Origin of the sequence: Winogradskyella psychrotolerans RS-3 (assembly GCF_000427335.1) — a bacterium.
In the GTDB taxonomy this organism is placed as follows: Bacteria; Bacteroidota; Bacteroidia; order Flavobacteriales; family Flavobacteriaceae; genus Winogradskyella; species Winogradskyella psychrotolerans.
Genome location: NZ_ATMR01000094.1, coordinates 1 through 57,671, shown reverse-complemented (window position 1 = coordinate 57,671; position 57,671 = coordinate 1). Strand labels below are relative to the sequence as shown.

General features: G+C 33.1%; 55 protein-coding genes and 2 pseudogenes (1 of these 57 running past the window's edge). 36 read left to right on the top strand and 21 right to left on the bottom strand.

Features of this window, described 5'->3' with window-relative positions; genetic code table 11:
* On the top strand, positions 1-1,850 hold the 3' portion of the coding sequence (locus tag ADIWIN_RS08065; protein ID WP_040756729.1) for a DUF8818 domain-containing protein. Its footprint begins 1,576 nt before the window's first position; the window shows 1,850 of its 3,426 coding nt (coding positions 1,577-3,426); its start codon lies beyond the left edge, outside the window; it ends in the stop codon at positions 1,848-1,850.
* Between the two features lie 91 nt (positions 1,851-1,941).
* Positions 1,942-2,976 carry a flavin-containing monooxygenase gene (locus tag ADIWIN_RS08060; protein ID WP_020898174.1) on the top strand — a complete coding sequence of 345 codons (1,035 nt, stop codon included), beginning with the start codon at positions 1,942-1,944 and terminating at the stop codon, positions 2,974-2,976.
* A 117-nt stretch (positions 2,977-3,093) separates the two neighbouring features.
* Here the strand turns inward: ADIWIN_RS08060 and ADIWIN_RS08055 are convergent, their stop codons facing one another.
* Both ADIWIN_RS08055 and ADIWIN_RS08050 read right to left on the bottom strand, forming a co-directional pair.
* A complete protein-coding gene (locus ADIWIN_RS08055) occupies positions 3,094-4,632 on the bottom strand; it encodes a glycine--tRNA ligase (protein WP_020898173.1) in 1,539 nt (512 codons plus the stop codon).
* A 77-nt stretch (positions 4,633-4,709) separates the two neighbouring features.
* The gene (locus tag ADIWIN_RS08050; RefSeq protein ID WP_020898172.1) at positions 4,710-5,594 is read right to left on the bottom strand and encodes a DUF8428 domain-containing protein; all 885 of its coding nucleotides are present in this window, start codon (positions 5,592-5,594) and stop codon (positions 4,710-4,712) included.
* 70 nt (positions 5,595-5,664) lie between these two features.
* Between ADIWIN_RS08050 and ADIWIN_RS21850 the strand changes: the two genes are divergently transcribed.
* From ADIWIN_RS21850 to ADIWIN_RS08040, 3 genes are all read left to right on the top strand, one after another.
* Positions 5,665-5,904: a hypothetical protein gene (locus ADIWIN_RS21850; protein ID WP_020898171.1), complete on the top strand. Its 240-nt coding sequence runs from the start codon at positions 5,665-5,667 to the stop codon at positions 5,902-5,904.
* 95 nt (positions 5,905-5,999) lie between these two features.
* The gene (locus tag ADIWIN_RS21845) at positions 6,000-6,341 is read left to right on the top strand and encodes a ComF family protein (RefSeq protein WP_316929646.1); all 342 of its coding nucleotides are present in this window, start codon (positions 6,000-6,002) and stop codon (positions 6,339-6,341) included.
* A 55-nt stretch (positions 6,342-6,396) separates the two neighbouring features.
* Positions 6,397-8,007 carry an Ig-like domain-containing domain gene (locus ADIWIN_RS08040; protein WP_020898169.1) on the top strand — a complete coding sequence of 537 codons (1,611 nt, stop codon included), beginning with the start codon at positions 6,397-6,399 and terminating at the stop codon, positions 8,005-8,007.
* Here ADIWIN_RS08040 and ADIWIN_RS08035 read toward each other — a convergent pair.
* The 4 genes from ADIWIN_RS08035 to ADIWIN_RS08020 form a co-directional block, all read right to left on the bottom strand.
* On the bottom strand, positions 7,991-8,773 hold the full coding sequence (locus ADIWIN_RS08035) for an amidohydrolase (protein WP_020898168.1): 783 nt from the start codon (positions 8,771-8,773) through the stop codon (positions 7,991-7,993). The two genes, ADIWIN_RS08040 and ADIWIN_RS08035, sit on opposite strands and share 17 nt — an antisense overlap.
* 2 nt (positions 8,774-8,775) lie before the next feature.
* Positions 8,776-9,402: a hypothetical protein gene (locus ADIWIN_RS08030; RefSeq protein ID WP_020898167.1), complete on the bottom strand. Its 627-nt coding sequence runs from the start codon at positions 9,400-9,402 to the stop codon at positions 8,776-8,778.
* 6 nt (positions 9,403-9,408) lie between these two features.
* The gene (locus ADIWIN_RS08025) at positions 9,409-9,936 is read right to left on the bottom strand and encodes a hypothetical protein (RefSeq protein ID WP_020898166.1); all 528 of its coding nucleotides are present in this window, start codon (positions 9,934-9,936) and stop codon (positions 9,409-9,411) included.
* Between the two features lie 77 nt (positions 9,937-10,013).
* Positions 10,014-11,156, bottom strand: a complete 1,143-nt coding sequence (locus ADIWIN_RS08020; RefSeq protein ID WP_020898165.1) for a methionine aminotransferase — start codon at positions 11,154-11,156, stop codon at positions 10,014-10,016.
* A 155-nt stretch (positions 11,157-11,311) separates the two neighbouring features.
* On the opposite strand from ADIWIN_RS08020, the gene ADIWIN_RS08015 reads away from it, so the two are divergent.
* Together ADIWIN_RS08015 and ADIWIN_RS08010 are read left to right on the top strand one after the other, a co-directional pair.
* Positions 11,312-13,441 carry a S46 family peptidase gene (locus ADIWIN_RS08015; RefSeq protein ID WP_020898164.1) on the top strand — a complete coding sequence of 710 codons (2,130 nt, stop codon included), beginning with the start codon at positions 11,312-11,314 and terminating at the stop codon, positions 13,439-13,441.
* A 136-nt stretch (positions 13,442-13,577) separates the two neighbouring features.
* Positions 13,578-14,630, top strand: a complete 1,053-nt coding sequence (locus ADIWIN_RS08010; RefSeq protein WP_020898163.1) for a hypothetical protein — start codon at positions 13,578-13,580, stop codon at positions 14,628-14,630.
* Positions 14,631-15,133: 503 nt separating this feature from the next.
* Here ADIWIN_RS08010 and ADIWIN_RS08005 read toward each other — a convergent pair.
* Together ADIWIN_RS08005 and ahcY are read right to left on the bottom strand one after the other, a co-directional pair.
* Complete coding sequence (locus ADIWIN_RS08005) at positions 15,134-15,433, bottom strand: hypothetical protein (protein ID WP_020898161.1); 300 nt, start codon at positions 15,431-15,433, stop codon at positions 15,134-15,136.
* Between the two features lie 235 nt (positions 15,434-15,668).
* Positions 15,669-16,985 (bottom strand): adenosylhomocysteinase, encoded by a 1,317-nt coding sequence (ahcY, locus tag ADIWIN_RS08000; protein WP_020898160.1) that lies wholly within the window; start codon positions 16,983-16,985, stop codon positions 15,669-15,671.
* Positions 16,986-17,115: 130 nt separating this feature from the next.
* On the opposite strand from ahcY, the gene ADIWIN_RS07995 reads away from it, so the two are divergent.
* The 8 genes from ADIWIN_RS07995 to ADIWIN_RS07960 all read left to right on the top strand — a co-directional run bounded on the left by ADIWIN_RS07995 (position 17,116) and on the right by ADIWIN_RS07960 (position 24,537).
* Entirely contained in the window at positions 17,116-17,742 is a 627-nt protein-coding gene (locus ADIWIN_RS07995; RefSeq protein ID WP_020898159.1) for a 4'-phosphopantetheinyl transferase family protein, read from the top strand.
* The gene (locus ADIWIN_RS07990) at positions 17,742-18,485 is read left to right on the top strand and encodes a phosphoglycerol geranylgeranyltransferase (RefSeq protein WP_020898158.1); all 744 of its coding nucleotides are present in this window, start codon (positions 17,742-17,744) and stop codon (positions 18,483-18,485) included. The genes ADIWIN_RS07995 and ADIWIN_RS07990 overlap by 1 nt, the downstream gene beginning before the upstream one ends.
* A gap of 16 nt (positions 18,486-18,501) precedes the next feature.
* On the top strand, positions 18,502-18,762 hold the full coding sequence (locus ADIWIN_RS07985) for a hypothetical protein (protein WP_020898157.1): 261 nt from the start codon (positions 18,502-18,504) through the stop codon (positions 18,760-18,762).
* Complete coding sequence (gene pnuC / locus ADIWIN_RS07980) at positions 18,746-19,378, top strand: nicotinamide riboside transporter PnuC (RefSeq protein ID WP_020898156.1); 633 nt, start codon at positions 18,746-18,748, stop codon at positions 19,376-19,378. The genes ADIWIN_RS07985 and pnuC overlap by 17 nt, the downstream gene beginning before the upstream one ends.
* Positions 19,339-19,908 carry an AAA family ATPase gene (locus tag ADIWIN_RS07975; protein WP_040756728.1) on the top strand — a complete coding sequence of 190 codons (570 nt, stop codon included), beginning with the start codon at positions 19,339-19,341 and terminating at the stop codon, positions 19,906-19,908. The genes pnuC and ADIWIN_RS07975 overlap by 40 nt, the downstream gene beginning before the upstream one ends.
* Positions 19,905-21,461, top strand: coding sequence for a DUF4301 family protein (locus ADIWIN_RS07970; protein WP_020898154.1), 1,557 nt, complete (start codon positions 19,905-19,907; stop codon positions 21,459-21,461). The genes ADIWIN_RS07975 and ADIWIN_RS07970 overlap by 4 nt, the downstream gene beginning before the upstream one ends.
* Before the next feature lie 2 nt (positions 21,462-21,463).
* Positions 21,464-21,868, top strand: coding sequence for an alternative ribosome rescue aminoacyl-tRNA hydrolase ArfB (gene arfB, locus ADIWIN_RS07965; RefSeq protein ID WP_020898153.1), 405 nt, complete (start codon positions 21,464-21,466; stop codon positions 21,866-21,868).
* A 452-nt stretch (positions 21,869-22,320) separates the two neighbouring features.
* Positions 22,321-24,537, top strand: coding sequence for a TonB-dependent receptor (locus tag ADIWIN_RS07960; RefSeq protein ID WP_020898152.1), 2,217 nt, complete (start codon positions 22,321-22,323; stop codon positions 24,535-24,537).
* Here the strand turns inward: ADIWIN_RS07960 and ADIWIN_RS07955 are convergent.
* Positions 24,534-24,965 carry a hypothetical protein gene (locus ADIWIN_RS07955; RefSeq protein WP_020898151.1) on the bottom strand — a complete coding sequence of 144 codons (432 nt, stop codon included), beginning with the start codon at positions 24,963-24,965 and terminating at the stop codon, positions 24,534-24,536. The genes ADIWIN_RS07960 and ADIWIN_RS07955 overlap by 4 nt on opposite strands.
* A gap of 364 nt (positions 24,966-25,329) precedes the next feature.
* Here ADIWIN_RS07955 and greA point away from each other — a divergent pair, with 364 nt between their 5' ends.
* Positions 25,330-25,803 (top strand): transcription elongation factor GreA, encoded by a 474-nt coding sequence (greA, locus tag ADIWIN_RS07950; RefSeq protein ID WP_020898150.1) that lies wholly within the window; start codon positions 25,330-25,332, stop codon positions 25,801-25,803.
* A gap of 102 nt (positions 25,804-25,905) precedes the next feature.
* The gene (locus ADIWIN_RS07945) at positions 25,906-26,295 is read left to right on the top strand and encodes an HIT family protein (RefSeq protein ID WP_020898149.1); all 390 of its coding nucleotides are present in this window, start codon (positions 25,906-25,908) and stop codon (positions 26,293-26,295) included.
* Positions 26,296-26,298: 3 nt separating this feature from the next.
* Here the strand turns inward: ADIWIN_RS07945 and ADIWIN_RS07940 are convergent, their stop codons facing one another.
* A complete protein-coding gene (locus ADIWIN_RS07940; RefSeq protein ID WP_020898148.1) occupies positions 26,299-26,655 on the bottom strand; it encodes a hypothetical protein in 357 nt (118 codons plus the stop codon).
* Positions 26,656-26,749: 94 nt separating this feature from the next.
* Positions 26,750-27,904: a sensor histidine kinase gene (locus ADIWIN_RS07935; protein ID WP_020898147.1), complete on the bottom strand. Its 1,155-nt coding sequence runs from the start codon at positions 27,902-27,904 to the stop codon at positions 26,750-26,752.
* Between the two features lie 204 nt (positions 27,905-28,108).
* Here ADIWIN_RS07935 and ADIWIN_RS07930 point away from each other — a divergent pair, with 204 nt between their 5' ends.
* The 3 genes from ADIWIN_RS07930 (at position 28,109) to aat (ending at position 30,294) form a co-directional block, all read left to right on the top strand.
* The gene (locus tag ADIWIN_RS07930; RefSeq protein ID WP_020898146.1) at positions 28,109-28,978 is read left to right on the top strand and encodes a flavin reductase family protein; all 870 of its coding nucleotides are present in this window, start codon (positions 28,109-28,111) and stop codon (positions 28,976-28,978) included.
* A 45-nt stretch (positions 28,979-29,023) separates the two neighbouring features.
* Positions 29,024-29,401, top strand: a complete 378-nt coding sequence (locus ADIWIN_RS07925) for a DUF3127 domain-containing protein (RefSeq protein WP_020898145.1) — start codon at positions 29,024-29,026, stop codon at positions 29,399-29,401.
* A 254-nt stretch (positions 29,402-29,655) separates the two neighbouring features.
* Positions 29,656-30,294 carry a leucyl/phenylalanyl-tRNA--protein transferase gene (gene aat / locus ADIWIN_RS07920; RefSeq protein ID WP_020898144.1) on the top strand — a complete coding sequence of 213 codons (639 nt, stop codon included), beginning with the start codon at positions 29,656-29,658 and terminating at the stop codon, positions 30,292-30,294.
* Here aat and ADIWIN_RS07915 read toward each other — a convergent pair.
* Positions 30,275-30,839: pseudogene (locus ADIWIN_RS07915) on the bottom strand (DNA-3-methyladenine glycosylase I). The gene aat and the pseudogene ADIWIN_RS07915 sit on opposite strands and share 20 nt — an antisense overlap.
* A 242-nt stretch (positions 30,840-31,081) precedes the next feature.
* Here ADIWIN_RS07915 and ADIWIN_RS21840 point away from each other — a divergent pair.
* Together ADIWIN_RS21840 and ADIWIN_RS21835 are read left to right on the top strand one after the other, a co-directional pair.
* Positions 31,082-31,327 carry a thioredoxin domain-containing protein gene (locus ADIWIN_RS21840; RefSeq protein WP_020898141.1) on the top strand — a complete coding sequence of 82 codons (246 nt, stop codon included), beginning with the start codon at positions 31,082-31,084 and terminating at the stop codon, positions 31,325-31,327.
* 47 nt (positions 31,328-31,374) lie between these two features.
* Positions 31,375-31,695: a thioredoxin family protein gene (locus ADIWIN_RS21835; RefSeq protein ID WP_020898140.1), complete on the top strand. Its 321-nt coding sequence runs from the start codon at positions 31,375-31,377 to the stop codon at positions 31,693-31,695.
* Between the two features lie 133 nt (positions 31,696-31,828).
* On the opposite strand, the gene ADIWIN_RS19510 is transcribed toward ADIWIN_RS21835, so the two are convergent.
* The 5 genes from ADIWIN_RS19510 to ADIWIN_RS07890 all read right to left on the bottom strand — a co-directional run bounded on the left by ADIWIN_RS19510 (position 31,829) and on the right by ADIWIN_RS07890 (position 35,242).
* The gene (locus tag ADIWIN_RS19510; RefSeq protein WP_020898139.1) at positions 31,829-32,008 is read right to left on the bottom strand and encodes a hypothetical protein; all 180 of its coding nucleotides are present in this window, start codon (positions 32,006-32,008) and stop codon (positions 31,829-31,831) included.
* Positions 32,009-32,085: 77 nt separating this feature from the next.
* On the bottom strand, positions 32,086-32,493 hold the full coding sequence (locus ADIWIN_RS19505; protein ID WP_020898138.1) for a hypothetical protein: 408 nt from the start codon (positions 32,491-32,493) through the stop codon (positions 32,086-32,088).
* A gap of 149 nt (positions 32,494-32,642) precedes the next feature.
* Positions 32,643-33,365 carry a tRNA pseudouridine(55) synthase TruB gene (truB, locus tag ADIWIN_RS07900; RefSeq protein WP_020898137.1) on the bottom strand — a complete coding sequence of 241 codons (723 nt, stop codon included), beginning with the start codon at positions 33,363-33,365 and terminating at the stop codon, positions 32,643-32,645.
* Complete coding sequence (locus ADIWIN_RS07895) at positions 33,366-34,157, bottom strand: undecaprenyl-diphosphate phosphatase (protein WP_020898136.1); 792 nt, start codon at positions 34,155-34,157, stop codon at positions 33,366-33,368.
* 62 nt (positions 34,158-34,219) lie between these two features.
* The gene (locus ADIWIN_RS07890) at positions 34,220-35,242 is read right to left on the bottom strand and encodes a LacI family DNA-binding transcriptional regulator (RefSeq protein ID WP_020898135.1); all 1,023 of its coding nucleotides are present in this window, start codon (positions 35,240-35,242) and stop codon (positions 34,220-34,222) included.
* Between the two features lie 120 nt (positions 35,243-35,362).
* Here ADIWIN_RS07890 and ADIWIN_RS07885 point away from each other — a divergent pair, with 120 nt between their 5' ends.
* The 4 genes from ADIWIN_RS07885 to ADIWIN_RS07870 all read left to right on the top strand — a co-directional run bounded on the left by ADIWIN_RS07885 (position 35,363) and on the right by ADIWIN_RS07870 (position 42,382).
* Entirely contained in the window at positions 35,363-38,029 is a 2,667-nt protein-coding gene (locus ADIWIN_RS07885) for a TonB-dependent receptor domain-containing protein (protein ID WP_020898134.1), read from the top strand.
* A 73-nt stretch (positions 38,030-38,102) separates the two neighbouring features.
* Positions 38,103-39,419 carry an MGH1-like glycoside hydrolase domain-containing protein gene (locus ADIWIN_RS07880; RefSeq protein WP_020898133.1) on the top strand — a complete coding sequence of 439 codons (1,317 nt, stop codon included), beginning with the start codon at positions 38,103-38,105 and terminating at the stop codon, positions 39,417-39,419.
* A gap of 122 nt (positions 39,420-39,541) precedes the next feature.
* Positions 39,542-41,248 (top strand): sodium:solute symporter family transporter, encoded by a 1,707-nt coding sequence (locus tag ADIWIN_RS07875; protein ID WP_020898132.1) that lies wholly within the window; start codon positions 39,542-39,544, stop codon positions 41,246-41,248.
* A gap of 9 nt (positions 41,249-41,257) precedes the next feature.
* Positions 41,258-42,382, top strand: a complete 1,125-nt coding sequence (locus tag ADIWIN_RS07870) for a glycerate kinase (protein WP_020898131.1) — start codon at positions 41,258-41,260, stop codon at positions 42,380-42,382.
* A gap of 3 nt (positions 42,383-42,385) precedes the next feature.
* Here the strand turns inward: ADIWIN_RS07870 and ADIWIN_RS07865 are convergent, their stop codons facing one another.
* Together ADIWIN_RS07865 and ADIWIN_RS07860 are read right to left on the bottom strand one after the other, a co-directional pair.
* Positions 42,386-42,640, bottom strand: coding sequence for a DUF3098 domain-containing protein (locus ADIWIN_RS07865; protein WP_020898130.1), 255 nt, complete (start codon positions 42,638-42,640; stop codon positions 42,386-42,388).
* A 139-nt stretch (positions 42,641-42,779) separates the two neighbouring features.
* Complete coding sequence (locus ADIWIN_RS07860; RefSeq protein ID WP_020898129.1) at positions 42,780-43,658, bottom strand: cell division protein FtsX; 879 nt, start codon at positions 43,656-43,658, stop codon at positions 42,780-42,782.
* Between the two features lie 206 nt (positions 43,659-43,864).
* On the opposite strand from ADIWIN_RS07860, the gene ADIWIN_RS07855 reads away from it, so the two are divergent.
* The 6 genes from ADIWIN_RS07855 to ADIWIN_RS07830 all read left to right on the top strand — a co-directional run bounded on the left by ADIWIN_RS07855 (position 43,865) and on the right by ADIWIN_RS07830 (position 51,376).
* The gene (locus ADIWIN_RS07855; protein WP_020898128.1) at positions 43,865-46,906 is read left to right on the top strand and encodes a leucine--tRNA ligase; all 3,042 of its coding nucleotides are present in this window, start codon (positions 43,865-43,867) and stop codon (positions 46,904-46,906) included.
* A gap of 25 nt (positions 46,907-46,931) precedes the next feature.
* On the top strand, positions 46,932-47,768 hold the full coding sequence (locus tag ADIWIN_RS07850) for a polysaccharide deacetylase family protein (RefSeq protein WP_152487233.1): 837 nt from the start codon (positions 46,932-46,934) through the stop codon (positions 47,766-47,768).
* A gap of 102 nt (positions 47,769-47,870) precedes the next feature.
* The gene (locus ADIWIN_RS07845) at positions 47,871-48,299 is read left to right on the top strand and encodes a hypothetical protein (protein ID WP_020898126.1); all 429 of its coding nucleotides are present in this window, start codon (positions 47,871-47,873) and stop codon (positions 48,297-48,299) included.
* 347 nt (positions 48,300-48,646) lie between these two features.
* Positions 48,647-49,747, top strand: a complete 1,101-nt coding sequence (ald, locus tag ADIWIN_RS07840; RefSeq protein WP_020898125.1) for an alanine dehydrogenase — start codon at positions 48,647-48,649, stop codon at positions 49,745-49,747.
* A gap of 112 nt (positions 49,748-49,859) precedes the next feature.
* Positions 49,860-50,555 carry a zinc metallopeptidase gene (locus ADIWIN_RS07835; protein WP_040756752.1) on the top strand — a complete coding sequence of 232 codons (696 nt, stop codon included), beginning with the start codon at positions 49,860-49,862 and terminating at the stop codon, positions 50,553-50,555.
* 113 nt (positions 50,556-50,668) lie between these two features.
* Positions 50,669-51,376: a Bax inhibitor-1/YccA family protein gene (locus tag ADIWIN_RS07830; RefSeq protein ID WP_020898123.1), complete on the top strand. Its 708-nt coding sequence runs from the start codon at positions 50,669-50,671 to the stop codon at positions 51,374-51,376.
* Positions 51,377-51,762: 386 nt separating this feature from the next.
* Here the strand turns inward: ADIWIN_RS07830 and ADIWIN_RS07825 are convergent, their stop codons facing one another.
* Both ADIWIN_RS07825 and ADIWIN_RS07820 read right to left on the bottom strand, forming a co-directional pair.
* A complete protein-coding gene (locus ADIWIN_RS07825) occupies positions 51,763-53,301 on the bottom strand; it encodes an Rne/Rng family ribonuclease (RefSeq protein ID WP_020898122.1) in 1,539 nt (512 codons plus the stop codon).
* 323 nt (positions 53,302-53,624) lie between these two features.
* Positions 53,625-53,915, bottom strand: a complete 291-nt coding sequence (locus tag ADIWIN_RS07820; RefSeq protein WP_008270198.1) for an HU family DNA-binding protein — start codon at positions 53,913-53,915, stop codon at positions 53,625-53,627.
* A 134-nt stretch (positions 53,916-54,049) separates the two neighbouring features.
* Here ADIWIN_RS07820 and mutY point away from each other — a divergent pair.
* From mutY to gldD, 4 genes and pseudogenes are all read left to right on the top strand, one after another.
* Positions 54,050-55,089 (top strand): annotated as a pseudogene (gene mutY, locus ADIWIN_RS07815) (A/G-specific adenine glycosylase).
* Between the two features lie 88 nt (positions 55,090-55,177).
* Positions 55,178-55,633, top strand: a complete 456-nt coding sequence (locus ADIWIN_RS07810; RefSeq protein ID WP_020898119.1) for a single-stranded DNA-binding protein — start codon at positions 55,178-55,180, stop codon at positions 55,631-55,633.
* A gap of 20 nt (positions 55,634-55,653) precedes the next feature.
* Positions 55,654-56,973 carry a gliding motility-associated protein GldE gene (locus ADIWIN_RS07805; protein WP_020898118.1) on the top strand — a complete coding sequence of 440 codons (1,320 nt, stop codon included), beginning with the start codon at positions 55,654-55,656 and terminating at the stop codon, positions 56,971-56,973.
* A gap of 87 nt (positions 56,974-57,060) precedes the next feature.
* Positions 57,061-57,630, top strand: coding sequence for a gliding motility lipoprotein GldD (gene gldD / locus ADIWIN_RS07800; RefSeq protein ID WP_020898117.1), 570 nt, complete (start codon positions 57,061-57,063; stop codon positions 57,628-57,630).
* Positions 57,631-57,671 lie beyond the last annotated feature (41 nt).

Here is a 57,671-nt window from a genome sequence, read left to right as displayed (position 1 = left end):
ATGGTTATGCAGGAAAATTCACCTTAAAACAAAGCATCATTCAAACAGATAGTCTATGGAATTTATCTGCATTGGTTGATGCTGATTTTATTCAAAAAGATTTTAATACCATACAGCGACTTTACAGAGCTGAATTTAACAGGGATTGGAATTTAGAGACTTCAGAAACAGGTGAAGATAATTTTGATTTTGGAAATCAATTATTACTCACAACAGGGTTGCGTTTATCACATTCTAAAAAAGGTTTAGCAACCTATAATTTTGAACATTTAAACTATTCTGAAAACTTCAATGGAAACCGACATCATATTACGGCTAATTTACGCTTAGGTGATTTTAGAATTTTCACAAATTCTAGTGTTTTAAACAATGAAAGCACTATTAACCGTTCTACATTTTTACGCTCATTTAACCGTGTTGTTTATGGTAAAAACAATAAATGGTCTGGTGTAAAATTTGCCACAGAAGATAACGAGCAACGCGTTACTACAACAGATTCCTTAACTCCATTGAGTCAAAAATTTAAATCTTATGAGGCTTTTGTCGGTATTGGAGATAGTACTAGCGTATTTGCAGAAGTCGGTTATATTAAACGTTTTAATGACAGCTTACGTAACAACAATTTGGAGCGTGTAAACAGCTCTAACACCTATTATCTAAAATCTAGAGTAATTCAGAATAAAAATACCAGTCTTCAATTGTTTGTGAATTTCAGAGATTTAAAATCGGAAGACATCACTATTGAAGATGAACAAAGTTTGAATAGTCGCTTAAATTTTAGTCAGAAGCTATTTAACAATCTTATTTTATGGAACACCACTTTTGAAACGAATTCTGGAACCTTACCTCAACAAGATTTTACCTATGTTGAAGTAGAAGCCGGACAAGGAGCTTACACTTGGATTGATTACAACGAGAATAGCATACAAGAATTAAACGAATTCGAAATTGCGCAATTCTCGGATCAAGGTATTTATATTCGGGTATTATTACCAAATCAAGTTTTTGTGCGCACCCATCAAAATCGTTTGAGTCAAACCATCACTTTTAACCCACAACAATGGACTAAATCTGAAAATAAAACCGAAAAATTCTTTTCGCATTTTTATAATCAAACCTCGTATTTAATAGATCGAAAAATAAAACGTGATGGCAATAATTTTAATCTCAATCCATTTAAGGATGATGAAGAAAATCAGTTAGCACTAAACAATAGTGTGCGAAATGTATTGTTTTACAACAGAGGAAAGCAACACTATACAACGAGTTACACCTTTTTAACGAATACCAGTCGAAATTTACTATCTATAGGCTCTCAAGAAAATGGCTTAACCAATCATCAACTCAATTTCAATCATAAATTCTCTACAAATTGGTTAGCAAATATGTTGAGTACGTATGGAAACAATGAAAGTATAAGTGAAAATTTTACAAACCGAAATTTCAATATTGAAGAAACCCGATTTCAACCAAAATTATCATATCTATTTAATGAAAATGCGCAATTCGATGTGTTTTACCAATACACATCAAAAGAAAACACCATCGGAAGTTTAGAAACCTTAGCACAAAATAATTACGGGTTGTCTTTTACGTATAACAATGCTCAAAAAATAGCATTAACTGGTGAATTCAACTTTTTTGAAAATGAATTTGAAGGGAATGCGAACTCTCCTGTAGCTTACCAAATACTTGAAGGTTTACAGCCAGGAAAAAACTTCACTTGGAGCTTATTAGCACAGAAAAAACTGACGAAATATTTAGATTTGAATTTAAATTATTTTGGACGTAAATCTGAAACGTCTAAAATGATCCATACAGGCACGATTCAATTGAAGGCTTATTTTTAGCGAATCGCAAAACACTTTCAAATACATACCCTTCAATTTGTTTAAAACCGTTAAAAACGGTATACTGCCAAAATAACAACAAAACACAGTAATGATAGACTTTGTAATAGTAGGCGCTGCACAAGCAGGTCTCTCTATGGCTTATTTTCTAAAACAAAATCAGAAAGATTTTTTAATAATTGACAGAGAAGACGAAATTGGAGCGTCTTGGCTTAATCGTTGGGATTCTTTAAAATTATTTACACCTACTGAGTTTAATCACTTAATAGGAATGCCATTTCCTGCGCCAAAAGGTCATTATCCAGATAAATATGAAGTAGCAGCCTATTTTAAAACGTATGTAGACAAATTTGATTTTCCAGTGCAATTAAACACTCTGGCGCAACATATTGAAAAAAAGGACACTCATTTTATCATAAAAACGAATCAACAAGAAATTACCTGTAAGCATGTTATTATAGCTACGGGACCATTTCATATTCCATACACCCCAAAGTTTCACAACAAGCTTTCGGATAGCATCTATCAGGTACATAGTAATTATTACAAAAACTCGGATCAATTACAAAAAGGGTCTACTTTAGTTGTAGGTGGTGGAGATAGCGGATTTCAAATTTTGGATGAGATATCTAGAAATACTTCAGAAACCACTTATTTTTCGGGTAGTACAGATATTAGAACACTACCTCAAGAATTTTTAGGTAAAACATTATGGTGGTGGTTTACAAAAACAGGATTTTTAAGTTTTAGTAAAAACTCATGGATCGGAAAAAAAATTAATCAATCCAAGCAACCTATCATTGGGACGGACGTAAAAACGATTATAAAGCGCGCTAATATAACGCTTGTAGGTCATACCATAGACGCTGAGTTAAACACCATAAAAACCGCAACAGCAGAACTTACTGATATTAAAAATATTGTTTGGGCTACTGGGTACAAACCCAATTTTAATTGGATAGACAACTTAGAGCTTACTGACGATGGCTACCCAAAACATAGTAGAGGGATTAGCACCACAGAAGGACTTTATTTTATTGGATTACCATGGTTGCACACAAGAGGTTCTGCTACATTGGGAGGTATAAAAAAAGATGCTGCTTATTTAGCTAATAAAATTTTATAGTGATAACTATTTGGGTGTTTGCCTAATTAAATCCTTTAGAAAATAAAAAACACCCAAACTTTAAAAGCTTGGGTGTTTTAATTTATATAAGATTCCTGCTTTCACAAGAATTTGTAATTACATCTTCATTAGCCAATGCTTCACATCAACTTCTGCTTTAATAATTTCTTTTAAATCTTCAATTTTTACTCGTTTTTGATCCATAGTGTCTCTATGACGAATGGTTACGGTGTTGTCTTCTAAAGTATCATGATCTACTGTGATACAAAATGGCGTTCCGTTGGCATCTTGCCTTCTGTAACGTCTACCAACCGTATCCTTTTCTTCATAAGCAACATTGAAATCCCACTTTAAATCCTCAACAATCTTTTTTGCAACCTCAGGTAAACCATCTTTTGCCAATAAAGGAAATATAGCAGCTTTAACAGGAGCTAACACGGCTGGAAGTTTTAAAACAGTACGTGTTTTACCATCTTCTAATTCTTCTTCAACTAAAGCATTTGAGAAAACAGCTAAAAACATACGATCTAAACCAATAGAGGTTTCAAGAACGTAAGGTGTATAGCTTTCGTTATCTTCATGGTCAAAATATTGTAGTTTCTTACCAGAAAACTCTTCATGTTGTTTTAAGTCGAAATCTGTACGCGAGTGAATTCCTTCCAATTCTTTAAATCCAAATGGAAATTTGAATTCGATATCTGTAGCAGCATCAGCGTAATGCGCTAATTTTTCATGATCGTGGAAACGGTAATTTTCTTCTCCCATTCCAAGAGAAAGATGCCACTTCATTCGTGTTTCTTTCCAATGCTCAAACCATTTTTTCTGTGTGCCTGGTTTTATGAAAAATTGCATTTCCATTTGTTCAAACTCACGCATTCTAAAGATAAACTGTCTCGCAACAATTTCGTTTCTAAATGCTTTTCCTGTTTGTGCAATTCCGAAAGGAATTTTTAAACGTCCTGTTTTCTGAACATTTAAAAAGTTAACAAAAATACCTTGAGCTGTTTCTGGACGTAAATACAAGTCCATCGCCGTTTCTGTAGACGCACCAAGTTTAGTTCCAAACATTAAGTTAAACTGCTTAACGTCTGTCCAATTACGACTTCCTGCTACAGGACAAGCAATTTCTAATTCTTCGATTAATGCTTTTACGTCTGCTAAATCTTCTTTTTCTAAAGATTGACCTAAACGTTTTAAAATAGAATCGATTTTTTCTTGGTACCCAACAACACGTCCGTTAGTAGAAATAAATTCTTCTTTATTAAAAGATTCTCCAAAGCGTTTTTCCGCTTTTTTAACTTCCTTTTCAATTTTAGCTTCAATTTTTAAACAATAATCTTCTACTAAAACATCTGCTCTATAGCGTTTTTTAGAATCCTTATTATCAATTAAAGGATCGCTAAAAGCATCGACGTGGCCAGAAGCCTTCCATGTGGTTGGATGCATAAATATTGCAGCATCAATCCCTACAATATTATCGTGCATTTGTACCATGGCTTTCCACCAATAGTCTCTGATATTTTTCTTTAATTCTGCTCCATTTTGAGCATAATCATAAACTGCGCTTAGTCCATCATAGATTTCACTACTCTGAAACACGTAACCATACTCCTTTGCGTGAGAGATTACTTTTTTAAATTGATCTTCGTTTGCCATAATGTTGCAAAAATAGAAAACCGCTCTGATTAACAGAACGGTTTTACAAAAATTATATGGTTATTTATAAGTATTATCTATTTTAAGTTTAAACTTGTACTACCTAACTTTGTGTTTTGATGAAAAACATTAATAAAGTAGCTACCTTTTAAAAAGGGTTGATCCTCATCATCAGCAACTATAGCTGTACATATTTCTAAGTTTTCATTCTCGTAATTTACAACTTCTTTAAAGCTGTAGTTTAATGAGGTATCACCAAAAAATATTTCGCCTTTATCTGATACAACATTGCCTTGTGGACTCACAATTTGTATGTAAATATCTTTTTCTCCATCTAATGCCAGTGGATTTTCATTTAACGTAATGCATACGTCAATGGCATTGGTACGTTTTGCACGATCCGTAAATCGTTTTTTACCCGACTTTAATTTATACGATTGCGCATTAATATGACTAGCTTTTAATACCGCAGCATTGTCAATGGTTTTATACAACGAGTCGTTAACTTCCTCTAAACCATTAATTTTTAAGGTATTATTTTTTATCGTATTTAAAGCATAACGTTTTTCATTCTGTAATTTTTTATTCGCAGAATTTAGAGAATCCATAGTACTTAGCAGTACTTTATTTCTCGATTTGAAAACTATAAGTTGATCTTTAAACTTAGTGATAATTGATAAATCACTATTTAATAATTTTAAAGAATCCAAAGCATTACTAGCTTCAAGTTTTGCTTCTTCAAGTTGAGAAGTCATAAAATTATAGTCTTGACTTAGTTCGTCATAACTTGATAATAATTCTGATAGCTCTGTTTCTATCAAAATTTTTTCTTGTTTTAAGAAGTCTTCGTAAGATTCAATGGATTTATATTTATTAAAGCTATATATTCCTAAAACAGTTAAAACAACTAATAAAGAACTAATAATCAATCTATAATTAAATAGCTGAGGGTTAACTATCATTATTATTTTTATTAATTTAAGGCGAAACTAGAGTTAATTGAAGTCTAATTTTATTTTAATCGACTAAGTGATGAAAAACTTGTTAAACTTGTTCTTTCCTAAGGTTTGCGAAGCGTGTAATAATGTTTTGGCTGATAATGAAATTGTATTATGTACCTCTTGCAGACACCATTTACCAGTTACCAACTTCCATTTTGATAATGCGGAAGACGTAAAAAAGGTAGTTTATGGACGTGTAAAACTCGAAAATGCAACGGCCTTATTGCATTTTTCAAAAAAGGAATCGTACAGCAAATACTTCATAATTTAAAATATAGAGGTCATGAGGATATCGGAGAATTCTTTGGCAACTGGTTTGGTGCAGAATTAGCAACTATTGAGGCTTACAAAAACATCGACGTTGTTGTGCCAGTACCCTTATATAAATCTAAGTTGAGAAAGCGTGGCTATAATCAGGTGGCAAAGTTTGGAAAAGCCATTGCAAATGCACTAAACGCAGAGTATAATGACACCGTTTTAATAAAAACAAAATCGTCTAAAACACAAGTATTTAAAGGCCGCTTAACACGTTGGAATGACGATGGTGCATTATTTGGTATTTCTGAAAATAAATCTTTAACCGGAAAACATATTTTGCTAGTAGATGATATCATTACAACAGGTGCAACGGTTGAAGCTTGTGCTACAGTTTTGTTAAAAATTGATAATATTAAGTTAAGTCTTGCTACTATGGCAATTGCAGATTAATTTTTCGTTTCTAAATAAATTATATTGTTTCTTTGTGCTAAATTATTTTGAATAGATGCGTTTACCTTTAATGCGAATTTTAATTCTGATTTTAATTGCAATTAGTATAGCTAGTTGCGCCAATCGTGGTACTCCTACAGGTGGAGAAAAGGATATTTTACCACCAGAAATAACAAAATCTGTACCAGCGAATTTCTCGACTAACTTTAAAGGTGACGAAATAAGAATTTATTTTAATGAATACATCAAAATAAAAGACCTTAGAAAACAACTTATTGTTTCTCCTCCAATGGACACAGATCCAATTGTGACACCCATGAGTGGAGCTAGTGATTACATTACAATTAAAATAGTTGATACTTTAGAAGCCAACACAACCTATGCCTTTAATTTTGGAGAAAGTATTGTAGACAACAACGAAGAAAACCCTTATCCTTATTACCGCTATGTATTTTCTACAGGAAACATTATCGATTCATTGTCTGTAAAAGGTTATGTTGTAGATGCTCTAAAAGAAGAACCAGATACATTTATTTCGGTGATGTTGTATGAGGTAGATTCTACTTATACAGATTCTATTATTTATAAACAAAAACCAAGATATATTACCAATACACTTGATAGCCTTACAAGTTTTAACATTGAAAACATTAAAGCAGGAACCTATAAACTGATTGCATTAAAGGATAAGAACTCAAATTACATGTTCAATCAGAAAAACGATAAAATAGGTTTTAAAGAAGGCTTTATTACAGTACCAGCGGATGACTCTTACAAACTCAATCTTTTTAACGAAAAAGTAAATTACAAAGCGGTTAAACCTTCACAAGATGGTGAAACACGAATTATTTTCCCGTATGAAGGTGATTATGAATCCATGCGAATCGAAGTGCTCGGCGATACACCTGAAGATTATAAAACCCGAATTGTAAAAGATCCGAAAACAGATACATTATACTATTGGTACAAACCAAAATTTGAAATTGACACGACATTTTTTATCGTTAAGAACGATAAGCAAATTGACACCTTTAAACATCGTTTTAGAACTATAAAAGGAGATTCTTTAAGTATAAAACCGTCTCTACAAGGAACATTACATTTTAATGAGGATTTTACTATTGAAGCTAATATTCCATTAACTAAAATTGACACGACAAAGATTAAAATTATAGACAAAGATTCTTTAGCTGTGCCTTTAAAAGTGGAATATGATTCTATTTTTAATAAGTATAAATTCCCTATAGATAAGCAAGAAGATCAGAAATACAACTTCACAATGCTTCCTGGCACATTTACTGATTTTTATGACAACACTAATATAGATACATTGACTTATTCTATTAGAACCAAAATGAAATCTGAGTATGGAAATATAAGAGTTAATATTAGAAATGCTAAATTCCCATTAATTGTGCAACTCGTTAATGAGAAAGGAGATGTATTGTATGAGCGTTATGCTAAAGATTCGCCTGTCGTAGATTTTAGAAATTTAGTCCCTAGAAAATACAAACTACGTGCTATTTATGACACTAATGAAAATGGAAAGTATGATACCGGTAATTTCTTATTAGGCATACAACCAGAACGTGTTAGTTACTCAGAACCCATAGAAGAGGTGCGCTCTAATTTTGACTTTGTAATTGATTTTATTCTGTCAGACTAAAGTGATCTCTATCGTTTAGAAAATTTAATTTTTCTCTATATTTTGTAATGAGATCTTTATCTAAAGTCACAATTTCTATAGCATCTTCATTTTCTAAAAAGTTGTCAATTCTAGTTCCTAAAACATCATACGCCACAGAATGACCGGAGTATTCATGGTTATTGCCATCTAATCCTACTCTATTCACACCAATGCAATAGGTCATGTTTTCTATAGCTCTAGCTTCTAGTAAAGCGTCCCAAGCTTTTATACGTACTTTAGGCCAATTGGCCACATATATTAAAAGATCGTAATCTTCAACATTTCTAGCCCAAACAGGGAAACGTAGGTCATAACAAACCAACGGACAAATTTTCCAACCTTTATAGTTAAACATCACTTTTTCAGTTCCGGCTGTATAAACGTTGTGTTCGCCTGCTAATGTAAAGGTATGGCGTTTATCGTAGGTTGTAATTGCACCGGACGGATCCACACAAACCATACGATTATAGAATTTGTTATTTTCAGAAATCACAAGACTTCCCATAATAGCGGCCTCTTTTTCTTTGGCTAATTGTGTTAACCAAATTATGGTGTCTCCAGTCATAGTTTCAGCGACCAATGCAGGGTTCATGGTGAAACCAGAGGTAAACATTTCTGGTAAAACAATAAGATCAACACCTTTTGTAATGGTGTTGATCTTTTCATTTAGTAAACGTCGATTTTCTTTGGGGTTTTCCCAAACCAAAGACGTTTGTATTAAGGCTACGTTTAAAACGTTAGACATAGTTATATTTTTCGTTTTGCCTTTTGTACTTTTTCAGTAAGCTTTGCTAACTTATCTAGCCACTTACTTTCATCAACAGGTGACAATTTACCTTTTCTTTTTAACTTCTCATATTTCTGCTGAGACTTGTTTAATTTATCTTCAGCTTTTTGCAAGTTAGATTCTAGCTTTACTTGTTTTCCCAATGCCTTCTCCGCCTTTTTTTGAGCTTTTTCTGCTTTCTTCTGTGCTTTTTCTGCTTTTTCCTTTTCTTTCTCTAACTTTTTGGCAGCATCATCTGTTTTCTTTATCGCCTTTTCTTCTTCTTTTTTAAGCTTTGCAGCTGCTTTTTCAGATTTCACTGCTTCCGCCTTTACGGTTTCGGCTTCTAATTTTGCCTTCGCTTCAACTTCTTTAACTTTGGCTGCTTCCAATTTAGCTGCGGCCTCCATTTTCACTTTTTCTGCAATTGCAGCAGCTTCCTTAAAAATAATAGCTTTTTCTTCTAAACTCAAAGTAGTTGTCACATCTTTTCCTTCTAAAAAGATTTTCTCACTTTTAACCTCATAGATTTTCCCTTCTTTGGTTACTTCTTGCGCGTTTAAAAACAGCACAAACACTAGGCCAACACAAGTTAATATATATTTCATAATTTTTTATTTATTTAAGTTATTCATTTTTTCTTTTGCTTCTTCAAGCTCTTCTTTTAAATCGTTTAATTTTTCGGACCATTCGTCCTCTTCATTTGGTGATAGTTTCCCTTTTTTCTTTAGCTTTTCATATTTCTTTTGTTGTTTTTCTAACCGTTTCTTTGCCTTTAAAAAATCATCACGAGCATCTTCTTTTGCTTCTAACTTTTCTTTTAATGCTTCTTGCTGTTCTTCAAGCTCATCTTGTTTCTCTTCTACAGCTTCTTCTCGTTCTTTTAACGCTTTCTGTTCCGCTTTAAGATCCTCTTCTAGCGCTTCTGCTTCTGCTTTCGCTTTTCTATTTGCTTTTAGAGTCGATTCAATTTCAGATTTACGCTCTTCTGTCAATGTTTCTGTAATATCGGTTCCATTGTTTTTAATAGAATTTCCTTTTATCTCATAGACGTTTCCGTCCTCAGTAATAACACGTTCAGTGCTACCGCAAGACATCATTAAACCTATTAAAAAACAAATACTTACATATTGAAATTTCATACTTTATTTTATCTTTTGTTTCTATTAATAAGACACAACAGGGTAAATAAAGTCACCGTATTACGAAAGTTTTAACATTAAATGCTGTTCAAAATTTCAGCAGCTTTAACCAAAGTCTCATCTGTTTTCGCAAAACAAAATCGCAACACTTTATCGTCTTGATTGTTAGTATTAAATACCGAAAGTGGTATGGCTGCAATTTTAAACTCTTTTGTTAATCGTTTTGCAAAATCCACATCCGATTCATTTGTTATTTCAGAATAATCCAACACCTGAAAATAAGTGCCTTGTGACGGTTGAAATTTAAATCTCGATTCTGAAATTAAACTCAAAAACAAATCGCGCTTACGCTGAAAAAAAGTATTTAATCCAAGATATGTTTCTACATCTTGCATATAATCTGCAATACCTTTTTGAGAAGGATGGTGGACCGAAAACACATTAAACTGATGCACTTTTCTAAATTCTACCATTAACGCTTCTGGCGCACAACAATAGCCAATTTTCCATCCTGTGTTATGAAATGTCTTTCCGAAGGAAGCGCATATAAAACTGCGTTGTTTTAAATCTTCAAATAAACACGCGCTTTGATGTTGTGCGTCATCAAACACAATATGTTCGTAAACCTCATCACTCAATATAATAATATCGGTATTTATGGTTAATTTTTGAAGTTGAAGCATATCATTCTTAGACCAAATGGTACCACTTGGATTATGAGGTGAATTGATAATAATCATCTTTGTTTGAGACGAGATTTTTGAAGCCACCTCCTCCCAATTCACGCTATAATTTGGAGCAGATAGTTGAACAGGTATTGTTTTCCCTCCGTTAATTTCAACCGCTGGCTCGTAACAATCGTAAGCGGGCTTAAACATAATCACCTCATCATTTGGTCTTATAAAAGCTAAAATAATTGTATAAATAGCTTGGGTTGCTCCTGCTGTAACTGTGATTTCTTTTTCAGGATGATAGGTGCTTTTATAGAGTAATTGATATTTGTGAGCAATCGCTAAACGCAACTCTAAATTACCAGCCATTGGCGCATATTGATTATACCCATTATTCATGGCATTCGTAACCAAATCATTCAACTTTTGAGAACTTGGATAATTAGGAAAGCCTTGCGATAAATTGATGGCATGATGTTCTTTAGCCAAAGCACTCATTACAGTAAAAATGGTGGTGCCAACATTCGGTAATTTTGAGGTAATATTCATGGGTTTACAGGTGTTATTTTTAAACTGTTACATGTTGTTCGCTACTAGCAAACTTTAACATGCTCGTTTCATAAAAAAGAAGTCTTTATCCACTAAAACATTAAAGATATAAAACAAGCTTTTCTATCTTTACAAAAACTAATAAAATATTAACTATGCGCTTTTTAAAAATTCTTTTTCTTTTCGTTGTTTTTCAAGCTTCTGCCCAACAAGGTGGTATGTGGATTCCTTCACTTTTAGAAGGTATGAACGAAGATGAAATGCAAAGTTTGGGCAGTAAATTAACCGCTCAAGATATTTACGATGTCAATAATTCTAGTTTAAAAGATGCTATTGGTCATTTTAATGGTGGTTGTACTAGTGAAGTGATTTCAGACCAAGGTTTAGTACTGACCAATCACCATTGTGGTTACAGTCAGATTCAATCCCATTCGTCTTTAGAAAACGATTATTTAAAGGATGGTTTTTGGGCCATGAATTTAGATGAAGAATTACCAAACGAAGGTTTATTTATTGAATTTATAGTAAGTATTCACGATGTTTCAGATGTTGTTTTAAAAGGTATTACGGATACTATGACGGAAACTGAAAAGCAATCTCTAATTTCTAAAAACAGTAATGCAGCACTAAAAATTTGGCCAAAAGAATCGTGGCAAGATGTAAAAACAAAAGCCTTTTATGAGGGGAATCAGTACTTCCTATTTGTAACTGAACGTTTTGATGATATCCGTTTGGTGGGAACACCTCCAACTAGTATTGGTAAATTTGGAAGCGATACAGACAACTGGGTTTTCCCTAGACATACTGGTGATTTTTCGTTATTCAGAATTTATGCAGATGCTAATAATCGTCCGGCAAAATACAGCAAAGACAACAAACCTTACAAGCCAAAACATTTTCTTCCGATCTCTTTAGATGGTGTTGAAGAAGGTGATTTTACTATGGTTTTTGGTTTTCCAGGAACGACTAGCGAATATTTACCAGCTGTTGCGATAGAACATATCACAAAAGATTACAACCCTACGAACATTGCGATTCGTGAAGCGGCTTTAAAAGTCATTGATCAAAAAATGAAAGAAAGTGACGAAGTTAGAATCAAATACGCCTCTAAACAAGCACGAATTGCTAACTCTTGGAAACGATGGATTGGTGAAAATTTAGGAATCGAAAAAAGTAATGCCGTTGAAAAACGTCGCGAATTTGAAGCCACATTCACCAAGGCCTTAAAAGAAAAAGGACTTGAAGATAAATACGGAAACATTCTTCCAGAATTTGACAGACTTTATAAAGATTTTGCACCTATAAATATTAAACGCAGAAACTTTATCGAAGTCTTTTTGACTACTAACGAACTTATGCAAATGACCTTTAGAGCGTACCAAGTGGAACAAGCTCTAGTTGCAAACCCAGAAAATCTTGAAAGAGGAAAAGAAGTTTTAACGGGCCAATTACAAGGCATTCATAAAAATTATGATGTGGACTTAGATAAAGGTGTGTATGAAAACGTAATGCCTTTATATGGAAAATCTGTAGATGCTACTATTTATGATAATACCGCCTTTACTAATTTAGAATCGGCATTACAATTATTAGAAGGTGATGCAGAAACAGTCATCAAAAACCTTAATAACGATGCTGCCTATGCCTATGCAAAACCTATAATTGCTGAGTTTTTTGACACGCTTAACCCTGAATACCTACAAAAAAACGAACCTATAACGGCTTTACAAACTAAGTATATGACGGCACTTATGGAAGCTTTACCTAATGAGCGTTATTTTCCGGATGCTAATAGTACACTTCGTGTTACTTACGGTCAAGTAAGAGGGTATTCTCCAAGAGATGCGGTGTATTACGAGCCCGTAAGTTATTTAGATGGTGTTATTGAAAAGTACATCCCTGGAGATTACGAATTTGATGTGCCTCAAAAATTAATTGAATTATACGAAGCTAAAGACTACGGACAATATGCTGACAGCAACGGAAAAGTACCTGTTTGCTTTTTAGGAACAAATCATACTACAGGTGGAAACTCTGGAAGTCCTGCAATTGATGCACATGGAAATTTAGTTGGATTGAATTTTGACCGTGTTTGGGAAGGGACTATGAGTGACATGAATTACGATCCTGAAATTTGCCGAAACATTATGGTAGATTTACGTTATGTTCTTTTTATTGTCGATAAATATGCTGGAGCAAAACATCTGATTGATGAGATGGAATTGGTGCATCCTAAAACCGATAGTTCTAAGAAAAAGAAGAGAAGAAAGCGTAAAAAGAAGTAAGCAGTATTATAGTATTCAGTTGGCAGTAGCCAGTATATAAAAAAAGTCCTCGCAAGTTATTAGAACTCGCGAGGGCTTTTTTATGTATTTTTATAAAATACTACACTATAAAATTAAGTTTCGACGTTTTATAATTATGAAAAAAGTACTACTATATTTCTTCTTATTTTGCTTTTGTATAAGTTCTTCACAGAGTATTTACGATGAATGGAATGTTCCAAATGGAAAGTACTCAAAGGGTTTTAACCATAAAAACTATTATTCTTTAGTTGGTGATGTAAAAGAAGTAGAGATTATTAGTGAAACAAATTTTAATGTAGATTCCACTAATAAGATTATATCATCTAAGCATAAAAGAGAATTTAATCGTAATGGTTATCTATTAAAAGAATATTGGGTTCAAAATGATAATTCACTATTTCTAGAAGAGGAAAACATTTTCGATGCTAAAGATAATCTAATATTAAAATCTCAATATGCAAAACGATGGAAAAGAACTAAAGATAGTGTTATATCTACTAATGAAGTAAATAGCTATCAAGAAAAATACACTTATAATTCTGAAAATAAATTACTCACTAAGTATCAAAAAACAAATAAACAGAAAGCATTTTACATTGCGGAAAGGTATTCATATAGAAATGGAAAACTATTAAGAAAGGAAAATCTAAATAATCATATTGAGACAAGTATCTATAGTTTTGCAATGTGCAAAGGGGATGGGTATTCTTTAAATGATTTTGTTACAGAATATAAATATAATAAAAATGGATACTTAATAAATACTAAAAAATACATTGATACATTACAATCAATACGCTATCGAGACACTGTAGTAAGTGTAAATCTACGAGATACAATAATTAAAAATTGGAAGTCTTCAATCCCTATAATTAGAGAGAATCACAATCAAGATTTTTCCAATTTTATTCTAGAATATGAAGACCAATTTCAATATGATAAACAAAATAGAATGATTTCGGAAAAAACCATAAATCATTATAATTATTATTACCATTCTGATGGTGAAGTTATTTATAAATATTTTGGAACCAAAAAACAGAAAATCATAAGAAAACCAAAAAATGGTTTTGAAAGTGCTAAACTAAACCAATACATAATTATTAAGAAAGATACATTATTGCATAAAACATGGTATTTTAATAAAAAAGATGGAGGAAAAAATTAAGCACTGAATTTCTATACAACTTAGATGGAAGCTTTAAGAAAAACTCTTATAGTAATAATGAAATTAGTAGAGTACAATTTTATAATAATAAAAAACATTTAATTGAAGAAATAGATTTAATAAACAATACATCAAGACAAATAAATTACAAGTATGATAACAACGATAATTTTATTGAAAAAATAACTTTACAAAATGGAGTAATCAAAGAGAAAATTACAAAAAAAATAAGTTATTATTAAATTTCTAAAGTAAAATCACTCTATTTAAAGTACTTACGTCACTTCGAGTGAAATTGCCTTTTCTGCAATTTTGTATCGATAATGGATAAAAATAATAAACTAATTACTTCAATATACTCTTCACAATTTTTAAATGGTGATTGGTATGTGCATCCAAGAACTGCACAACTCTATATTTATTTATATTACCAAATAAAGGATGCTTAAAATAAGCATTGTCGTCTAAACTAGATATCGTTGTTATCTTCGCTCTCGCTTCTGTTAATTGCAATATAATATAACTTCAGATGGTGTCACATATTTTGGTGCTTTCGCTTTTCCCCTTGGAAAGAATCTAAACTTTAATAACAACTTACCTATAAAACTAAAATTATCCTTATACAAAGCTGGATCTGAATTCTGCATTGTTGTCACCACAGCGTTAATCACTTTTAAGCTATGATCTAAATGCCAAGCGACATTAGCTTTTGAAACATTAGTATTTAGAATTTCACGTTGTGGAATATAACCTTCAATTTGGTTTAATGCATTATGTAAAACTGTAATATCTAACTTTTTCATTTAAATTTATTTTGTTGAAAGGTAATTAAAATGAATCTGGCTAAAAAGTTTGTTTTGTCATTTGCACTAACGATTGAAACGGCATCCTTTTTTGAGGCACGAGAAAAAGATATAGTGAAAAGCGTGGTTTAATTTGGTGCTAAAAACCAAATTAAAATTGCCCAAATAAAAAAAATCCCAAACATTGGTGCTTGGGATTTTTATAGTATGAGATTCCTGCTTTTGCAGGAATTTGTTAGTATCTGTAATGCTCAGGCTTATAAGGCCCTTCAACTTTTACACCAATATAATCAGCTTGGTATTCTGCTAATTCAGTTAGCTCAACACCAATTTTTTCTAAATGTAATTTCGCTACTTTTTCATCTAAGTACTTTGGTAACATATATACATCGTTTTTATACGCTGCACTATTTTTCCAAAGTTCAATCTGCGCTAAAGTCTGGTTTGTAAATGAATTACTCATTACAAAACTAGGATGACCAGTTGCACAACCTAAGTTTACTAAACGTCCTTCGGCAAGTAAAATAATATCTTTTCCGTTGATGTTATATTTGTCTACTTGAGGCTTAATAGTATCTTTAGTAGCACCATGCTTCTCGTTTAACCAACCTACTTGAATTTCGTTATCAAAGTGACCAATATTTGCTACAATTACTTTGTCTTTCATTGCTTCGAAATGCTCAGCACGTACAATATCTTTGTTTCCAGTTGTTGTGATAATAATATCAGAATTACCAACAACGGTTTCTAATTTCTTTACTTCAAAACCATCCATTGCAGCTTGTAAAGCACAAATCGGGTCAATTTCAGTAACAGTAACAATAGAACCTGCACCTTTAAAAGAAGCAGCTGTACCTTTACCAACATCACCATAACCACAAACAGTAACACGTTTACCAGCTAACATAATATCTGTTGCACGACGAATGGCATCTACTGCAGATTCTTTACAACCGTATTTATTATCGAACTTAGATTTTGTTACAGAATCATTCACGTTAATTGCTGGCATTGTTAATGTACCATTTTTAACACGTTCGTAAAGTCTGTGAACTCCAGTCGTTGTTTCTTCAGATAAACCTTTAATTCCTTCAGATAACTCTGGGTATTTATCTAAAACCATATTGGTTAAATCACCACCATCATCTAAAATCATGTTTAATGGCTTACGATCTTCACCAAAGAATAACGTTTGCTCTATACACCAATCAAATTCTTCTTCTGTTAATCCTTTCCATGCATAAACCGCAGTTCCTGCAGCAGCAATTGCAGCAGCAGCTTGATCTTGCGTAGAGAAAATATTACAAGAACTCCAAGTTACTTCAGCACCAAGAGCTTGTAAAGTTTCTATTAAAACTGCCGTTTGAATCGTCATGTGTAGACATCCAGCAATTCTTGCTCCTTTTAAAGGCTGCTCGTTTTTGTATTCTTCACGTAAACTCATTAAACCTGGCATTTCTGCTTCAGCTAAATTAATTTCTTTTCTTCCCCAAGCCGCAAGCGACATATCTTTTACCTTGTTAGGCACGTAAGCAACTGTTTTATTACTCATATTATTTTCTTTGTTTTTATATTTTAAACACCTTTGGGTTTAGCACTTAAATAGTTAAATTCGCTTATCTAAAAAATGCAAAATCTGCCTTAGGCGATGCAAAGATAATCAATAACATTCAGAATTCTAAATGCCACTATACAAATCCATTAGTATAAATTCACAAACTACTGTTAAAATCTGGAAGATTGAAGAATCTTATGATGCTCTATTTCAGCCTTTAAATCTAAAATCACAAAGCTTACAACGTGTGTTAGGCATGAAAAGTGAACTACATCAACGTGGTTTTTTAAGTGTTAGACATTTGCTACACGAGTTTGGTTATACAGACCAAGATTTGTATTATGACGACCATGGAAAACCGCACCTTAAAGACGGTAAACACATTTCTATTACGCATTCGTTTACATTTTCTGGTGTTATTGTTAGTGATAATGAAGTCGGAATTGATATTGAAAAGCAGCGTGAAAAAATAGAAGTCATAGCACATAAATTTGTCGATTATGAATATAATTATTTAAAATCTACAGACGAAGATTACATTAATAGACTTACCGTGATTTGGGGAATTAAAGAATCCCTTTATAAGCTTTTTGCCACTCCAGGCATGCTATTTAAAGAGCATTTTTTGGTCATTCCTTTTATGCTAAAAGATGGAGAAACTGTCGCTTGGATAGATTATGAAAACAAAAAGTACAGATATAACACTGCTTTTTTAGAATTTGAAGGCTTTACTTGTGCTTATGTGGTTCCGTAATGCATAGTATCTACCAAAATATAACCACTTCAAAGGCTAAAGGCGAAAAACTTTTAGCGGTTTTAATTGACCCTGATAAGATGAAACTCGAAACTGTTTCAAGTTTTATAGCTAAAGTCAACCAATCTATCGCTACACATATTTTTGTTGGAGGCAGTGAAGTTGATAACGGTTTAACTGAAACTTTGGTCATAGAAATAAAAAAACACACGGAGCTTCCTATAATATTGTTTCCTGGAGATGTTATTCAAATTACAGATGAAGCGAATGGCATTTTATTTTTATCTTTAATCTCTGGACGAAATCCTGATTATCTCATAGGCAAACAAGTGGAGGCCGTTTCAAAATTAACCAAGACCAATCTTGAAATTATTCCAACAGGCTATGTGCTAATAGAAAACGGAAAAGAAACCGCTGTACAACGTGTTAGTGAAACAAAACCGATTAAACGAAGTGATATTCAAATTATAAAAGACACCGCTAAAGCTGGCGAATTATTAGGAATGAAACTTATTTATCTCGAAGCTGGTAGCGGAGCCACACACCCTATTGAACCTCATATTATTTCAGAAGTTAAGCGTCAATTAAGTATCCCTTTAATTGTTGGTGGAGGTATTAAAACTAAAATAGCATTAGATTCCGCTTATAATGCTGGAGCCGATTTAGTTGTTATTGGAACTGCTTTTGAAGACGACGAGGCTTTTTTTGATGAATTGAAAAAACAAACGGTATTCAACGAATAATAGTAAAATAACTACAATGAAAATATCCATCGAATTACAATTATCACCATTAAAAGACGATTATGAACCTCATATTATTGATTTTATAAAACACTTACGTGCTTCTGAATTTACGGTTTTAGAAAACCCTCTGAGCACTCAAATTTATGGTGATTACGATACTCTAATGCCGTTTTTAACTCAAGAAATAAAACGCTCATTTTCAGAAATAGATATTGCCGTATTGCAAATGAAGATTGTAAAGACAGACCGAAGTGATTATGAACCACATTTTTGATTTTCTATTTTCACAATACTCAGGTTACGAAACCAGTGATGTTGTATTAGAAATTGTAGCCGTTATTTTTGGTTTTTTATCAGTTTGGTATTCCAAACAAAATAAAATTCTTGTTTTTGCGACAGGAATGATAAGCACCCTCATTTTTGTTTATCTACTCCTAAAGTGGGAACTCCTTGGAGATATGATGATTAACGCTTACTACTTTTGTATGAGTGTTTATGGTTGGTATATCTGGACACGCAAAGTAGATGCAACTCACGTTACTCAAATATCAAAAACCACTACAAAAGAAAAAATACTAAGTCTTGTTATATTTATCGCAACCTTAATATTTGTATTCATTGTTTATAAAACATTTGACAAGTGGAATAGTTGGGTGGCTTATGTTGATACTATAACAACAGCCATATTTTTTGTAGGGATGTGGTTAATGGCAAGACGAAAATTAGAAAATTGGATATTCTGGATTATAGGAGATGTGATTTCTGTACCTTTATATTTCTATAAGGGATTTACGTTTACAAGCTTTCAATATTTAGGATTTACAGTAATAGCAATATTTGGTTATTTAGCATGGAAAAAGAACTTAAACAACAACCTTCAAACTGTATAAAAGTAGTTTTGTTTGGACCTGAATCCACCGGAAAAACAACACTTTCTAGACAGTTAGCCAAACATTACAATACGGTTTGGGCCCCAGAATATGCTCGCGATTATTTGCAAGAAAAATGGGATAATGAACAGAAAACTTGCGAAACAGAAGATCTATTGCCTATAGCAATTGGACAAATGAAACTTGAAAATGAATTAGCAAAACAAACGGATACGGTGCTAGTTTGCGATACTGATTTATTAGAAACTAAAGTCTATAGCGAAGCGTATTATAAAGGCACATGTGACCCAATTTTAGAAACTTATGCTCTAAAAAATTCTTACGATCTTTACTTTTTAACTAATATTGATACTCCTTGGGAGCCAGACGACTTACGAGATAAACCCAATGACCGCGAAGCTATGTTTAACGCTTTTAGGAATGCTCTAATAGAACACAAAAAACCTTATATACTTTTAAAAGGGACTAAAAAAGAGCGACTAGAACTAGCAGTTAAGCATATTGATAACTTATTAATGAACAAGATATGAGTTTTACTGAAAAAGATATTAACCAAATAGAATCTAACGATTTAACCTTAACAGGAATTAAAAAACAAATCGAGATTTTTGAAACTGGAATTCCATTTACAAATGTTTCAGATGCTGCTACATTGAATAACGGAATTATGCCATTAAATAATTCTAAAATTGAAGCGTATGTTGCCCTATTTGAAAATGAGAAAGACAAAAAATCGTTATTAAAGTTTGTTCCTGCTTCTGGAGCTGCAACACGAATGTTCAAATTTCTGTTCAAATTTGTCAGCGAATATAATTCCAATGAGCAATCTTTAAATTCATATATTAATAAAAACAATCTTAGAGAGTTATCATTATTTATGGTGGGCTTAGAGAAGTTTCCATTTTATAACCAAGTATTAGGATTGCTAAAATCTAATGGAATAGATTATGAAGGCTTATCTAATCAAGAAAAGGTGTGGTATTTTGCAAAGGCTATGCTAGATGAAAATCAACTCAACTTTGGAAACCAACCCAAAGGATTACTTCCTTTTCATGATTATAAAAATAACCATATTTCTACAGCATTTGAAGAACATCTTTACGAAGCAGCAATGTATGCTTCAAGCAACGGGTTAGCTAAACTTCACTTTACAATTTCTGAAATTTATGAAAATAAGTTCATCAAAGAATTTAAAAATATTCAGAAACATGTTGAACAAAACACCGGAGTAAAATTCGATATATCGTTTTCATTCCAACAACAATCAACCGATACTATTGCCGTAACGTTAAAGGATAGACCTTTTAGAGAATCAGATGGTTCGTTAGTGTTTAGACCTTCAGGACATGGTGCTTTATTAAAGAACTTAAATGCCTTAGAAGCGGATATTATTTTCGTTAAAAACATTGATAATGTTGTCGTTTATAAATATAAAGATGAACTCGCTAAATATAAAAAGGTATTAGCAGGAATCTTAATCGAATTACAAACTAAAGCATTCGAATATTTACACGAATTAGAATCAAAACAGGTTGATGAAGGTACTTTAGTCGCTGTAGAGAATTTCTTAACGCACAAATTAAGTATCAAAATATCCGATGAGTATAAAAAATATACCGATCGTTATAAGATTGAATATTTACAAGAAAAATTAAACCGACCAATGCGAGTTTGTGGTATGGTTAAAAACGAAGGTGAACCTGGTGGTGGCCCGTTTTGGGTAAAAGACCACAAATCTAACCAATCGCTTCAAATTGTAGAGTCGGCACAAATTAATTTAAACGATCTAAAACAAGAAGAAATTCTTAGAAATGCTACCCATTTTAATCCCGTAGATTTAATCTGTGGTGTTAAAAACTATAAAGGTAAAAAGTTTGATTTAGAAAATTATGTAGATCATAATGCCGCTTTTATAACCCAAAAAACGAAAAATGGTAAGGATTTAAAAGCATTAGAATTACCTGGACTTTGGAACGGGAGTATGGCACATTGGAACACCATTTTTGTTGAAGTGCCAGTCATTACATTCAACCCAGTAAAAACAGTAAACGATTTACTGAAATCACTACATCAAATTAAATAGTAGTGGATCTAACTTTACTTAAATCTGAATTAACCTATAAATACGTCCGAAGCTCAGGCAGCGGAGGCCAACATGTAAATAAGGTGTCTTCTAAAGCCGAATTATATTTTGACCTTCATAATTCTGCAGTTTTTAACGACGATGAGAAACAAAAGCTTTCCGAGTTTTTCAATAAGCGCTTAACCAAAGAAAACATCTTAATTTTAGCCTGCGACGAAAGTCGAAGTCAATTTAGAAACAAAGCCTTAGTCACGCAACGCTTTATAGCATTGATTGAAGAGGGTTTAAAAGAAGAAAAAATACGTATTCCAACAAGAATTCCTAGAGGAGTTAAAAAGAAACGTTTAAAAAACAAACGCATAAATGCTGATAAAAAAGCAAATCGGAAACCGCCAGAACTAGAATAATGAGGATTGGATAGAGAAGCATCTATACATCAATTAAATTTCTCGACACAAATTTTTCAACAAACTTACACTCAGACTTTCAGTTACATAACAATTAAAAAATTAGCAATTATTTACTTGTCAGTTATCAATTGTTATTATCTTTGCGGCGTTCTCAATAAAGGGGTGCCAATAAGTGGCTGAGATCATACCCATTGAACCTAGAACAGGTAATGCTGTTTAGGAAACGAGCTAAGAAAATGTCCAGTGGACATTTTTAGCGAGTGCGATAAGGTTATCAATTATTGTTTTTCCAATTCTGAATTTTGATCTGTTATAATTTAATTATATAGGAACAATTTCAAAAAGGAAAAAAGCAATATTTAACTATCGTATAAGCATTATGCTCACAATAATTAATTATTTACCAAGAATAATGACCTCTTTTTATTCGATTATAAATTTATAGTCGTATGAAAATTTTATTCAACAATCTCTCAAAAAAAAGTAGGCAGAGGTTAACACTTTCAATTGCATTTTTAGGAATTTGTTCAGCTTATGGACAAGAAAAACAACAAGACTCAACCAAAGTTGAAAAACTAGACGAAGTTCTGGTAAGAGCTGTAAGAGTGGATGCTAAATCACCCATTACACATTCTAATGTGACCAAAGAAGCTTTAGCTAAACGTAATTTAGGACAAGACATTCCGATGTTATTGAACTTCTTACCTTCGGTAGTAACGACTACAGATGCGGGTGCAGGAATTGGTTACACTGGCATTAGAGTTCGTGGTGTAAGCTCACAATCTACCAATATTACTATTAATGGTATTCCGTATAATGATGCAGAATCTTTAGGAACGTTTTGGGTTAACCTTGGAGACTTTGCTTCTTCAACGGAAAGCTTACAATTACAACGTGGTGTTGGAACCTCAACAAATGGCTCTGGAGCTTTTGGAGCTAGTATTAATGTATTGACAGATGCTATTTCAAAAGATGCTTCAGGCGAAATTTCTAATTCATTTGGAAGTTATAACACTAGAAAACATACCGTAAAATTCAGTACGGGCCTCATGAATGATCATATTGAAATCGCTGGTCGTTTATCAAATATCGCTTCAGATGGTTATATCGATCGTGCTTCAGCCGATTTAAAGTCCTATTTTTTACAAGGGTCTTATGTCGATGACAACACCTTAATTAAAGCCATCACTTTTGGTGGTAAGGAAGTCACGTATCAATCTTGGAATGGCTTAGAAGATTTAGATAAACTCGAAAACGACCGTACGTATAATACAGCAGGTGAATACACCGATAATAACGGAAACCTTCAATTTTACGATAATGAAGTCGATAATTACAGTCAAGATCATTACCAACTACATTGGAATCAACGTTACGACAACCAATGGTCAACCACATTGGGGTTAAACTACACCAAAGGTCAGGGTTACTTTGAACAGTACAAAGAAGACGAAGGGTTTGACGATTATGGTTTAGACCCATTAGACTTCAATGGTGACATAATTAATGAAACCGATTTAATTAGAAGACGTTGGTTAGATAATGATTTTTATGTTATCAATGCTAACGCTAACTATAAAGACGATAATCTTAATTTAATTTTCGGAGGTTCTTTTAGTCATTATGATGGTGATCATTTTGGTGAAGTGATTTGGGCAGAATATGCCAGTCAAACAGAAATAAGGGATCGTTATTATGATGGAAATAGTATAAAAAATGACTTATCCCTTTTTACGAAAGCCAATTACAGACTCAACGAAAAAATAAGTTTGTATGGAGATTTACAAGTTAGAAATGTCACTTACAAAACGACTGGTACAACCTCTGATCTTGTAGAATTTGCAGTTGATAAAGATTTTACATTTTTTAACCCAAAGGCAGGAATTACCTATTCATTAAATACTGACAATGACTTATATTTCTCATATGCTAGAGCCAACAGAGAACCAAACAGAACCGATTTTGAAAGTGATCAGACTATAAAGCCTGAACAGCTTAATGACTTCGAACTAGGTTGGAGACATAAAAAGAACAATTTGAGTTTTAGCGCAAACACTTACTTTATGTTTTACAACGACCAATTGGTATTAACTGGAGAATCTGACGATGTAGGAAATCCTATTAGACAGAATGTAGATAAGAGTTACCGTATAGGGTTAGAGCTCGAAGCTATTATTCCTATAACTCCTAAATTAACGTTGCAACCAAATATGACAATTAGTGCTAATAAAGTAGATGAGCTAAGCCTTTCTTTTGATGGAGAATCTCAAAATTTAAGCAATACAGACATTTCATTTTCACCAAGTTTAGTTGCGGCTAATGCCATCGTTTTTCAACCTCTTGAAAATCTACAAATGTCCTTATTAAGCAAATATGTTGGCGAACAATTTATGAGTAACACAGAAGCTAAATCCTCTAAATTAGACAGCTATTTTATTAATGATTTCAATATTAACTATACTTTAAAAACAGATTCTATATTTGACGCTATTGTATTTTCAGGCTTAGTCAATAATATTTTTAATGTAAAATATGTGTCTAATGGCTACTACTACACGTATGATGATAGTTGGTCTAATCCAGGAAGTATTGCAACTATTGAAGGAGCCGGTTTTTACCCACAGGCAACGACTAACTTTTTGGTTGGTGTGACGTTGAAGTTTTAATTACTAACATAATAACTATTATTCCCGATAGCTTCAACTCTGTATGGTTTTAACGTACAGGGTTGAGCGTTATCGCCTAGTGCTGTCCCCGTAATTAAACTATACTCATTACCATCTTCACAGCCACAAACCGCATTTAAACCTACTATTGTTAATTTAGAACAAGATGAAGAAGTATGGTTAGGATCTGCACCATCCCAAGCTAAAATTGAATCTGCATTGGTTCGCACTAAAATGATTCCGTTATTCCCATAACCGTTTACTCTAACTGCATTCACAGGGAACAAAAGTTGATTATACTGAGGAAGATTAAGATTCACGGTTAGATTAACTCCAACATCCAATAAATAGTTACAATTATAGATAGGATCGTTTTTACTACAAGCTAAAACGACAATACAACTTAGCATTAAAAATAATTTCTTCACAGGTTTAATTTTTTTTAATAGTTTGAAATTTAGTGAATTGAAAATCCAAATCGTCTAGAGCCACGAGGACACTCACTTTCTTGTTTAGCTTTCAAATTATTAACATTTTTTCTAAATTTTAACTTCAATTTTTGAAGGGCAATTTACTATTAATTCAACAATACGGTAAATATTTTATATATTTGCGTAGTAATCTCGTCAGCGCGAGGTTTTTTTTATGCTAACATTATAATTATACAATAACAAACTTCTAAAAAGCACATAATATCTACAGTCATTTTTGAGCCTGTCTGATTTTCAGACAGGCTCAAAAATGATAAAGAACCTGCTAATTAGATCGCGTTATATTTAAAACGATTAAATTATGAGTAAAGTATCTTATTACACAGCTGAAGGTTTAAAAAAACTAAGAGAAGAGTTAAACCATCTTAAAGATGTGGAACGTCCAAAGGCATCACAGGATATTGGTGAAGCAAGAGACAAAGGAGATTTAAGTGAAAATGCAGAATATGATGCTGCAAAAGAAGCACAAGGCATGCTGGAAATGAAAATTTCCAAAATGGAAGAAATTTTATCTGGAGCACGAGTTATTGACGAATCGCAACTAGATTTAACTAAAGTTTTAGCTTTATCTAAAGTTAAAATTAAGAACCAAATTAATGGTATGGAAATGACCTATACTTTGGTTGCCGAAAGTGAAGCTGATATAGCCACAGGTAAAATCTCAGTGAATTCTCCTATTGGTAGAGGTTTATTAGGTAAATCTGTAGGAGATACTGCGGAAATACAGGTACCAAGCGGTATTATGAAATTTGATATTCTAGAAATCTCTAGATAGAAAAGTTCATATTTAAGGTAGATTATCAAAGTTATATTGCAAAAAAGGATTCCTCTTTACAGGAATCTTTTTATATTTATAAAACACATTAATTACTAGATTATGGCAACACTTTTTACAAAAATAATTTCAGGTGAAATACCATCGTATAAAGTCGCCGAAACTGACGATTTCTTAGCGTTCTTGGATATCAATCCAAACTCTAAAGGCCATACACTTTGCATTCCTAAAAAAGAGGTTAATAAAATTTTTGATTTAGACGAAGCCACTTATTTAGGGTTAATGAAATTTTCGCGTCGTGTTGCAATTGCCTTAGAACAAGCCGTTCCTTGCGAACGCGTTGGCATGTCTATAATTGGTTTAGAAGTTCCACACGCACATGTGCATTTAATTCCTTTGCACACTATGGAGGATGCTCGTTTTACAAACAAACAAAAAGTAACACCTGAAGAGTTTAAGGCTATAGCCGAAAAAATTGGATCGTACTTGTAATACTTATTTTGAAAATACTCCCGTTGCAAATAAGATAATTGCAATTAATACTAAAACAGATAAACTAATTAAAGCCCATGCAATTGGTTTTAACTTAGTAGACTTCGGTTTCCTTTTAAGTCCTCTATTGTGATAATCTACAACGCGCTCAATATCATCTGTCCAGCGAATAGGAAAAATTTGCACCTCACAGTTTAAACAAGATAATTGACTTACTGTTTCGTCAGTTATAGCCTTGTAAAATTTAGTTTCAATTAATTTTTGCTTCAACGTAAGTTCTAAACTATCGTTAGAATAGCATTCAGGACAGTTATTACCTATCCTGGCTTCTTTTAAAGTGAAAAATCGTGAAGAATTCATCGTCAAATTTAAACTAAAATTTCAACATTTCAATTTTAAAGTTTTTTTCAAACGTGTCAAGTTCCTAAAAGGTGCCCATAGTCTTTAAAACAAACTAAACCTGCCTCAACAAAATTTGTATGGTAGTTCCATTTCCGATTTCCGAAGTTAATACTTTTATTTTCCCGTTGTGATAATCTTCTACAATGCGCTTTGCTAAAGACAAGCCCAATCCCCAACCTCGTTTCTTAGTGGTATAACCTGGTTCAAAAATTTTAGTGAACGACGATTTAGGAATTCCTTTTCCTGTATCTGAAATATTAATGAATACTTGATTTTCAAGCTGTGTAAGTTCTAGTTTTAAATCGCCTTTACCTCTCATAGCATCAATAGCATTTTTTACGAGGTTTTCGATGGTCCAACTATAAAGTTCTTCATTCAAGTTAATTGGTATTTCGCGATCTGGTATAACAATTTCAAAATTAATTAACTTCGACGATCTTGATTTTAAATACTCGTAAGACGATTTGGTAACTTCAACAATATCTAAATTTTTAAGTGTAGGCACCGATCCTATTTTACTAAAACGTTCCGTTATAGTTTGAAGCCTATCAATATCCTTTTCTATTTCTAGAATATACTCAGGGTTTACGGCTTCAGTTTTTAAAATTTCTGCCCAACCCACAAGCGACGATAAAGGCGTCCCAATTTGATGTGCAGTTTCTTTCGCCATACCTGTCCAAAGTTTGTTCTGTTCAGCAATTTTGGAACTTCGGTAAAAGAAATAAACAACGGCTCCGAATAATAGTATAATGAGTAGCAATGCTAAAGGATAGTATTTTAGCTTATTGAGTAATGGTGAATTTCCGTAATAAATAAATTGCTTGGACGTCGTCCCCATATTAACTTCAATCCGTGTGTTTTCACCCTTAAATTTATCAACTAGTTTTTGCACCTCTATAGGACTTGATAGCAAGGATTCGTCGATATTTCTAGAAGTGCTAAGTTCACCATTATTATCAATTACTAAAACCGGAGTACTAATTATAGTTTCTGTAATCACATGGCCAGTGACTTCATTAACTTCATCATTTGCCTTTATTGTTCCTATATCTATCAAAGCCATAGACCAGGTTTTCATTTTAGAACGTTCTTCTGCTTTAAAATTTTGAAAAAACGTATAGGTGTTCCAAAGGATAAGTGAAATAATAATAAAAGATGAAATAATAATAATCCAACGGATTATATTTCGGTTGAAGCTAAAGGTCATTGGTTAATTAAATTTCATGTGTTTAAAACAATAAACCACATTCTGTTTGCTATTAATTATTTATTTGGATGCTAAAATTTTTAGCATCCAAATTTCAATTTTAAATATAATGCAATTATGTTGATATTATTGTTCTAATACTGCGGTAAAATACTTTTGTCCCCAACCTAATATAATTATATTTGTTAAAAACCAGCATACTACATGGCTACATTTGACCCTCAAGACCTTACAACAGGCATTTTACACGGCTTTTTATTAAGCGCTGTCGCACCAAGACCTATTGCCTTTGCGAGTACTGTTGATAAAGATGGTAAACCCAATTTATCTCCTTTTAGCTTTTTTAATGTGTTTAGTGCCAATCCACCAATTTTGGTCTTCTCTCCAGCAAGACGCGTTAGAGACAATACCACAAAACACACATTGCATAATGTTGAAGCTACCAAAGAAGTCGTTATTAATGTGGTGAATTACGATATGGTACACCAAACTTCTTTAGCAAGTACTGAATATCCTGAAGGCACAAACGAATTTGAAAAAGCAGGTTTATCTATGCTACCTTCAGATAAAGTAAAACCCTTTAGAGTCGCAGAATCTCCTATTCAATTTGAATGTAAAGTAAACGATATTATTTCTTTAGGTTCTGAAGGAGGTGCAGGTAATTTAGTGATCTGCGAGGTGGTAAAACTTCACATTTCTGACGAGGTTTTAAACGCTGACCAAACCATAAACCAAGAAGCCTTAGATTTAGTAGCAAGAGCTGGCGGAAGTTATTATAGCAGAGCTAAAAAAGGGTTTTTCGAAATCCCTAAACCTCTAGCATCTATGGGTATTGGAGTCGATAACATGCCAGACGACGTAAAAAACAGTATGATTTTAACAGGAAATAACATTGGAATGTTAGCAAATGTTGAAGCGTTGCCAAATACAGACAATGTTAATAAGTTTATTGATGACATTAGTGAGCGATATCCAGACATTAAAACGGCATCTCACAGAGAAAAACACAAGTTGGCTCAAAATTATTTGAGCTATGGAGACGTAGAAAGTGCTTGGAAGTTATTACTTTCGTAGTCTGAAAATATTTAAGTATTATAATAAATTATAGATTAAGCAAAAATGGAAGTACAAGGACGAATTAAGATGGTAGGTGAGACTCAAACCTTTGGCAGTAACGGATTTAGAAAAAGGGAGATTGTAGTGACTACAGAAGAGCAGTATCCACAACATATTATGGTGGAGTTTGTTCAAGACAAATGTGATTTACTTAATAGCTACCAAGCTGGTCAGCAAGTTAAAATTAATATTAACTTAAGAGGTAGAGAATGGGTAAATCCACAAGGTGAAACTAAATACTTTAATTCTATACAAGGTTGGAGAATTGAAGCTGTGCAAGCGCAAGCTGCAAGTGGAGATATGCCTCCAGTACCACCAACAGAAGCTTTTGAGCCTGTTAATGATTTAAACGAAGGTGACAACGACGATTTACCTTTCTAAATAAGGAAGATAGACACATATAAAAAGACTTGTTTTTAATTTAAAACAGGTCTTTTTCTGTATATAGTCTCAAACAAAAAAGTCCTGATGGTTAGTCAGGACTTCATACTTTGGTTTTAGGTTAGACCTTCATAAAAAGCAATGATGAACAAAAAATATTTGATAAAGGTCTACTCAAATATCAACAAAAATCTTTTAACATCAAAGTCAAGTCCTTAATTTTAAATACTTAAATGCCAACTCAATTTTAACTGATGTACTTTTTAACTGATAAAATAGAATTTCCAGATGTATCTGAAGCCTCCGCTGAAGGACTTCTAGCTGTTGGCGGAGATTTATCTCCAGAGCGCTTATTACATGCATATTCTAAAGGTATATTTCCGTGGTTTCAAGATGAAGAGCCTATACTTTGGTGGTCGCCAGATCCACGGTTTGTTTTGTTTCCAGAAGATTTAAAAGTCTCTAAAAGCATGACGCAAGTACTAAAAAAAGACAATTTTAAAGTTACGATAAACAAAGCGTTTAAAGCTGTAGTAGAAAATTGCGCCAAAGCAAAACGGAACGACCAAGATGGTACTTGGATTACGGATAACATGGTAGACGCTTACTACAAATTACATCAGCTAGGATATGCTAAATCTATTGAAGTTTGGCAAAATGATGAACTCGTTGGCGGCTTATATGGTATTGAAATTACCGATTCTGTTTTCTGTGGCGAAAGTATGTTTGCTAAAGTGAGTAATGCAAGTAAAGCGGGTTTTATAACCTTTATTCAAAATTCTAATTACAAATTAATTGATTGTCAATTACACACCAAACATCTCGAGAGCTTAGGCGCTAAAGATATCTCAAGAGCTGAATTTATAAAACACCTTAAACCTCATGATATCTAAAACAAGAAGCTTCATGGTCATTTACCATACCTGTGGCTTGCATCTGTGCATAAATCACAGTAGACCCCACAAATTTAAATCCACGCTTCTTTAAGTCTTTACTTATCGCATCGCTCAGTGGAGTATTTGCGGGAGCCTCTTTATAGATTTTTACGTTATTTTTTATCGGTGTTCCATCTACAAAATTCCATATATATTTAGAAAATGATCCAAACTCTTCCTGAATTTCCATAAAAGCTTTTGCATTGGTAATTGTAGCATTCACTTTTAGTTTATTTCTAATAATTCCAGCATCTTGTAATAAGTCTTCAACTTTAGAAGCATCGTAATTTACTATTTTCTTATAATCGAAATTATCGAAAGCTTTTCTAAAATTTTCACGCTTTTTTTAAAACAGTAATCCAACTTAATCCAGCCTGAAACGTTTCTAAAATTAAAAATTCAAATAATCTAGCATCATCATAAACAGGAACTCCCCATTCTTCATCGTGATAGGCTTCATATAACGGATCACCAACACACCAACCACATCTGTTTTTACTCATCTTGTAAGGAAATTTATTTAGTAAGAATTAATTTATACGTTTTCTGTTTAGGCGAAAATTAAGAATTTTAAAATTAAATGAAAGCTTTTTTCTAGTTGCATAGCATCGCTACTCGACTCTAAAAAGACAAAATTTAAGTTTAAAAGAACAATTTTTTAGCGAATAGAAAGGGTCTAAATTAGTTCTCGACTAATGTAACAACTGTTGCATAAAAAACGGCAATAGATTCTTATTTTTATCCTATGGAAACAGATACACTCACATTAAAAGATATCATCTCAGAAAGTCTAAATAAAAGTATGACTTATGCTGAATACAGAAACTTAGTTACCACATTAGTTGAAGACAAATCAACTACCGGAACCGACCAATCAGACGCCTTGGTTGAATACACATACCTTAACGACAGACGTATGAGACGTTGGGATAAAACCGCAAAAGTTTCGGACGCCGCGAATATTAAGATTGCAAATTTTGATAAAAAATAACCTGGTTAGTTATTTCGGAAAGTTGGTGTGGAGATGCTGCGCATATTATGCCCATAATTAATAAAGTAGCTGAGCTCAATGGTAATATTGACTATAAAGTGGTACTCAGAGATGAAAACGAAGCACTAATGGATCAGTTTTTAACTAATGGAGGAAAATCAATTCCAAAGTTAATTATGTTAGATACCGAAACCAATACTGTTATAGATTCATTTGGACCACGACCTACGGTTGCCACAAATATGGTGCAAGCTTACAAAGCTGAACATGGCATGTTGACTCCAGAATTTAAAGAAGATTTACAACGTTGGTATAATAAGGATAAAGGGCAATCTACTATTGAAGATTTGGTTGGCTTATTAAAATAAGTTAGAAATTTTGGCAGTTAAGCAAAGTCACATTCAGTGCCTGAGAGTAATCGAGGTTGGTAACTGAGCGTGGTTGCTTTCGGTGGCTGAGCGTAGTCGATTTTGGTAGCTGAGCGTAGTCGAAGCCACTATTTTATTTCCCTTTAAATAAAAAGGTAATCGTACCTAATTGCTCTTTCTTGTCTGACGCATCAAACTGAACGGTTTCAGCATAAGAAATCGCATGATTTATTAAACACTGATTATCAGAATTAGAAGCCCCATTAATATAAGCATCAATAACATCACCTGCTCCATTAACTCTAATACTCACTACTATTTTCCCACCACTTTCGCATAAATATCGTGGTGTTTTATAATAGGTTAATGTTCTACCTTTTAAAGAGTAGGTTAGTGTACTTTTTGTTTTGGCGTGCTCGTCTGCTTGTTTTTATTTTTAAGACGCTGTTTTAACTCTTCCTGAAGTTTTTTATATGATTCTGTGTCTTCAGAATTTAAAGCATAAGCATTACTACCTGCATACGATTTGGTAATGCTTGTTTCCTCTTGCACGTCTTCACTTGCCTTAGCTTCTTCCATGGCCTTTGTTGTGCGTTCAAAATCATTAGCGCTAACGGTTTTAAAGTTACGCATCATCTCTTTATACTCTTGGTCTTCGTTAAACGCTTTGTTTGTAGATTTTGCGTTTATAGCTTCTATATCCTGAAGGTCTTCTTTTGCGATTTCAGGCTCTGGCTCCATGAGATAGTAGCTTTCAGAAATTAAATCCTGATGACGTTTTAACTGAATGCTAAACATACCAAAGACTACAATTCCTGCTAAAAGAAATGTAATTATTGCGGCTTTATGTTGATCAACAAAATTCAGTATAAAATAGTTTTAGTCTATTAATAGATACGAATATAATGAAGAAATAGATTAAGCACCAACCTTAAACCCTTGTTAAATCAGTCTTTAGAAGGTAAATTGGCTATAAAATCTTCTGGAGTTAGCGCATCGTCAACTTTAAAATCTCCAATACGCGTGCGTCGTAATGATGATAAATGTGCACCAGAATTTAAAGCTTTTCCGAAGTCGTTTGCCAAAGATCTAATGTAAGTTCCTTTACTACAAACCACTCTAAAATGTAATTCTAGGCTACTTGTACTGAGCGCAGTCGAAGTATTAATTTCAGTGATTTCAAATTCGGTAATTTCTACTTGTCTCGATTTAATTTCGACCTCCTCACCTGCTCTTGCAAATTCGTATAATCGTTTTCCATCTTTCTTAATCGCAGAAAACACTGGTGGAAATTGATCTATCTGACCTATAAATTGTGGAATTGCATTCTGTATCAATTCGTCTGTAATATGATCCGTCGGAAAAGTTTCATTGACTTCTGTTTCTAAATCAAACGAAGGTGTGGTTCCTCCTAAAACAAACGTCCCAGTATATTCTTTTTCCTGGCCTTGAAAAATGTTGATTTGCTTGGTCATTTTTCCAGTACAAATCACCAATAAACCAGTAGCTAATGGATCTAAAGTCCCGGCATGACCTACTTTTATTTTTTTAATATCGAAAGCATGTCTAATTTCCCAGCGCAATTTATTAACCGCCTGAAAAGAGGTCCATGTTAATGGCTTGTCTATGAGTAAGACTTGTCCGTTTATGTAATCTTCTTTAGTTTTCATTTATACGAGAGACCAAATTATAGCAATAACACCAACAACTACACAATAGATAGCAAAATACGATAACTTACTTTTTTTCACTAAAGCAATCATCCACGTACAAGCAAATAAACCGGCAACAAAGGCGGCTATAAAACCGACGCTTAAAGCTGTTATATTAGAACTGTCATAGGTTAATTCACCTCCTAAAAGGTCTTTTGCAATCTTACCAAATATTAAAGGCACCACCATTAAAAATGAAAAACGTGCGGCTTTGGTTTTATCGTTTCCTAATAATACTGACGTCGAGATTGTTGCACCAGAACGCGAAATTCCTGGCAGCATAGCAATAGCTTGAGAAACACCAATTATAAATGCATTAGAAAATGTCACCTTTTTCTGTGTGTCTTTAGCTTTATCTGCTAAGAATAAGAGAATCGCTGTAACAATAAGCATACAACCTACAAGCAAAATATTTCCGTTAAAAAGTTGTTCTAATTCTTCTTCAAAAAAGACACCAACAATAACAGCTGGCAACATGGATAAAGCGATTTTTGAAATAAATTGAAGGTCTTCATTCCATTCAAATTTTAAAACACCTTTTATAATTTGCAGAATATCTTTTCTAAAAATAACCATCGTACTTAATGCTGTAGCAAAATGAAGTACAACCGTAAATAACAAGCTTTCTTTTGGTACAGAATTATCACCAAGAATGGCTTTTCCTATTTCTAGGTGACCGCTTGAGGATACAGGTAAAAACTCAGTAAGACCTTGAATAATTCCTAATATAATTGCATCTATAATTTCCATGAGACAAAAGTATCAAATATGTGCAGATACATGGCAAAAATAAGTAAAATGAGTGTTATTTCTTAAACTATAAATGTTGAGTTTCTAATAATTAAATTACTTCGTATTTCTATCGTTTTATTCATATGGGTATCGTTAGGATTATTTATTTCTTCTATTAAATATTTAACGGACGTCGCTCCTATTTTTTGTCCCGGCTGATCAACTGTAGTTAGCTTAGGTTCAATAATCGTAGAATTTAATGAATTACTAAACCCTACGACTGCGATCTCTTCAGGAATTTTCACATTAAGTTTCTTTAGCGTTTTAATGACACCAATTGCAGCATTATCTGTGATAGCAAATATGGCATCCGGTTTTTGCTTTAAGCTCATTAAAACATTTGTCATTCGTTTTCCCTGAATTATTGAAATATCGTCTACACTCAATATAATTTTTTCATCAATGGGTAAATTATGTTCTTTTAATGCTCTTAAATAACCTTCAAATCGCTTTTCAGAATTATAAGAAAATTCAGATTCCTTAATAATAGCAATTCTCTTTTTTCCAATATTTATAAGATGTTCTACCACGTTATAAGCGGCTTCCTCTTCGTTAATAACCACTTGAGTACAGGGTATTTTATTAGATGCTTTATCAAATAAAATTAAAGGAAGTGTATTCATTAATTTTAAAATTGAACTGATATCTCTCGTCATTTTTGATATCGACATTAAAACACCATCTACACCAAATTGAATCATAGTATTAAGCATTTCGGTTTGTTTATCTACATCATTATTAGATTCTGAAATAATAACACGATAACCATGAAGGGAAGCTTCTTCTACGATTCCTCTTATTAATGTGGTTGTAAAATAATGTGTAATGTCAGGTACAATAACACCAATAATATTTGTTTTATGGGCTCTAAAACCTTTTGCAAAAATATTGGGAATGTAATTTAAATCCGAAGCCAACTGTTTGACTCTTTTTTTTGTTGTTTCACTGATATCTTGATGGTCATTTAGAGCTCTAGATACCGTAGAAATAGATAATTGGAGTTTTTCAGCAATCTCTTTTAGGGTTGGAATTTTACTTTTCATCTAATTTTAACTTTCGCAAACGTTTGCGGTAACGTTTGCGTGGTAATTTCGTAATATTTATTGCGCAAACTTAACGATTTGATAATAAATTTACACTGTAAACAACAAAACAATAAATAAATGAAAAAATCTCTACTAGCATTTGCACTGTTTCTAAGTGCATTTACTGCTTTTTCGCAAACAGAAATTAGCGGAAAAGTCACTGATGCATCTGGCATGCCCATTATGGGAACCAATGTTATTATTAAAGGAAGCACTTCTGGTGCAATAACTGATTTTGACGGGGAATTTACTTTTACCACAACTTTATCAGGAGAACACATTATTCAAATCTCTTATATAGGGTTTGAAACTTTTGAAAAAACAATTAATTGCGATGGTAGTCCTGTTACAATCGACGCTGTATTAGTTGAAGGAGGAAATACTTTAGATACGGTTGTACTTACAGCATCTTCTACGTTTAGATCTCAAAAAGATACACCAATGTCTATCAGTTCTGTAAAGCAAAAAGAAATCACGAAACTTTCTGCAAATAGCCAAGCGGATATTTTAAGAAGCATTCCTGGAATTACGGCCGAAGGTGGTGGTGGTGAAACAGCAACCAATTTATTTGTTAGAGGTTTGCCTTCTGGTGGACAATACGTTTTTAATCCACTTCAATATGATGGTATGCCATTAATGAGCACGTTTGGATTAAATTCTTCGGCTCATGATGTTTACGCTCGTCCTGATATTGGGTTTAAAGGTGTAGAATTTGTAAGAGGTGGTGCTGCGGTACTTTATGGTGCTGGTTCTGTTGCTGGTATAATTAATTACACAAGTAAAACAGGAGATACCAATGAAGAAAACATTATCAACCTAGAATATGGTACTAATGGCAGGTTAAAAACAGATTTTTACACTGGTGGAAAATTAGGTGGAGAAGACTCTAACACCTACTATGCTTTAACTGGATTTGTAAGAAAAGATAATGGACCAATTGATACAGGTTTAGATACTAGAGGATTTCAATTAAGAGCTAACATTAAGAAAAAGTTTGATAATGGTTCTTTTACCATCCATGGTCAATTTATTAATGATAGAGCTCAGTTTTTTATGCCGCTTCCCTTAGATGGTGGTTCTAGAGAACGTCTTGCTGGTAACGATGGAGACGATGTTGAATCGTTGTTGTCTGGAGAATTAGCAAACACGTCATTTTTAACACCAGGTGGTGCATATGAAAGTCCAATTGATGATGGTGTTTACACAAAAGGAGGATACCTTTTAGCTGATTTCGACTATAATTTAAGTGATAACCTCAAGTTTAAATCAAAAGTAAAATACGCCAATTACCAACATAATTTTGCATTATACGTTGGTGGTGATGGTAATTACGGAAACCCAATTACAATTTCAGATTATATAGAGGCCGTTGCACCAGGAAATACAGGATTTAGTGCAACGTACCAAGGTGGTTCTGGCGATCAGATTAATGGTAACGATTTAGTCGTAGAAAACTTACATATCGATAGGTTAAGACCTATGACAGATTATTCTGGTGAAGCTAGCTTAATTCTAAATTCAGATAACGGAAATCACACTTACACAGTTGGTACTTTTTTAGCGAGAACAGAAGCTGAAGATGTAAATTATCAATACAGAGTCTTGTCTGAATTTAATAATAATCCGCGATTAGTAAATTTAAATTATGCTGATGCTACTGGAGGAAACGTAGTCTATTCAACAGGTGGTTTATACAATAGAATAGGAATGACTTCTAATAATTTTTTAGAACAAAGTAGAACCGCTTTTTATATTACTGATGAAATGGTTTTTGACAAATGGCGTTTTGATGTTGGCTTACGTGTAGAATCTACTAAAGGAACATTTAGAAAAGGTAATGTTACGGAGAGTCAAGTTTATACTGATGGTGACTTAACAAGTGAATTGCAAAATGTTCGTTTTGCAGATGGTACATTTACAACAGGAGAGATTGAAGCAACAGATTGGGCTTTATCATTAGCAGGTTTATATGAGTTAACAGAAGTTACCAACTTATACGCTAATTTCTCAAGAGGATTTTTCTTTCCTCAACAACGTGGTTTTGCTCCAACACCAGGAATAAGAGAGACAAACTATGAAGCAGAAACGATTATTCAAGGAGAAGTAGGTGCTAAATTTGGTACGTCGAAATTCTCAGGTTCTGCAGCAGTATATTATGTAGGATTAAGTGATCGTATTCGTATTGATCAAGCGATTGTTAGTGGAGAATTAGTAGACCAAGGACGTAGCGAACAGTCTACAAAAACGATAGGTTTAGAAGCTACAGGAAACTATAGATTTACTGATTATTTATCTGCAAATGCGACAATTACTTATCAAGATCATGAAATCTCTACAAACCAAACGGAAGATTTAGTTAACGGAGGTATTGTGACTATCAATGAAGGTAACGAAATAGGAAGACAACCAAATATCTTAGGATCAATTGGTTTAAACTACGATAACCGTAAACTAGATGCTAATTTCACATTAAACCATACTGGAGCAAAATTTACAGATGATTCTAACAATGTAGAATTAGATGCTATAACAATTGCTAGAATTGGGGCTGGTTATACTTTTGAAACAGAAGGTAACAACAGCCTTAGAGTTGGTTTTTCAGTATTCAACCTATTTGATAGTGCAGGACTTACAGAAGGTAATCCAAGAGCTGGTATTTCAGGACAATCTGGAGATGGAGACTTCTTCGTTGGACGCCCAATTTTACCAAGACGATTTTTCCTAACCTCAACATTTAATTTTTAAATAATAATTAATACAGAAAGCATTGACAAACTTCATATGGTCAATGCTTTCTTTTATATCTCAAATATCTATCATGACAAATAATGATTTAATTAAAAAAGCCGAAACTGTTCTTAATAACAACTTTAAAGAAGACAAAGGGTTTACTATTCCTTGTGAAGGCTTGTATCCTTTTCAATGGAATTGGGATTCTGGTTTTATTGCCATAGGCCAAGCGCATTACGATACCACTAAAGCAAAACGAGAAATCGAAGCTTTATTAAGTGCCCAATGGGAAAATGGATTTATACCACACATTGTTTTTCATAATGATAGTGACACGTATTTTCCTGGTCCAGATTTTCACCAATCTAAACTACATCCTTTAGCTTCAAAGAGTCATAGAACTACAGGAATGACGCAACCTCCTGTTTTAGGTTTTGTTCTAAAAGAAATCTATAATATTATAGATGACAAAGAAGACATATTAAATTTCATTAAACTTAATATTGATAAGGTTTATCATAATCACGAGCATTTTTACACACATAGAGATCCTAATAATGAAGGTTTAGTTTACATATACCACAATTGGGAATCTGGTACAGATAACTCTCCTATTTGGGATGATATTTGGGAGACTATGGATCCTCCAAAATATAAATTTGAACGAAGAGACACTACACATGTAGATGCGGCTCAAAGACCAACAAACAGAGAATATGATTACTATTTGCATCTTATAGAAATTGCAAAAGCACACAATTATGATGATGCTAAAATTGCAGAACTATCTCCTTTTTTAGTTCAAGACCCATTGTTTAATACCATGCTTATAAAATCTAATGCGGCATTAATTGAGCTTTATGAATTAATTGGTAATTCTGAAGATAAAATTAAAACATTAAAGCAATGGCAAATTAAAGCTATAAAACGATTTAATGAAAAGTTATATAATGAAAAACTTGGTGCTTACGTGCATTACGATCTTAGAAACGAAAAACAATTAGAGCACATATCGTCATCGTCATTTACTCCATTGTTTGCTGGTATACCCAGTAAAGAAAGAGCAGACACTCTTGTAAAAACACTGATGGATAAATTTGGTACTGATGATAAATACTTATGTGCATCATTCGATCCAGAAAGTGATCGATTTAATCCTAAAAAATATTGGAGAGGCCCTGTTTGGATTAACCTCAATTGGATACTTTATAGAGGCTTAAAATCTAATGGCTTTGATGCTATTGCAGAGCGTGTAAAGGAAGAATCTATTTCATTTATAAAAACATATGGATTTTATGAATATTTTGATCCAAGAAAAGAAGTAAAAGACAATGCAGGTTATGGAGGTAATAACTTCTCATGGAGTGCCGCTTTACTAATCGATTTACTTAAATCTGAAATTTAATTCCGTTTTTTTTTACACATTTCTGAGTATTAATGGCATCAGAACAACTTATGCCATATTAATGAGTAATTTAAAACACGATTAAAAATATTCTGTTTAAATACAATTAAAAATAAATTAACATGAATTGGCTAGATTATACAATAATTGCCGTTTATCTCGTAGGCTTCATAGCTATGGGTTATTTCTTTAAAGAGAATAAAAATTCAAAAGATTATTTTCTTGGAGGTAAGAGTCTTGGTTGGTTTCCTTTGAGTTTGTCTACAATGGCTACTCAATTATCTGCTATTAGTTTTATTTCTGCACCAGCATTTGTTGGTCTTAAAGCCAACGGAGGTATGAAATGGTTAACGTTTGAGTTTGGCGTGCCATTAGCTATGATTGGAATCATGTTTTTTATAATCCCACCTTTATACAAATCAGGAATTGTAAGTATTTATGAATATTTAGAACGTCGTTTTTCAAAATCTACAAGAAAATTAATTAGTGTCGTTTTTCAAATAAGTCGTGCTTTAGGAACCGGAGTTATGGTTTATACTATGGCTTTAATTATACAGTCTGTCGCTGGTATAAGTTTTCATTGGACTTTACTTATAATAAGTGTAGTAACCTTAGTTTACTCGTATCAAGGAGGTATGAAAGCTGTAGTTTGGGGAGATGCCATTCAAATGATTATTTTATTTTCTGGCTTAATAATATGTTTAATTATAGGCTATTCTTTATTGAAAGACACCGGAACGTTTAAAGGTTTTGATCCTGAGCGACTTCAAGTAATCGACTTTTCTAATCTAGGATTCTTTGATGGAGAAGAATATGGATTTTGGCCAATGCTTTTAGGTGGTTTCTTTTTGTATTTATCATATTACGGTACAGATCAAACACAAGCACAACGCTTGTTGTCGGCGAAAGATGAAGGTACCATTAGAAAGTTATTATTAGCCAATGGTTTATTACGGTTTCCTGTAGTTCTGGTTTATAGTATAATGGGATTAATTATTGGATATTTGGTGAGTAATGTTCCTGATTTTTATGAAAGTATAAGAGAAACAACACGTATATATTTTCCTGCAGAATTTGCAAAATCAGGTATTAAACCAGATCTAATGGTGCCTGTTTTTATTACTAAATATTTACCAAACGGCCTTATCGGAATTTTAATGGTAGGTATTATGTCTGCTGCAATGTCTTCATTAAGTTCTACAATTAATTCATTGAGCGCAGTAACCATCGAAGACTTTTTTAATAGTGGAGAAAAAAAGCTTTCAGAAAAAAAATACATGCTTATATCTAAAGGCTTAGTTGTGTTTTGGGGAGTTGTTTGTATTATGGCAGCTTACCTTTTTGGTAATAGTGAAAGTACCGTTATCGAACTCATCAATGCTATTTCTTCTTTATTTTATGGACCAATATTAGCAGCCTTTGTTATTGCTATCTTTTTAAAGAAAGTGAATCATATTGGTATGAATGCAGCCATAATAACAGCTGTAGTTGTAAATCTTGTCTTTAAATATTTACCCGAATTAGTATACCTTTTTAATCAAGGAAGCTTCTATTCTGGCGACATATCGATTCATGCAGCCTTAGCAGAACTAGGCATCCATAATATTCCGGATTTATTTTGGATTTGGTATAACCTAACTGGTTTTGTAATAGCACTAGTAGTGGCCATCATTGTAAGTAAATTAACAAGCAAAATTCCCGCTAAACAAATGGAACTTTCCTATACGTTTCATAAAAAAGATCTATTGAAGAAAGAGAGTATCATATTAATGTCCTTTTTTGTACTCATAATTGTAGTTAGCTATTTTCTTCCAAACCTATTAAGTTAGATTTATTGCATGAAAATTATTTTAGCACCAGACAAGTATAAAGGTTCGTTAACAGGACTCGAGTTTTGTAATATCATTGCTCCCATTTTAACAACATCATTAAAAGCCAAAGTAATAATCGTACCATTGGCAGATGGTGGAGATGGCACTATTGAAGTAGTCAACTATTATTTAAAAGGAGAGATCATTCACGTTAATGTTACCAATCCTATATTTAAAACTGTTGAAGCAACTTTTTTATATGCTAAAGCTTCTAAAATTGCATTTATTGAAATGGCTGAAGCGTCTGGCATGAAACTGTTGCAACCTAAAGATCAAAATTGCATGCACACCACCACTTTTGGTACTGGCGAGTTAATTCTTAAAGCTATAGATAAAGGTGCTCAGCATATTATTTTAGGTATTGGAGGAAGTGCAACAAACGATTGTGGTATTGGTATGGCAAATGCCTTAGGCTATCGTTTCTTAGACCAAGAGAACAACGAAGTAAAGCCAATTGGTAGCGCGCTCATTACTATTTGTAAAATTGATGATACGCTTGTAGATAAAAGGTTAAAATCTATTAAATTTCAAATCGCTTGCGATGTTACAAACCCACTTTACGGACCTAACGGAGCGGCTCATATTTATGCCAACCAAAAAGGAGCAACTGAAGCTGATATTAATTATTTGGATACAGGTTTACGTAATTTCTCTAAAGTATTAGATCAGCATTTTAATCTTACAACTCAAAATATTGAAGGTGCTGGTGCTGCTGGAGGAATGGGAGCAGGTGCTATCGCTTTTTTAAACGGCGAACTTCTTCCTGGTATTAATCTTATAAAACAGATTGCAGATTTTGATACTAAAATTAAAAATGCAGACTGGATTATTACAGGCGAAGGCAAATTAGATCATCAAACCTTATCTGGAAAAACATTAAGCGGAGTCTTAACTTCCGCAAAAGAAAACCATATAAAAGTAGCTGCTTTTTGTGGTAGTATTGATGTAACTCCTGCAGAACTCAATGAAATGGGAATCGCTTATAGTGACGCTATAATTACTAAAGCCAAAAACTTAGAAGATGCATTATCAAATACAACCATCTATTTAAAGCAAATTACTAATGAGTTTAGTGATTTTATAAATCAATAAAAATTATTTCTTATTTGGGTTTAAAAGAATAGCATAAACCTGAATACCAAAGCCAATTAAGACAAGCGTTGGTGCTAAACGAATACGTCTCCAACTAAAAATAGACTCATCAAAAACATTAGGATCGTCACTACCACCTCCTGACATTAGTATAAAACCAATAACAATAAATGCTAAACCTATAAATAAGAATTTATAGTTTTTCTTTCCGAAGATAAATTCAGATTTAGAATCTTCCTTACGTTTTTGTTCTCCCATGGTTTTTTGAGCTATGCTTTAATCCGTTGCAAAGTAACAGATTTATTTATTAATATGACTTCAGATTAGTATTTTCCTAACACTTCAATATTACAAAGATTTATTAAATAGTCTTAATATTCAACGTTAAGTCACCGAATTAGTAATACAAATGATCCGTTTTCAAGTTTAAGAAACGTTGCGTTGCGATAAATGTACTAATCCAAGTAATTAGAATACCTAAAACGAAAATACCAACAAACAGACCTGCAATCAATACGGTGTTTTTCAGTAATTCTAATTCTGGGAATGTAATATCTAAATAGTATAAAACGACCGCCATTCCTGCTAATGCAACTAAAGCACCTATGATTCCTAATTGCACACTTTTCCAAATAAAAGGTCTTCGAATAAAGCTTTTCGTCGCCCCAACCATCTGCATGGTTTTTATAATAAAGCGCTTAGAATACACCGCTAAACGAATAGAACTATTAATTAATAACACCGCAATTAACGTAAATAAACCACTAATAATTAATACCCAAAAGGTGATTTTTTTAACGTTATCATTCATCAGTTCCACTAAATCATTATCGTATCTTATTTCTTCAATAAATGCTTTATTAGAAAGATCTTCCGTGATTTCTGTTAATTGTTCTGTCGTTACAAAATCGGCTTTTAAGTGTACATCAATCGAATTCTTTAAAGGATTGTAACCCACAAAATCCATAAAGTCTTCACCTGTTTCTGCTTTCATAAATTCAGCAGCTTCTTCTTTAGATACGTAAAGCGCATCTTTGGTATAATCTGCCATCGCTAAACTTTTCTTTAGCTGATTGACTTCAACCTCTTTTGCTGTGTCATTTAAATAAATGGTCATAACCACTTGCTCTTTAAAGTGATCAGCCACTTTTTTAGAATTGATAACTAAAAGACCTAAACAGCCTAAAAGAAACAAAACCAAAGCGATACTTATCACTACAGAGATGTAAGATGATATCAATTTACGTTTTTGATACTTGTCAAAAGATGATGCCATAAATGAATGTGGATTTATGCTGTAAAAATAATAAAGAATTTGCTTATGTTGAACAATACAACGTTTAGTTTTTAATTGTGTTGTAATAGGTTTAAATTTGCGCTTTAAAGTAAAGGCAAATTCGCGCAAAGGCGCTAAGACGCAAAGAAAACTTTCATAAAGATATACTTTGCGACTCTGCGCCTTTGCATGAAAAGACAACTAATATGACATACAATTTCAACGCCATAGAAAAAAAGTGGCAAGACTACTGGGCAAAAAACCAAACATTTAAAGCTTCTAACACAAGTGACAAACCAAAATACTACGTGTTAGATATGTTTCCTTATCCATCTGGAGCAGGTTTGCACGTTGGCCACCCATTAGGTTATATTGCTAGTGATATCTATGCGCGTTATAAACGTCACAAAGGTTTTAATGTCTTACATCCACAAGGGTATGACTCTTTTGGTTTGCCCGCAGAACAGTATGCTATTCAAACAGGTCAGCATCCTGCGATAACTACAGAGGCGAATATAAAAACGTATCGTCGTCAGTTAGATCAAATTGGATTTTCTTTCGATTGGAGTCGTGAAGTGCGTACCTCAAATCCTGAATATTATAAATGGACACAGTGGATTTTTATTCAATTATTTGAATCTTGGTACAACAACGATTCAAACAAAGCTGAGCATATTGATACTTTAGTTGAAAAATTTGCTGCAAAAGGTAATGCAACGGTAAATGCCGCTTGTGATGAAAATATTGAATCATTTACATCTGAAGACTGGAATAACTATTCATCAGAACAACAACAAGACATCCTTTTAAAATATAGATTAACGTATTTAGCCGAAACGGAAGTGAACTGGTGCCCAGCATTAGGAACCGTTTTAGCTAATGACGAAATAGTTAATGGAGTTTCAGAACGTGGCGGCCATTCTGTAGTGCGTAAAAAAATGACCCAATGGAGTATGCGAATTTCAGCTTATGCGGAACGCTTACTACAAGGTTTAGATACCATTGATTGGACCGATGCATTAAAAGATATTCAAAAAAACTGGATTGGTAAATCCGTTGGAGCTTCGGTAACATTCAATGTTATTCCTGCTGTCTCGTCGAGCGCAGTCGAGACGTCTCACAAAATCGACGTCTTTACCACAAGACCAGATACTATTTTTGGAGTCTCATTTATGACACTAGCACCAGAACACGAGTTAGTATCACAAATTACAACAGCAGAACAAAAAGAAGCCGTTGAAGCTTACATAGATAAAACAGCGAAACGTAGCGAACGCGATCGTATGGCAGATGTAAAAACCATATCTGGAGTCTTTACAGGTGCTTATGCTGAACACCCATTTTCTAAAGAACCTATTCCAATCTGGATTGGCGATTACGTGTTAGCAAGCTACGGAACAGGTGCCGTTATGGCGGTTCCTTGTGGAGATCAACGTGATTACGATTTTGCGAAGCATTTTGATATTGCCATTCCAAATATATTTGAAGGTGCCGATATTTCTGAAGAAGCTTATGCCTCTAAAGACAACGTAAAAATTACAAATAGTGATTTCCTTAACGGCATGAATTATAAAAAAGCGTCTAAACTCGCTATTTATCAATTAGAGCAATTAGGACAAGGCGAAGGCAAAACCAATTACCGTTTGCGTGATGCCGTTTTCTCTAGACAACGGTATTGGGGAGAACCATTCCCAGTATATTACGTTAACGGAATGCCTCAAATGATAGATAAGGCACATTTGCCAATTGTGTTGCCAGAAGTTGAAAAATACTTACCAACCGAAGAAGGTGAGCCACCTTTAGGACGTGCAGATGTTTGGGCTTGGGACGTAAATCAGTCTTCAGTGGTCAGTAATCAGTTGATAGATCATAAAACGGTTTTCCCTTTAGAATTGAATACCATGCCGGGTTGGGCAGGTAGTTCTTGGTATTTCTTCCGCTACATGGAAGATGCGGCTAATAGAGATGGTGTTTTTGCTAGCGAAGATGCATTGAAGTATTGGGAAAATGTAGATTTATACATTGGTGGTAGCGAACATGCTACAGGTCACCTACTTTACTCGCGTTTCTGGGTGAAATTATTGAAAGATCGCGGTTTTGTAAATGTTGAAGAGCCTTTTAAAAAGTTGATTAACCAAGGAATGATACTTGGGACTAGTGCTTTTTTCTATTCAATAAAAATAGAAATGGAGTTGCAGGTAATTGAAAAAGACGAATCAGGTAAGATTATTAGTGAAACTAAAATTGAACCAGTTAAGGATTATATTATTGAATTTAATTTGATAAATAGTCCTGGTAATACAACCCAAGCATTAGTTTATAAAGCTATTGATGAAATCACTAATAATTTTTCTTCAGGATCGAGTGATTCTAACTTTGAAATAAAACTACTTAATTATTCTGATGGATTAGCTCATGGTAAGAATGTTGACGTTAACCTAATTAATCCAAGCACAAATGAATTAGATATCAATTCTTTTATATCAGATATTCGTTACAAGGATTATCAGGATGCAGTTTTCATCACCAATAATGCAGGTATTTATAAAGTAACTCGCGAAGTAGAAAAAATGTCAAAATCTAAATACAATGTGGTTAATCCTGACCAAATTGTAGAAGATTACGGTGCAGACAGTTTAAGACTCTATGAAATGTTCTTAGGACCATTAGAGCAATACAAACCTTGGAATACCGCTGGTATTACAGGAGTCCATAATTTCCTTAAAAAACTATGGAAATTATATGTTGGTGATGATGGCCTAAAAGTTAATAATGCACAACCGACTGCAGATAACTTAAAAACATTGCATAAAACGATTAAAAAGGTTGAAGAAGACATTGAGAATTTCTCTTTTAATACCTCGGTTTCTACTTTTATGATTGCTGTAAATGAATTAACAGCTCAGAAGTGTACAAGCAAAGACATTTTAGAACCTTTATTGATTTTAATTTCTCCTTATGCTCCGCATATCGCTGAAGAATTATGGTCGCAATTAGGTAATGCCAATTCGATATCAACAGTTCAATTCCCAATATTTGATGGCAGTCACTTAGTCGAAAGCAGTAAAAAATATCCCATTTCTTTTAACGGTAAAATGCGTTTTACACTAGAATTACCAATGGATATGAGTAAAGACGATATTGAAAAAACCGTTATGGCTCACGAAAAAACCATAGCACAATTAGATGGCAGAACACCTAAAAAAGTAATTGTTGTTCCAGGTAAGATTGTAAATATTGTTGGGTAAACTTCTAAAACATATCATCATAACTTTGTTGCCAATTATAAGTTGGTCTCAAAGTTATGTTGGCACGGTTTCCAACTATCCTATTCATTTAGAACTTAGTAGTTATCCACATGATAACGACTCCACTTCTGGCGAATTAGAAGGTTATTATTTTTACGATTCTAAATTGATTAGCATTCCTCTAAGAGGACGCTATAATGATGAATCTATCACTTTAATTGATGGTTATTATTTCAGTCCTGACAGAGTTAGTGATGCTGATGAAGTTTTTCAATTAACTAAAAATGGCAACCAACTTATTGGACATCTTACTTTAAAAGAGGAAACCTATTATGTTATTTTAACTGAAACAGAAGAAGAGCCCTTAGAGGAATTCAGAAATCCTAAACTGACATTTATTAAAGATAGTATCGTTAATTACAAGGACAAACAGTTAGTTTGGTTTCATGAAAAATATTCTAAGCTCCCCTTATTTAGATTAGGCAACGGATTTTCAAAAGAACAACGTACGGTTTTTAATCCTATTTTAGATGCTATTCATTTGGAAGATGCCAAAGATAATTTAGATTGTAATTCTTGGTTCGAAATTTCATACGACATCAACCTCGTCGATAGTAAATTTATAAGTTATTTAAAATATTACAGCGTCTATTGTGGTGGCGCGCATCCTTCTCATGGCAATATTGCTTATAATTTTAACCTTGAAACCTTAGAAGTTATTGAGAAGATTGAATCGTTATTTCCGAAGGTTGATTTCTTTCAAAAGTTAAAACCAAATATGATAATACGGAAGCTGATCTACAGGAAGAATGCGAAACCTTTGTTGACGACAGCTATTGGCAATACAAAACATGGAATTTAACACCCGAAGGTGTACTACTTATTCCTAGTTATCCGCACGCTTTAACACCATGCGAAGAAAATTATTTTTTAAGTTATTCTGAACTCACCAAAGCCTAGCCTTATGATTTCAGATAAACCATCTTTAGAGAAACCAACACCAAGAAAGAAGCCTAAGCAGTTAAAGGATTATTTTGATTTTCGTAATAATCAGGTCAATCAAATTGGTCTAATACTCTTTTCTGCATTTATAATTAGCACCTCTATACATTTCTTTTTTGAAGAACGATTTACCGAAAAACAGTGGCAAACACAACCCATGACGCGTCATAAAATTGTAGATGATCTTATTGACTCTCGTGTTTTATTGAACAAATCGAAACCCAATGTTATAAAACGCTTAGGTCAGCCAAGTTATATTTTAACTAAAGACATCATATTATATGAACTTGGCTTAGCGCCACAATTTAACAGCGACCAAGTAGAACATCTCTATATTGAGTTTAGTAATGAGAAGGTTTCTAAAGTGTCTTTAACACTGTATGATTATTAATGCCTCAGCTTTAACCCTATTTTTATTTGTAATATTGTTTAGAGCATCAATAATCACAACACCACTTCCTCAAAAATTTCTATTATTATCCCAATATCATATTGCTCCCAAAGACAACTCGATTTTTAAGAGTTTTCAAAATTAAAGCTTCATAATACTGATTTCATAAAAATAAAATCATCGTTATATTAAAATTTGCACAACTAGTTTTTTTGATGGTACTTTCTTACTCATATTAATCTCAAAATCTACAAAACCTATGAAATGAGCTTAATTAAAAAATTGAATCTAATCGATAATTTAATTAGCGAATTCCATTTGACAGATTTATTAAATTTAAAAAACAAATGAAAATCGGAGTTCCAAAGGAAATCAAAAACAATGAAAACAGAGTTGGTATGACACCATCTGGCGTTTTCGAGCTAACAAAAAACAAACACATTGTATATGTTCAGAAAGATGCTGGTTTTGGAAGTGGGTTCTCGGATTTAGATTATATAAATGCTGGCGCTATAGTTTTAGAGACTATAACAGACGTTTACACCTCTAGCGACATGATTGTAAAAGTAAAAGAACCAATTGCTGAAGAATATCCTTTAATTCAATCACATCATGTTGTATTTACCTATTTTCACTTTGCATCTAGTGAACCATTAACTAAAGCCATGCTAAAAAGTGAATCGGTTTGTATTGCTTATGAAACCGTTGAAGATAAAGATGGTTCCTTACCATTATTAACTCCAATGTCTGAAGTTGCCGGAAGAATGGCTATTCAGCAAGGGGCAAAATATTTAGAAAAACCAATTAAAGGTCGTGGAGTATTATTGGGAGGAGTTCCAGGTGTGCCTCCAGGAAAAGTATTGATTTTAGGTGCTGGTGTCGTGGGTATTCAAGCCGCAAAAATGGCTGCAGGTTTAGGTGCTCAGGTAACCGTTATGGATATTAACATGAAACAATTACGTTATGTAAATGATGTGATGCCTAGCCACGTGGTGACTGAATTTTCAAGCGAATATAATATCAGAAAACGTATAAAAGATCACGACTTAATTATTGGAGGTGTCTTAGTGAGAGGAGCGAAAGCCCCAAAATTAATCACTAGAGATATGCTTAAAGATATGCGTCCAGGTACTGTTTTAGTAGATGTGGCTGTCGATCAAGGTGGTTGTATGGAAACAACTAAAGCAACAACACACGAAGACCCAACATTTATTATTGATGATGTCGTACACTATTGTGTGGCAAATATGCCAGGTGCTGTACCCTATACATCAACTTTAGCTTTAACTAATGTAACATTGCCTTATGTGCTACGCCTAGCAAACCAAGGATGGGAAACCGCTTGTAAAAATGATGAAACCTTAGCAAAAGGTCTTAATATCGTTAAAGGTAAAATCGTCTATGAAGAAATCGCTGAAGCCTTCAATTGGTCTGTTGATGCTATATAAAGCAGTTGTTGTCATTTAAATCCTGACAAAATTTCTTAACTCAAATTTGGCTCATTATTTGCAATTCATTTATTAAATTTACATGAATTAAAAATTTCAAATTATGAGTGGAATGATAGGATATTACATACTAATTGGTGCTATTGCTTTAGTAAGCTGGTTAGTGAGTAATCAACTTAAAAAGAAATTTGCCAAATACTCCAAAATACAATTACGAAATGGTTTGTCTGGAAGAGAAATTGCAGAAAAAATGCTGGCAGATAATGGTATTACTGATGTAGAGGTTATTTCTACACCAGGACAATTAACAGATCATTACAATCCAAAAAATAAAACAGTGAACTTAAGTGAGTCTGTTTATAATCAAAGAAACGCTGCTTCGGCTGCTGTTGCTGCTCACGAATGTGGACACGCCGTACAACATGCACAAGCTTATAGTGCATTAGGTATGCGTTCAGCGTTAGTACCAATTGTAAGTGTAACCTCAGGAATGTCGCAATGGTTAGTCATTGGTGGTTTAATTTTAGGTGCTGCCGCAGGAGTTGGACTAGGCTATTGGGTTGCCGTTGCTGGTTTAGTTTTTATGGGCTTTGCGACACTATTTAGTTTTATCACTTTACCAGTAGAATACGATGCAAGTAATAGAGCATTAGCATGGTTAAAGAATAAAAACATGCTAACTCCAGATGAATACAAAGGTTCTGAAGATGCATTGAAATGGGCAGCTAGAACGTATTTGGTTGCTGCAATAGGTGCATTAGCCTCTTTATTATATTGGGCACTACAAGTGTTTGGTGGTAGAGATTAACAACTTAAAACATATAAAGACAACTAAAGCTCTGAGTAATCGGAGCTTTTTTTTATTTGAAATACTATTCAAATTACATACATTAGTTAAACTAACCAATCCTTAAATCTAAAATGGAACAACAATTCCCAGGAAAAATTATGATCGGCAGTCTGTCTGAAGTTGATCGCGTTGCTTTTTACAAAAAAACATACTCACATGTGGCCGGAGGTGTGCTTGTCTTTATTTTATTTGAATACCTTTTACTCCAAAGTGAAATGGTCGTCAGTTTTATGCTCTCTATGACACAAGGCTATAAATGGCTATTGCTACTTGGAGGTTTTATGTTAGCCACAAATTATGCCGAAGGCATGGCTATGAAAACGACCGATAAAAACATGCAGTATCTAGCTTATGGCATCTACATATTTTTTGAAGCCCTAATTTTTGTACCTATGCTATACATGGTAACAGAACTGATGGGACCTTCTGGTTCAGATATTCTTTATCAAGCTTCTATTGTGACTTTAGCACTGTTTACAGGTTTATCTGCTGCAGTATTAATGACAAAAACTGATTTTTCATTTCTAAAAACCGGATTAACCATTGGGTTTTTCATTGCTATTGGTTTAATCGTTGCAGGAACCTTATTTGGTTTTGACCTAGGCTTATGGTTTTCTGTTGGGATGTGTTTATTGGCTGGTGGATCAATCTTATATCAAACATCTAATTTGGTAAAAACTTATGGAGTGGAAGATTACATTCCTGCAGCCTTAGGGTTATTTGCTTCATTAATGCTATTGTTTTGGTATATCCTTAGAATATTTATGTCTAGAGGTTAATTCTAATTTAGAATATAGATTATAAGAAAGCCCAACTAAAAATTTTAGTTGGGCTTTTCTATTAAGTATTTTATTTTATCTTAAATTTTGTTAAAAAAACGAAATAAAGTTAATATAGCATATAACTATATTAAATCTGTTGTTTTCTAAAGCTTATAAGTGGCGTAAATTTGCACCCGCTTTAAAAAGCCCAATACATTAAATATAAAAATTATGAAGACAAGTAACAGAACAGTAACAGAAAGTAAAGTAGGAACGAAAACGTTAAAATTTGGTAACGCAAGTTCACTAGTTTGGAATACAAAAAGACGTTACAAATAGATATAAATTTACTTTAAAAGTAAAAAGCCCAACTGAAATTTTCAGTTGGGCTTTTCTAATAGATATTATTCAATTTTGTCACCATTTTTATCGTAAAAATGATATTCAAGATAAGTGTAAGCATCTCTAGGTAAAATTTTCACCCATTTTTTATGTTCAATAAACCACTTTGAACGCACTGATGGAAACCCTTTGGTTAAAAAGGCTGCTATAAAAGGATGTGTATTAAGAGTCACCTTTTTATAGTCTTTTTTCAAAATGCTTTGTAGGTCTTGATTAATACGTTCCACCACTTTAATTGGTGCTTCGATTTCATCGCCTAATACATTAGGATTTTCTTCTTTCGTTTTAATATTGCGTTCTGGCCTAACGCGCTGTCTGGTTATTTGCACTAATCCAAACTTACTCGGCGGCAATATTTTATGCTTTGCTTTATCATCTTTCATCTCATCTCTAAGATAATTATAAAGCTTTTTTCTGTTTTCTGCTTTTCCCATATCGATAAAATCGATAACGATAATGCCTCCCATATCACGTAAACGCAATTGTCTAGCAATTTCTTGAGCAGAAATCATGTTCACTTCTAAAGCCGTATCTTCCTGGTTCTTCTCTTTATTAGAGCGGTTACCACTGTTTACGTCTACAACATGAAGCGCTTCGGTATGTTCTATAACCAAATAAGCACCTCTTGACATAGATACTGTACGACCAAATGATGTTTTTATTTGGCGTTCGATACCAAATTTTTCGAAAATAGGTCCATTCTTGTGATACTTCACTATGGATTCCTTATTCGGTGCAATTTGCTGCACATAATCTTTTACTTGTACATACATTTCTTCATCATCTACAACAATACCAGAGAATGAATCATTAAAAATATCTCTCAAAATTGAGGATGCTTTGTTCATTTCTCCCAATACTTTAGTTGGGTGATGTGCTTTGTACAATTTTTTACACATTGCTGTCCATCGATCCAGCAAATTCTGTAAATCACTATCGAGCTCGGCAACTTTCTTGCCTTCCGCTACTGTACGAATAATAACACCAAAACCTTTAGGTGTGATACTTTTAACGAGTCTTTTTAGGCGGTCTTTTTCTTCTTGCGATTCAATTTTTTGAGAAATTGAAATACGGTTAGAAAAAGGCACCAAGACAATGTATCTTCCTGCAATAGACAATTCTGAACTAATGCGTGGTCCCTTTGTAGAGATTGGTTCCTTTACTACTTGTACTAAAATGGATTGATTAGATTTTATGGCATTTGCAATGCTGCCATTTTTATCTAAATCCTTTTCCATAGGAAAGTCTTTAAGGGTATAATCCTTTAATTTTCCTGTGCTTACACGTTTAATGAATTTTAAAAGCGAAGGCATTTGCGGTCCTAGATCATGATAGTGTAAAAAACCATCTTTCTCATAGCCGACGTTAACAAATGCAGCGTTTAGACCAGGGATGACTTTGCGTATTTTGGCAATAAAAATATCACCAACCGCAAAGTTATTATCCTCTTCGTCTTTGTGTAATTCAATAAGTTTTCCATCTTTTAATAAGGCAAAATCAACAATATCTGAACTCGATCTTACGATTAATTCCTTGTTCATGATGTTAATTTATATCTAGCTCTTCATTGAGATAGATGGATTTCACTAAATTATTTGACACAGGTCTCCCGATTATAAATATCGGGAATCCAACAAATTTGGCAACACTCTATTAAATGCTGCAAATTCTATATCAAAGAACGTTTCTCTAAAACTGAAAAAAGTAGTTATAAAACTACTTTTAACAATTTATTTTTTCTTGTGACGATTAGCGCGTCTACGTTTCTTACGCTTGTGCGTCGCTACCTTGTGTCTTTTTCTTTTTTTACCACTTGGCATAATAAATAATGCTTTTTAAATTAATATTTTGTTTAAATGCTTTCTTAGTTAACCTCAACATTAGATTTAACTCCTTCTAAAAATACTTTAGCAGGCTTAAATGCTGGAATGTTGTGTGCAGGAATTTTTATTGTAGTATTCTTTGAAATATTACGACCTGTTTTTTCAGCTCTTGTTTTAATAATGAAACTTCCGAAACCTCTTAAATATACGTTATCTCCGCTCTCTAAAGATGTTTTTACTTCTTCCATAAAGGTTTCAACTGTCGCTTGGACATCACCTTTTTCGATACCTAATTTATCAGATATTTTCGCTACTAAATCAGCTTTTGTCATTTTTTACTAGTTTTAGGGTTACTATAAATTCTAAGGGATGCAAATATAGGTAATTTAATTTCAATAGTTCAAACGTAATTAATTAAAATTTAACACAATAAACATTTAGTTTTGCTTTTCATTAAAAAAACTAAATGGATTTTAATCACAAATTAATCACCTGGTATTCAGACAAAAAGAGGGAGTTACCTTGGCGAGAAACCAGCAATCCTTACTACATTTGGCTATCCGAAATAATTTTACAACAAACCCAAGTTAAGCAAGGATTACCGTATTATGACGCATTTGTTACTCAATACCCTACAATTTTTGACCTTGCTAATGCCTCTGAAACATCAATTTTAAAATTATGGCAAGGCTTAGGTTATTATTCTAGAGCTCGAAATCTTCATTTTACAGCAAAACATATTGTTAATGAATTGGATGGTAAATTTCCAAATACCTATAAAGACTTATTAAAATTAAAAGGAGTTGGCGATTATACCGCAAGTGCCATTGCTTCGATTGCTTTTAATGAAGTGGCTGCTGTCGTTGATGGCAATGTGTATCGCGTATTATCGCGCTATTTCGGCATTGAAACGCCAATAAACTCAACTTTAGGCATTAAAGAATTTAAATCTTTAGCTTCAACCTTAATAGACCACAAACAACCGGCAACATATAATCAAGCTATAATGGAATTTGGTGCCATACAATGCAAACCGAAAAATCCAGATTGTACTGTTTGCCCTTTTCAAGATAGTTGTGTAGCACTCCAAAATCAAATGGTTGATGTACTTCCTGTAAAGTTGAAGAAAACCAAAGTCACGGTTAAATACTTTAATTTTTTAGTGTTTATGGATCCTAATAAAAAACACTTTTCGAAAAACGCACTAAAAAAGGTATTTGGCAACATCTCTTTCAATTTCCTTTAATTGAATCTGAAAAAAGTTTGAATGCAGAAGAGTTTCATCTTTTAAATTTTGAAGACTATGTATTAAAACCTGAAACCTTAGATTATTCCTTATATAATGAAGTAGATATTGTGCACAAACTATCGCATCAGCACTTACATACTAAATTTTGGATTATTGAGGTAGCGTCACTTCCAAAAGAGGCGATTTTAATTAAAACGCTTACAAATTATCCATCTCCTGTGCTTATAAGTGAATTTATTGAAAATTTCAGTTTTTAGAACCCTAAAGAAATCACATTTTTTTACTACTTTTAAAGTAGTGGTTGCGCAATTGAGTAACTTTACAACTTATTAAAAATTAATTATTATGTCTGGAACTTTAAATAAAGTAATGTTGATTGGAAACTTAGGTGACGAAGTAAAAATGCACTATTTTGATGATAAAAACTGTGTAGGTCGCTTTCCGTTAGCAACTAGTGAAACTTATGTAAGTAAGCAAACTAATGAACGCGTATCTAATACGGAATGGCATAATATTGTAGTTAGAAATAAAGCCGCGGAGATTTGTGAAAAATACCTTACAAAAGGTGATAAAGTCTATATTGAAGGTCGAATTAAAACTAGAAAATGGACCGATGATAAAGGCATGGAACGTTATTCTACAGAAATTCAATGTGATGATTTTACATTCTTAACGCCAAAAACAGATCAACAACCATCACAACAGTCAAAGAAGTCTAACCCATCTAATGCGACTTCTCAATCGCAACCTTCTGCACCGACGCGTTCAGAACCAGAAGGGAATGATGATTTACCATTTTAACCATTTAATCTCACTTAATTTTGGACCCAGAACCCACGGTTTTAATTTCATCCTTATTAATCGCTAATGCTTCATTTATTACAAGTATTATTATAATTATAATTTTACTCACGTGTTCAGCTTTAATTTCGGGGGCTGAAGTTGCTGTATTCTCTTTAACTAAAACGAACTTAGACGAAGGCTTAGAAAACAAGTCACCAGCTATGTTAATTATTGCGACGCTTTTAGAGCGGCCAAAAAAATTACTAGCCACCATATTAGTCGCTAATAACTTTATAAATATTGCAGTTGTTTTACTCTTTGCTTATGTAGGAGAAACATTATTTAGTAGCATTACTCATACCCTTTTTCGATTTTTGGTTGAAGTTATTTCTGCAACATTTTTAATTTTATTGTTTGGCGAAATTATTCCTAAAATTTATGCCAGTAGAAATAGCGTAAAATTTTCTTCATTTATGGCGAGACCTCTACGCGTTTTAGATGTCCTTTTATCACCCTTAAGTTTACCAATGCGCTATGTAACGATTCAAATTCATAATAAATTTGGCAAACAACGTTCTAATCTTAGTGTAGACCAATTATCGCAAGCTTTAGAATTAACGAATGATAAAGACACTACGAAAGAGGAGCAAAAACTATTAAAAGGCATTGTATCTTTTGGGAATACAGATACCAAACAGGTAATGCGTCCACGTATGGATTTATTTGCTTTGAGTATAAACACTCCTTACGACACCATTATTACTCAAATTATTAACAATGGTTACTCTAGAATTCCTGTTTACGAAGAAAGTATAGACACTATAAAAGGAGTCCTATATGTAAAGGATTTATTACCACATTTAAATAAGAAGACATTTGATTGGACCACTATTTTACGTGAACCTTTCTTTGTACCCGAAAACAAGAAACTAGATGATTTAATGGTAGAGTTTCAAACCAAAAAAGTGCATCTTGCTGTTGTTGTAGATGAATACGGAGGCACATCTGGCTTGGTTTCTCTAGAAGATATCATTGAAGAAATTGTTGGAGATATTAGTGACGAATATGATGATGACGATTTAATTTACACCAAACTAAACAATAACAATTATAGTTTTGAAGGCAAGACTCCTTTAAAGGACGTTTATAAAATAGTCGGAATTGAAGACGATGCTGAATATTTTGAAGCCAAAAAAGGAGATGCCGAAACGCTCGCCGGCTTTGTTTTAGAGATTTCAGGGGGATTTCCGAGAATAGGAAGTAAAATAAATTTCAAAAATTACGTTTTTACAGTAGAAGCATTAGAACGCAAACGTATTAAACAAATAAAACTCACTTTATTAGATGCACAAGTATGATTCAGGCGTGTTAAACGGTATTATTACTCAAAAGGGTTGTTAATACCAAACACCATGTGCGCCTTATAAAAACAATAAATAAAACACATGAAACGAATAGTTTTACCTCTTTTAAGTGTATTAATGTTAGGTTGCGGAGATGACACCTTACCTAAACCTATGGGTTATTTAAGACTCGAATATCCAAACGCTGTCTATGAAAAAGCGATTCTTCCTTTGCCTTTTTCTTTTGAAAAAAACAAATTGGCAGATCCCATTACAACGGTAAAATCATTAGGTAAAACTAATGGTGTTAATATTAAATACACACCGTTAAAAGCGACTATTTATCTTACTTATAAAGAAGTTAAAAATGGTAATATTGATAGTTTACTTAGAGATGCTCAAAACCTTACGCAAAAACACGCCATAAAAGCTGATGAAATTTCTCATCAGTTATTTGAGAACAAAGAAGCAAATGTATATGGTATGTTATATGAAATTGGAGGAAACGCTGCATCCCAATCTCAGTTTTATGTTACAGATAGTATTAATCACTTTTTAAGTGGTTCACTTTATTTCTATGCGAAACCTAATTATGATTCTATTTATCCGGCTTCAGAATATTTAAAAAAGGATATTACACGTATTATGGAAACGGTACGCTGGAAGGAATAAGATTATTATTAAAATTTTAAAACAAAAAAAATGCTATCGAA

What these genes read in the sequence shown, in the direction of transcription:
- ADIWIN_RS08060 (WP_020898174.1), top strand. Translation starts at nt 1,942, where the DNA reads ATGATAGACTTTGTAATAGTAGGCGCTGCACAAGCAGGTCTCTCTATG.
- ADIWIN_RS08055 (WP_020898173.1), bottom strand. Translation starts at nt 4,632, where the DNA reads ATGGCAAACGAAGATCAATTTAAAAAAGTAATCTCTCACGCAAAGGAG.
- ADIWIN_RS08050 (WP_020898172.1), bottom strand. Translation starts at nt 5,594, where the DNA reads ATGATAGTTAACCCTCAGCTATTTAATTATAGATTGATTATTAGTTCT.
- ADIWIN_RS21850 (WP_020898171.1), top strand. Translation starts at nt 5,665, where the DNA reads ATGAAAAACTTGTTAAACTTGTTCTTTCCTAAGGTTTGCGAAGCGTGT.
- ADIWIN_RS08040 (WP_020898169.1), top strand. Translation starts at nt 6,397, where the DNA reads ATGCGTTTACCTTTAATGCGAATTTTAATTCTGATTTTAATTGCAATT.
- ADIWIN_RS08035 (WP_020898168.1), bottom strand. Translation starts at nt 8,773, where the DNA reads ATGTCTAACGTTTTAAACGTAGCCTTAATACAAACGTCTTTGGTTTGG.
- ADIWIN_RS08030 (WP_020898167.1), bottom strand. Translation starts at nt 9,402, where the DNA reads ATGAAATATATATTAACTTGTGTTGGCCTAGTGTTTGTGCTGTTTTTA.
- ADIWIN_RS08025 (WP_020898166.1), bottom strand. Translation starts at nt 9,936, where the DNA reads ATGAAATTTCAATATGTAAGTATTTGTTTTTTAATAGGTTTAATGATG.
- ADIWIN_RS08020 (WP_020898165.1), bottom strand. Translation starts at nt 11,156, where the DNA reads ATGAATATTACCTCAAAATTACCGAATGTTGGCACCACCATTTTTACT.
- ADIWIN_RS08015 (WP_020898164.1), top strand. Translation starts at nt 11,312, where the DNA reads ATGCGCTTTTTAAAAATTCTTTTTCTTTTCGTTGTTTTTCAAGCTTCT.
- ADIWIN_RS08010 (WP_020898163.1), top strand. Translation starts at nt 13,578, where the DNA reads ATGAAAAAAGTACTACTATATTTCTTCTTATTTTGCTTTTGTATAAGT.
- ADIWIN_RS08005 (WP_020898161.1), bottom strand. Translation starts at nt 15,433, where the DNA reads ATGAAAAAGTTAGATATTACAGTTTTACATAATGCATTAAACCAAATT.
- ahcY (WP_020898160.1), bottom strand. Translation starts at nt 16,985, where the DNA reads ATGAGTAATAAAACAGTTGCTTACGTGCCTAACAAGGTAAAAGATATG.
- ADIWIN_RS07995 (WP_020898159.1), top strand. Translation starts at nt 17,116, where the DNA reads ATGCCACTATACAAATCCATTAGTATAAATTCACAAACTACTGTTAAA.
- ADIWIN_RS07990 (WP_020898158.1), top strand. Translation starts at nt 17,742, where the DNA reads ATGCATAGTATCTACCAAAATATAACCACTTCAAAGGCTAAAGGCGAA.
- ADIWIN_RS07985 (WP_020898157.1), top strand. Translation starts at nt 18,502, where the DNA reads ATGAAAATATCCATCGAATTACAATTATCACCATTAAAAGACGATTAT.
- pnuC (WP_020898156.1), top strand. Translation starts at nt 18,746, where the DNA reads ATGAACCACATTTTTGATTTTCTATTTTCACAATACTCAGGTTACGAA.
- ADIWIN_RS07975 (WP_040756728.1), top strand. Translation starts at nt 19,339, where the DNA reads ATGGAAAAAGAACTTAAACAACAACCTTCAAACTGTATAAAAGTAGTT.
- ADIWIN_RS07970 (WP_020898154.1), top strand. Translation starts at nt 19,905, where the DNA reads ATGAGTTTTACTGAAAAAGATATTAACCAAATAGAATCTAACGATTTA.
- ADIWIN_RS07960 (WP_020898152.1), top strand. Translation starts at nt 22,321, where the DNA reads ATGAAAATTTTATTCAACAATCTCTCAAAAAAAAGTAGGCAGAGGTTA.
- greA (WP_020898150.1), top strand. Translation starts at nt 25,330, where the DNA reads ATGAGTAAAGTATCTTATTACACAGCTGAAGGTTTAAAAAAACTAAGA.
- ADIWIN_RS07945 (WP_020898149.1), top strand. Translation starts at nt 25,906, where the DNA reads ATGGCAACACTTTTTACAAAAATAATTTCAGGTGAAATACCATCGTAT.
- ADIWIN_RS07940 (WP_020898148.1), bottom strand. Translation starts at nt 26,655, where the DNA reads ATGAATTCTTCACGATTTTTCACTTTAAAAGAAGCCAGGATAGGTAAT.
- ADIWIN_RS07935 (WP_020898147.1), bottom strand. Translation starts at nt 27,904, where the DNA reads ATGACCTTTAGCTTCAACCGAAATATAATCCGTTGGATTATTATTATT.
- ADIWIN_RS07930 (WP_020898146.1), top strand. Translation starts at nt 28,109, where the DNA reads ATGGCTACATTTGACCCTCAAGACCTTACAACAGGCATTTTACACGGC.
- ADIWIN_RS07925 (WP_020898145.1), top strand. Translation starts at nt 29,024, where the DNA reads ATGGAAGTACAAGGACGAATTAAGATGGTAGGTGAGACTCAAACCTTT.
- aat (WP_020898144.1), top strand. Translation starts at nt 29,656, where the DNA reads ATGTACTTTTTAACTGATAAAATAGAATTTCCAGATGTATCTGAAGCC.
- ADIWIN_RS21840 (WP_020898141.1), top strand. Translation starts at nt 31,082, where the DNA reads ATGGAAACAGATACACTCACATTAAAAGATATCATCTCAGAAAGTCTA.
- ADIWIN_RS21835 (WP_020898140.1), top strand. Translation starts at nt 31,375, where the DNA reads ATGCCCATAATTAATAAAGTAGCTGAGCTCAATGGTAATATTGACTAT.
- ADIWIN_RS19505 (WP_020898138.1), bottom strand. Translation starts at nt 32,493, where the DNA reads ATGTTTAGCATTCAGTTAAAACGTCATCAGGATTTAATTTCTGAAAGC.
- truB (WP_020898137.1), bottom strand. Translation starts at nt 33,365, where the DNA reads ATGAAAACTAAAGAAGATTACATAAACGGACAAGTCTTACTCATAGAC.
- ADIWIN_RS07895 (WP_020898136.1), bottom strand. Translation starts at nt 34,157, where the DNA reads ATGGAAATTATAGATGCAATTATATTAGGAATTATTCAAGGTCTTACT.
- ADIWIN_RS07890 (WP_020898135.1), bottom strand. Translation starts at nt 35,242, where the DNA reads ATGAAAAGTAAAATTCCAACCCTAAAAGAGATTGCTGAAAAACTCCAA.
- ADIWIN_RS07885 (WP_020898134.1), top strand. Translation starts at nt 35,363, where the DNA reads ATGAAAAAATCTCTACTAGCATTTGCACTGTTTCTAAGTGCATTTACT.
- ADIWIN_RS07880 (WP_020898133.1), top strand. Translation starts at nt 38,103, where the DNA reads ATGACAAATAATGATTTAATTAAAAAAGCCGAAACTGTTCTTAATAAC.
- ADIWIN_RS07875 (WP_020898132.1), top strand. Translation starts at nt 39,542, where the DNA reads ATGAATTGGCTAGATTATACAATAATTGCCGTTTATCTCGTAGGCTTC.
- ADIWIN_RS07870 (WP_020898131.1), top strand. Translation starts at nt 41,258, where the DNA reads ATGAAAATTATTTTAGCACCAGACAAGTATAAAGGTTCGTTAACAGGA.
- ADIWIN_RS07865 (WP_020898130.1), bottom strand. Translation starts at nt 42,640, where the DNA reads ATGGGAGAACAAAAACGTAAGGAAGATTCTAAATCTGAATTTATCTTC.
- ADIWIN_RS07860 (WP_020898129.1), bottom strand. Translation starts at nt 43,658, where the DNA reads ATGGCATCATCTTTTGACAAGTATCAAAAACGTAAATTGATATCATCT.
- ADIWIN_RS07855 (WP_020898128.1), top strand. Translation starts at nt 43,865, where the DNA reads ATGACATACAATTTCAACGCCATAGAAAAAAAGTGGCAAGACTACTGG.
- ADIWIN_RS07845 (WP_020898126.1), top strand. Translation starts at nt 47,871, where the DNA reads ATGATTTCAGATAAACCATCTTTAGAGAAACCAACACCAAGAAAGAAG.
- ald (WP_020898125.1), top strand. Translation starts at nt 48,647, where the DNA reads ATGAAAATCGGAGTTCCAAAGGAAATCAAAAACAATGAAAACAGAGTT.
- ADIWIN_RS07835 (WP_040756752.1), top strand. Translation starts at nt 49,860, where the DNA reads ATGATAGGATATTACATACTAATTGGTGCTATTGCTTTAGTAAGCTGG.
- ADIWIN_RS07830 (WP_020898123.1), top strand. Translation starts at nt 50,669, where the DNA reads ATGGAACAACAATTCCCAGGAAAAATTATGATCGGCAGTCTGTCTGAA.
- ADIWIN_RS07825 (WP_020898122.1), bottom strand. Translation starts at nt 53,301, where the DNA reads ATGAACAAGGAATTAATCGTAAGATCGAGTTCAGATATTGTTGATTTT.
- ADIWIN_RS07820 (WP_008270198.1), bottom strand. Translation starts at nt 53,915, where the DNA reads ATGACAAAAGCTGATTTAGTAGCGAAAATATCTGATAAATTAGGTATC.
- ADIWIN_RS07810 (WP_020898119.1), top strand. Translation starts at nt 55,178, where the DNA reads ATGTCTGGAACTTTAAATAAAGTAATGTTGATTGGAAACTTAGGTGAC.
- gldD (WP_020898117.1), top strand. Translation starts at nt 57,061, where the DNA reads ATGAAACGAATAGTTTTACCTCTTTTAAGTGTATTAATGTTAGGTTGC.